Raw genomic sequence first — 57,213 nt, forward strand, 5'->3', positions numbered from 1 at the left:
CTCGTCCGCCGGGCAATCTCGCTGATCGAGAGCCCCTCCCGCAGCCGAAGCCGCCGGACCTTCGCGTACATCGCCATGGTGTGCACCTCGTCGTCCTGCCCTTCGTCTGGTCGGGCAGGTCAGGTTGAACACCCTGGTCAATTTTCGATGCGCAGATCCCCGTTTCGCTGGTCAATTTTCAGCGAGCGGCAACACGCCCAAGTCTACCCGCGGCCCGAACGCGTCGGCCGGCGGCGGTGCCGGCGCGTCGACGAGGCGGGCGGCGTAGAGTACGTTGCGCGAAAAAGGGGTCGTTACTTGGGGAAGTTCATCGTCGGCCTGTTCCTGCTGGTCGTGCTGTATCTGGCGATGCGCCCGGAATTGATGCCCGGGCATGCCTTGCCGGTACAGAACGGCGTATTGCGGGAGACCCCGCGCATGGCCGGGGGCATGTGCAGCGCCGAGCGCTGCCTGACCGTCTATCTGGCGCCATGGTGCCCATCCTGCCGCCGCGCCGAGCCTATGGTCGCTCAACTCCGCGAGGTGCTCACGCGCGAGGGGCGGCCGGTGACGGTGGTCATGGGCATGGACGAGCCCGCGGCACTGGAGGCCCATGCCCGCGACTTGGGCTACCCGGTGCTGCTCGACGTCGATGGGCGGGTGGAACGCGATGCCGGGATCCGCGGCGTGCCCTATTTCATCGTCACTGACCGGCAGGGCCGCATCGTCAGCCGGCAGGCCGGGGCCTACGACGCCGTCGAGCCCAACCGCCGCGCGCTCGGTATCTAGGCGTGGCGTCCACACCGCGCGGTTGCGCCGGCCGTAAAGTGCCGTTTCCGCCGCCGCCAACGCCCGACCATGCGCCTGCCAGCCGCCCGTTGTGTCCTGATCGCCGCCCTTGCGGCTGCCGTGCCCCTCGCCGGAGTTTCGGCCGACCGCATCACCGGCCAGACCTTCGCCACCCGCTCGGAGGTCTACGCGCCGCAGGCCATGGCCGCGACCTCCCACCCGCTGGCCACGCAGGTGGCGCTCAAGGTGATGCGCAAGGGCGGCACGGCCGTCGATGCCGCCATCGCCGCGAATGCCGCCATTGGCCTGATGGAACCCACCGGCAACGGCATCGGCGGCGACTTGTTCGCGATCGTCTGGGATCCGAAGACCGGCAAGCTGCATGGTTACAACGGTTCGGGCCGCTCGCCGCTGGGCCTGACGCGCGAGTGGTTTGACGAACAGAAGATGGCGCTGATTCCCTCGCACGGCGCGCTGCCGGTGACCGTGCCGGGCGCGGTCGACGGCTGGTTCGCCCTGCACGGCCGCTTCGGCAAGCTGCCGATGGCCGAGCTGCTGCAGCCCACCATCGACTACGCGCGCAACGGCCATCCGGTGCACGAGACCATCGCCTATTACTGGAATCTTTCCGTCCCGCGCCTGTCGCAGTTCCCGGGCTTCACCGAGCAGTTCACGATCGACGGCCGCGCACCGCGCACCGGCGAGCGTTGGACGAACGAGAACCTCGCCCGCACGCTGGAACGCATCGCCACGAACGGCCGCGCGGGTTTCTACGAAGGCGAACTGCCGAAGATCGTCGAGGCCTACTTCAAGGCGAACGGCGGCTTCCTCGCCGCCGCCGATTTCGCGGCGCACAAAGGTGAATGGGTCGAGCCGGTGAGCGTCAACTACCGCGGCGTCGACGTGTGGGAGCTGCCGCCGAACGGGCAGGGCATCGCCGCGCTTCAGATGCTGCAAATCCTCGAAGGCTACGACTTCAGCAAGATCGAATTCGGCAGCGTCGAGCACCTGCACCTGCTCACCGAAGCCAAGAAGCTCGCCTTCGCCGATCGCGCCCGCTACTACGCCGACCCGAGCTTCCATCCGGCGCCGGTGGCCGAACTGATCTCGGAGGAGTACGCCGACACGCAACGCGCGCGCATCAACCCGAACCGCGCGCAGACCGTCGTTGCGCCTGGCACGCCGCCCTCGCTCGACGAAGGCGACACCATCTACCTCACCACCGCCGACAGCAGCGGAATGATGGTCTCGCTGATCCAGAGCAACTACCGCGGCATGGGCAGCGGCATGACGCCCCCGGGCCTCGGCTTCATCTTCCAGAACCGCGGCGAGCAGTTCTCCCTGAAGCCCGGCCACCCGAACGAGTACGCACCGGGCAAGCGCCCCTTCCACACCATCATCCCGGCCTTCATCACCAAGGACGGCCAGCCGTGGGTGAGCTTCGGCCTGATGGGCGGCGCCATGCAGCCGCAGGGCCACGTGCAGATCGTGATGAACCTCGTCGACTTCGGCATGAACCTGCAGGAGGCCGGCGACGCCCCGCGCCTGCATCACGATGGCAGCGACGAACCGGTGGGCGCGGTGACGCCGATGAGCGACGGCGGCGTCGTCCAGCTGGAGACCGGCTTCGACTACGAAACCATCCGCGGCCTGATGCGCCTCGGCCATCAGGTCGAGTTCGCCGACGGCCCCTACGGCGGTTACCAAGCGATCGCGAAGAACCCGCACGGCGGCTGGGTGGGCGCCAGCGAGAGCCGCAAGGACGGGCAGGCGGCGGGCTACTGAACGCGCGGCGGCGCGTGGCGGCGGTGTCGTGAGCCTGCGTCGCCGCCCGCCGGCCATCGACGGGCTCGCGCCCAGCACGCTGCAGTTGCCGCCGGGCGAATGGCCTTCGCTGCTCGACGGCCTGTGCGCGCACTTCCCGGCGGTGCCGCGCGCGGTGTGGCTCGATCGCCTGGCGCGCGGTCGCGTGCTCGGTGACGAGGGTGAAGCGCTGGGGCCCGACACGCCTTACCGCGTCGGGCGGGAGGTGCACTACTACCGCGAAGTGGCGGACGAGCCGCGAATTCCTTTCGAAGAGCGCGTGCTGCACCTCGACGAGCATCTTCTCGTCGCCGACAAGCCGCACTTCCTGCCGGTGGTTCCCAGCGGCGTGCATGTGCATGAAACGCTGCTTGCGCGCTTGATTCGCCGCACGGGCAACGCCGACTTGGTGGCCCTGCACCGCATCGACCGCGAGACCGCCGGGCTGGTGCTGTTTTCAACCAATACGAAGACGCGAGCGATCTACCAAGCCTTGTTTCCCGAGCGGCGCATCGAGAAGACCTACGAAGCCATTGCGCCCGCCTTGCCGGGCCTCGAGTTCCCGCGCGTTCATCGCAGTCGCATGGTGCCCGGCGAGCCCTTCTTCCGCATGCGTGAAGTGGCGGGCGAACCCAACAGCGAGACGCGCATCGAGGTGATCGAGCGTGGCGACGCGTGGTGGCGCTATGCCCTGCAGCCGGTCACCGGAAGGAAGCACCAGCTGCGGGTGCATATGGCGGCCCTGGGTGCGCCGATCCGCAACGACCCGCTGTATCCCGAGCTGCGGTTTCGCGACGCCGGGGATTTCCAGGCGCCGCTGCAGCTGGTGGCGAAATCCCTGTTGTTCGTCGATCCGCTGTCGGGGCGCACGCGACGGTTCGGAGGATGTGACGCCGCAGGCAGTCACGACTCCGGATCGTTCGGCGCCACCTGAGGGACGAGCTGGAGCGAGTTGCGTTCGACGCCTTGGGCGACAAGGCGTTCCACCAAGGACTCGTAGCGCGCCGCCTCCATCGTGGGCTGCCGTCCGAAGATCCATGCCAGTTCGCGGTTGGGCGTCACGAGCGCCGCGCCCTCGTAGTCCGCGTCGACATGGATGACGACGAGCTCGGTCGAGAACGGCCAGACGAACTGGACGTTCCAGCGGGCGCCACCGCTGCCGGGAACCACGGTGGAGATGCCCCGCCATCGCCGATCCGGGCCGCCGAATTCGTCCTTGAACACGAAATCGTTGTCGATTCGGCCGTCCGGGCGAAGTCGGTACTCGTCGCGGGTTGCGACCTTGCCCTCTTCGAAGAAGTACGGGACGTGGGCGATCACATGCCATGTCCCCATGAAGCGTGGCAGGTCGACGGACGGCGAGGGAGCCAGCGGTGGCAAGGAGCGCTCCTCGCTCGTCGCGCAGGCGATGAGCATCGCCGAAGCCATCGCGAGGAGGATCGCTCGCATGAAGGCCTTCATCGGTGGTCGTTGATTCATGGCTTGGCTCCTTGGAAGCGATTCCCGGGTCATGCGGGCAGGACGGTACATGTGGTCAGCGACTCGTCCGAGGCGACGTCGAACGTCTGCTGGTCGACGAGTGTCGGTTGCGGCGGGAAGTCGATACGCACTTGCATGGGGGATTCGCCCGAGTCGTCGCGGAGATTCGACAGCCCTTCGAACCAACGCAATCGCTTCGTCTCGGCGTCGTAGGCCACCCGAATGGCGGGCACCAACCATCCGAACCATCCTCCCAGGCGCAGCCGGAACGCCCTGAGTCCGGGCGATCCGGAATCGATCGAGGCGACATCGAAGTCGTATGCACGAAGCCGCGAAGGCACGAGGAAGCGCATGGGCAGCGTCTGCCCCTGCGTCAGGGGATCCCACGCGCCCCGCACCCACTCGTCGAACCCGGCATCGGCGACCACATCGCCTGCGGGAAGGAGCATCGACGCCTCGCTGCCGCCGGGTGCGGTCCACGAGACACGCGTTCCGGACGGCGTCCGCTCCGCGCCCTCGCGATAGCCGCTTCGCGCGTCCTCGAGTTGGAAGGAGGGCGCGGACGGGATGTCGGCGTAGCGGACGCGCTTCCGAGCGAAGGCCTTGCCGTCCAGGCATCGGTAGATCACTAGCCGCTCTTCGGGTTCGCCTTCGGAGAAACGCACGATGTGTTGCTCCTTGAAAAGCACATTGCGGCTCTCCAGGTCTCGCGCGGTGGCGATTTCCTCCTGGACCATGCACTTCGCGGGGTGTGCAGCAAGCGACAGGAGCAAGACGAAGAAGGTTGCGGGGATTCTGCTCATGGGGGACTCCTGGAAGGATGGGGGGGGGCTCACGGCGAAGTCGTTGTTCGAGGCGGCCGTGGGAAGAAGGCGCTGACTTCGTCCTGGTAGCGGCGATAGTCATCGCCGCGCGTTCGAAGGGCTTGGGCTTCGGTCCACGGGATGCCGCTGACGCGCCAGAGGAAGGCGAACATCAGCGCCGGACCCAGCAGTGCCAGCCATCCCCACGGCCCGCTGGCGGCGAGTGCGGCATACGCGAACCAGTGCACCCATTCGAAGAAGTAGTTGGGGTGGCGTGACCAGGCCCACAGGCCGCGTCGACACGTCTGGCCCTTGCGTCGCGGGTCGCGACGATGCGCATGCAACTGCCCGTCTGCCACGGCCTCGCCGATGACTGCGATCAGCCAGATGCCGATCGCCGCCCAGACCCAGGCACTCTTGAGTCCCGCCTCGCCGGACGCTGCCGCGACGAACGCCACGGCGAACAGCGCGATCACGATGGCCTGAGCCTGGAAGAAGGCGAACCACTTCGCCGCCCCGTCGCCGATCGCAACCCTCATGGCCTGGTATCGACCGTCCTCGGGTTCGCCCCGGACGCGGTGCCATAGGAACCGGAACAGGCGGAGGCCCCAGAGCCCTCCGAAGAGCGCCACCAAGCCTCTGGACTCGATGCTTCCGCTACCAAAGGCGCCCGCCAGCACCGCCGCGAAGGCCATGCCCAAGGCCCAGAACACGTCGACGTAGCCCATGTTTCCCTTGGCGCGTGCATACAGGAACGCCAAGCCCATGCCGATGGCCGCCAGGGCCCAGATGAGGCCGACAAGGAGCAGCACGTTCATGCGAGTGCCTCCTCGGGAACGTTCGCGAGCTTCTTGTCGATCCGGTAAAGCAGGGGCACGGCGACGGCCCAGGCCACGGCGACGGCCAAGAGACCGGACACGATCCCTTCGTTGAAGGTCACGGCACCGGCCGCTGCGCCGGCACTGGCGTACGCGAGCGGTCCGCCGAGCAGGCCGAAAATGGCTGCGGCCCAAGGTCGGGCGGCCAGCGCTTTCATGGAGTGGGTCAGCGTGAGAGCAAAACCCGCCCAGAGGGCGAGGATCCACGCCGGTGCGAGCGCGGGCTGCCCACCGTTGGCAGCGTAGGAGAGCAAGCCGCTTCCCCCGAGTGTGCTGTCCACCAGCAAGCCCATCACGACGGCGCTCACCAGCAAGCGGGCATCCCGGCGTCGTGTCGGTGTGAATCGAAGGTGGATCGCCGCGAACGCCGCCGCGGCTATCGGCCCCATCCATGGTGATCCGGCGCCTGCGCCGAGAACGCAGGCCCACCAGACCGCTTGGAATCCCAAAATGTTGAACGCCAACCATTGCATGGTCCTGATCTCCTCCGGGCTCGAGCCGCCCGGCTGTCGAAACAGGATCGATGCAGACCATCCCGAGCTTGCGAGAGCGAGATGAAAGGCGGCATCAATGGCGCCGCGGATGCATCAGCGGTTAGTGGCTCGCGAGGATGCGGCGCCGTGGCAACGCGAACGGCGTGAGCAAGGGGCGAAGCCAAGCGGCTTCCGCCGGTGATGCCGGGGTGATCCATGGCCGGTAAACCGCGGCAGCTGCTCGATGGCGCCGTGCCTTCGCGATCTCACGACCCACCTCACGCGGACGCACTCATCCCGAGGTGAGGCCTCTGTGACGCCAGCGAAGGGCGAGTGCCGTGTCGATTGCACCGACCGGGAGATTTCGACGCGCCCTTGCCGCTCGTGGCGGGACAGGTGACGTTTGTCGCCCGCTGAGGGGCCGCGGGATCGCGTTCCTGTCGGCACAGCGTCCCGGATCGTGAGTCAACGAAGGAGGGCGCCGACGATCGGCGCCCTCTCCTGGCACGTCGGCTTAGTGCATCCGGCAGATGCCGGTCCAGCACTCGATCTGGATCTCGCGGCTCGGGCACGTCGTCTTGTAGATCTCACGCCCGTTCTCCCGGCTCACCAGGGCGACGTCTTCGGAGCACTGGTACTGCTTGGCGAATCGCGCGGCCTCGACGGCATATCCCTCGGCGGGGTCCAGCGAGGTCGACGCGACCGCGGGTTCCGGCGCAGAAACCGCTGGTTCGGCGGTCGCGCTGGCCGTGGGCGCTGGCGGCGCGACTGCCACCGGTGCCGTCGATGCTTGGCCCCGGGAGGACACCAGCTTCACCACCAACGGATTCGGGCGGAGTTCTTTCGTCGCACCGCTCGCCGCGTCGACGCCGATGCCGATCAGGCCGCCGAACAGCACGTTGCCCGCCATGCCGACGGCACCAGCGCGCGAATTCGAGGAGACCACCTGCGTCGAAACGCGGTCGTAGCCCTCCTTCTCGATCTCGACGCCGAAATTGTTCTTCCGCTTCAACTCGAGCGTGCACGGCGTGGTGCACGTCTGTCCGCTCGACAGCCGGACCTGCGCCCCGGCCGGCTCGCTCTCGACGACCCACGCTTCCGTCGTGCCGCGGGTGATGGTTGCGCACCCGCTGCCCATCACCAGCATCGTCAATCCCAGTATTGCTCCAACCACCCTTTGCATAAGGCCTCCTGGCCTGTTGAAAAACCGTCATGGCAAGGCTCCGCCGCTGCGCGCCACCAAGGCGCGTGTGCGCTTTTCGCCGTGTTCCCTCGTTGTCCCCGTAATGAACGACGCGATGCGGCGTGACTCCGTTGCGGCGGACCTCCCCGGTCACCGCCCCTGCCGTCGAACGGCGGGGGCCATCCGATTCGCTAGGCCGAGCCTATCCGCGATTCGGCGATGCAGCCATCCGGGCGTCTGCATCCGTGTTCAATCCGCCGCCACGGTCCTCGTGCTCGCCCACTCGCGCAGCGCGTTCACCTGTTCGGCCATCAGCACGCTCAGGGGACGCGTGTGCTGTATTTCGGCCATCACGTGTTTTGCAGCCATCGGCTCGCCGGCGCCGTGCGCGGCGTACAGCGCGCTGACCACGGCCTGCTCGATCTCCGCGCCGGAGAAACCTTCGCTCGCTTCAACCAAAGGCGCGAAATCCCAGCCGTCCACGTCCACCTTGCGCCGCTTCAAATGCAAACCGAGAACGGCCTCGCGCACGTCGGGCTTCGGCAGATCGACGAAGAAGATCTCGTCGAAGCGGCCCTTGCGCAGCAGTTCGGGCGGCAGCTGGTCGATGGCGTTGGCGGTGGCGACGAGGAACACGCCGCTCTTGTGCTCGGCCATCCAGGTGAGGAAGGTGCCGAGCACGCGCTTGGAAACGCCATCGTCGCTGGTGGATGCCGCGAGGCCTTTCTCGATCTCGTCGATCCACACCACGCAGGGCGAAAGCTGTTCCGCTGAAGCCAGCGATTCGCGCAAGTTGCGCTCGGTCTCGCCGTGGTACTTGTTGTAGAGCGAGCCGAAGTCGAGGCGCAGCAGGGGCACGCCGAAGCCGCCGGCCACCGCTTTCGCGGCGAGGCTCTTGCCGCAGCCCTGCACGCCGAGCAGCAGGATGCCGCGTGGGGAGTCCAATCCCGGCGGCAGCGGTTCGCCACGCAAGCCCGCACCGCGCTGTTCGACCCAGCGCTTGAGCTTGCGCAGGCCTGCCACGTCGCTGAACTTCGTGGTGTCGGGCTCGTACTGCAGGGTGCCGCCCTTGTTCAGCAGCTCGAACTTCAGCTTGCCGAGCCGCGGCAGGTCGCTGGCGTCGAGCACGCCGTCGTCGAAGATCAGCTGGCGCACGATGCGCTGCGCATCGACCATCGACAGGCCCTTGATGTTGCGCACCAGCGCCACTTCGGTCTCGGGGTCGACCACCACGCGCTTGCCGCTGTGCTCGCGGGCGTAGGCCAGCAGCTCGTCGCGCACCATCTTCCGCAGCGCCTTCTCGTCCGGCAGGCGAAGGCTGAAGCGCACGGCGCGCGATTCCAATTCGGGGGGCAGCTCGATCTTGCCGCCCACCATCACGATCGTGTGCTGCACGCCGTTCTCGGCCTGCATCAGTTCGCGCAGCTGGCGCTGGTGGCTGGCGTAGCCGAGGTAGGGGTGGAAATCCAGCAGCAGGTACAACCCCCGCTGGGTGTGGCCGGCCATCGCCCGCAGGGCACTGCTGGCGTCGGAACCGCCGCGCTCTTCCTGCTCCAAATCCATGTCCAAGCGCACCAGACCCGTCGTGATCGTCCAGCGGTACAGCGGCCGGAACAGCTCGGCCAGCAGCCCGCGGAACAGCTCGACCACGCGCGGTTCTTCCGGCGTCTCGATCAGGATGAGCGGCGTTCCGGCGCGCACCAGCGCAGCCAGGTCCTTGATGTCGTGGGTGGGCATTCCGGGGGCGCTCACGGGTAAACAGCCAAGAAGTGTACGGGGCGGCCCGCTTCGTCCGCGCGGGTCGAGCGGCGGGCCCCGGCCCTGTCCCCCGCCGTCGTCGCCTTGCTACAGTCCCCGGCAGGCTCGACAGGTAGGCGCGCTCATGCAGACGATCCTCGTGGCCAGCTCCAAGGGTGGTGCCGGCAAGACCACGCTCTCCACCCAGCTCGCCGGGCATTTCGCAGTGGCCGGCAAGGCCACGGTGCTGGTCGATGCCGACCCGCAGGCTTCGTCCACCCGCTGGTGTGAGAAGCGCGCCGACATGGACGCCGCGGTGCTGCCCATCAACGGCCATTCCCGCGCGTTCCGCAAACAACTGCCCGAGGACGCCGAGCGCATCGTCATCGACGCCCCGGCCGGCGCCATGGCCGACGACCTCGAGCCCTTCCTCGAGATCGCCGATGTCGTGCTGGTGCCGGTGCTGCCTTCGGCCATCGACCTCGAAGCCACCGTGCCTTTCCTGAACACGCTGGCGCAGGTGCCGCGCATCAAGAAGGGCAAGCTGCCGGTCGGCCTCGTGGCGAACCGCGTCAAGGCCTGGACCTCGGTGAGCCAGCAGGCCATCGAGCAACTGCAGTCGTGGCCCTACCCGCTGGTGGCCCAGCTGCGTGATTCGCAGGCGTATGTGCTGCTCGCGGCGCTCGGGCGCTGCGTCGACGATTACCGCTCCGAGCAGATGCGCGGCCACCAGGACGATTTCGCGGCCATCTACCGCTGGATCAAGAAGCACACCTGACCCAAGGAACCCCATGCGCGACCTGATCCTCCTTCGCCACGCCCACGCCGAGCCCGCACAGCCGGGCCAGTCCGATGCCGACCGCCCGCTCTCCCCGCGTGGCCAGGCCGAGGCTGAAGCCGCGGCCCAGTGGTTGAAGTCCCACAACGCGAAGCCGACGCGCGTGCTCTGTTCGCCGGCGCGCCGCACCCGCGAGACGCTGGAACGCGTCCTCGAAGCCTTGGGCTATACCGAAGTGCGCTACGAGCCGCGCATCTACGACGCCGCCCCCGGCACGCTCATGGCCGTGCTCGACGAGCACGCCGACATCGACCGCGTCCTGATGGTCGGCCACAACCCGGGCTTCGAGCAGGTGGTGGCGCTGCTGCACAGCGGCATCAGTGGCGATGCGCGGGGCATGCCCACCGCCGGCATCGCGCGCCTGAGCCTGCCGGCCGGCGCCGCGCTCGAGCCCGGCATCGGCACGCTCACCCAGTTCTGGTGGCCGTAGGCGGACTGCTGCTTGCCCTTGCGGGAAGTGTGGCGCTCGCCGTGGCGCCGCCGCCCGCAGCCGACACCGGCGAGGCCGCGCCTGCCTGCCGGGGTCGCATCGACGCCGCCGCCAGCGAAGCCCGCTTCGTCGTCGATGTCCGCTTGCCGATCAAGGCCGAGGGCCGATTCGCTGGCGTGGAAGGCGAGCTCGTGCCCCGGCCGGACGGGCAGTGCGAAGTGCGTGTCCGCCTGCGCGCCGACACCGTCGAATACTCCGGCCCGGAATGGATGGCCAAGCTCACGCGCTCGCCGGCCTTCCTTGATGCCGAAACGCACCCCGACGTGGCCTTCGATTCCGCCGAATTCCCCGTGGCGTGGCTGAACGAAGGCGGGTCGATCCGCGGCCGCCTGAGGCTTCGCGGCCGGGAGCGCCCCGTAGAATTCGCGCTCCGTCCCGCCGAATGCGATACCCCCGGACAGGCTTGCGCGATCCGCGTCAGCGGTGAGGTGAGCCGGCGCGATTTCGGCATGCAGGCCTACCGCTTCACCGTGAAGGACACCGTCCGCTTCGACTTCGCCATCCGCCTCGAGGCCGCGCCGTGAGCGCTGCGCCCTCGTGGCCCGGCGGCACTGCCGCCCGGCGCGTGCGCGCGTGCGCGCTGGCGTTCGCTGTCCTGCTGCTGGCGGCCTGCCAGAGCCTGCCCGCGCCCGAGCGGGCGGCGATCGCCGCCGAGATGGTCGCCGCGCGGAGCACGGTCGTGGATTGCGCCCTGCCAGAACGCTGCGCGACGCCCTCGAGCTTCCGCGAGGCCGGTATGGCGAAGCTCGCTGCCTCCACGCCCGAAGCGCCGCGACACGAGCTGGTGCTGCTGGAGCGCGGCCCCGACGCCTTGGCCGTGCGGCTCGCCTTGATCCGCTCGGCGCAGCAGACCGTCGAACTGAAGAGCTTCATCTTCGAAGCCGACGACAGCGGCCAGCTGGTGCTCGACGCCCTGCTCGATGCCGCCGAGCGCGGGGTGCGCGTGCGTGTACTGCTCGACCAGCTCTACGGCCTCTCGGAGCCGAACCTGCAGGCGGCGCTGGCCAGTCACCACCGCAACTTCGAGCTGCGCCTGTACAACCCGACCTTCGACGAGGCGCGCACGCAGCCGCTGCAGTTCGCCGCCGGCATCGTCTGCTGCTTCCGCCGCTTCAACCAGCGCATGCACGGCAAGAACCTCGTGGTGGACGACGCCGTGGCCATCACCGGCGGCCGCAACGTGCAGGACCGCTATTTCGACTGGGACCCGGTCTACAACTACCGCGATCGCGACCTGCTGGTGGCAGGGCCCGCGGCGCGCGCGATGCGCGACGAGTTCGATCTCTTCTGGGATGCCGAACGCAGCGTGCCCGCCGAGGGTCTGGTCGACGTGGCGGAACGCTGGCGCCGCGACGGCGGGGCCCCGCCCGGGCGGCTGGATTTCCGCGACCGGCTGCACGAGGGCCGCCTGGGCACCATGCGCCAGGCCGCGGCGGACGATGCGGCGCTGCGCGCGGGCCTGCGCGACGTGACGTTCGACGTCGGGGCGGTGCGCTTCATCGCCGACCTGCCCGAGAAGCACGCCAGCGGCGCGGCGGCGCGGCGCGACGCCAGCCGGGTCATGCGCGCCATCATCGCCGGCGCCCGCGAGGACGTGCTGCTGCAGACGCCCTACCTGGTGATGTCGCGGCCGGCGCGCGAGCTGTTCCAGGACCTGCAGGAGCGGGACGACCCGCCGACGGTGCGCGTTTCCACGAACTCGTTGGCGGCGACGGATGCCTTCCCCGTCTACGCGATGAGCCACAAGTACAAGCGCGCCTACCTGCGTGAGCTCGGCTTCCGCATCCACGAGTACAAGCCCTATCCGACCGACACGCCGATCGACCCGGCCTCGACGGGCGCGCTCGGCGCACAGGCGGCGGCCGACTTCCCGCTGTTCGGTTCCGCCACCCGGGGCGGCAACGACGGCCCCGTCCCCCTGCGCCGCGCCGGGGTGCGGGTGGGCCTGCATTCGAAGTCGATCGTCATCGACCGCCGGATCGGCATCGTCGGCACCCACAACTTCGACCCCCGCTCCGACCACTGGAACACCGAGAGCCTGGTGGTGGTGGAGGACGCCGCCTTCGCCGACGCGCTCGCGGACGCCATCGAACGCGACATGGCCCCGGAGAACGCCTGGCTGATCGCCCCGCGCGCCAAGCCACCCCTGCTCTCCGGGCTGAGCTACAGCCTCGGCAAGCTGTCCGAGGCGCTGCCGGTCTTCGACCTGTGGATCTGGCCCTTCCCCTACGCCAGGAGCTACGCGCTGAGGCCGGGCTGCGAGCCCCTGCCCTGGGGCGACCCGCGCTTCTTCGAATGCTGGGAGGACGTGGGCGATTTCCCGGAGGTCGAGGTGGGCAGCAAGCGCATCTACACCCGCATCATCACGGGCTTCGGCGCGGGCCTGACGCCGATCTTGTGATTGACGCCGCCACGCCCCCCGCCTAGGCTCCCGGCGATCCCTCACACCCAGCGCCAGCCATGTCCTTGACCCTGACGATCCAACTCTCCGACCGCGACCTCGAGCACTTCACCAAGGCCATCGAGGCCGCGCGCGTCGCCGCCGAACACAAGTCGGCCGCCGACGTCATGGCTGCCGCCACCGCCCTGCTCGCCACGGCGCAGGCCAGCCAGCTGCCGGACTTCATCGCCGACCGCCTCGACCAGCTCGACACCCTCGTGGCGATGGTCAAGGACGAGGGCTGGGCGCTGCCGGAATCGGATGCCAAGCGCGTCATCGGCGCCCTGGCCTACTTCGCCGACCCGAAGGACATCATCCCGGACCACGTGCCGGTGCTGGGCTTCCTCGATGACGCCATCGCCATCGAACTGTGCGTGCGCGAACTGGGCCACGAGTTCGAGGCCTACGACGATTTCTGCGAATACCGCCAGGCCGAGGCCGAGCGCCGCGGCGTGCAGCCGGCCACGGTCGGCCGCGCCGACTGGCTGGAAGGCCGCCGCGAAGAGCTGCAGAACCGCATGCATCGCCGCCGCGAGCGTGAGGAAGGCCAGGGCTACGGCAGCAGCTCGGGCTACGGCCGTCGCAGCTACCTGAAGAACGTCTGGCGCCCCAGCACCTACGTTCGCTGACCCCTTGGCGGTGCAGGCGTCCTCGGGCGGGCCGTTCCGGCGCCGCCCGCCGATCGACGTGCTGAACGCGCAGCGTGAGGGCTGCGCGGTCGGCCATCTCGGCATCGAACTCACGGAGCTCGGCCCCGATTTCCTGCGCGGGCGCATGCCCGTCGACGCTCGCACCAAGCAGCCCTATGGCCTGTTGCACGGCGGCAGTTCGGCCCTGCTGGCCGAGACCCTCGCAAGCATCGCCGCCAACCTCTGCATGGAGGAGGGCGCCGGCCAGGCGGTGGGCCTCGAGCTCAACTGCAACCATGTGCGGGCGATGACGGAGGGCTGGGTCGTCGGCACCGCGCGCCCGCTGCATGTGGGCCGCAGCACGCAGGTCTGGGACATCCGGATCGAGGACGAGCAGGGCCGGCTGGTCTGCGCCAGCCGCCTGACCCTCGCCGTCCGCAAGGCCTGAGCCATGCGCCTTCTCCGCACCCTGCTGCGCCTGCCGTTCCTCGCGGTGCACCTGGGCGTGTTCCTGCCCCTGCTCGTGGCCGTTCTGGTCTTCCCCGGCAGCCGCCGCTGGGCCTGGAACGGCGAGTGCCTGCACGGCCGGCTGATCCGCCGCTGGTCGGCGGGCCTGATGCGGGTGTTCGGCTTCACCGTGAAGCGCACCGGCACGCCGCTGCCGGGCGCCGTGCTGTTCGTGGCCAACCACGTGAGCTGGATCGACATCGAGCTGTTCCACAGCCAGCTCTGGGCCGGCTTCGTCTCCAAGGCCGAGGTCGAGAAGTGGCCGCTGGTGGGCCGGCTGGCCAGCCTCGGGGGCACCATCTACCACCACCGCGGCAGCCAGGACTCGCTGCATGGCGTGATGCACCAGATGGTGCTGCGTCTGGAAGAAGGCCGGCCCGTCGCCGTCTTTCCCGAGGGGCGGACCACGTCCGGCGAGGGCCTCGGGGTCTTCCACGCCCGCATCTTCCAGCCCGCCGTGCTGGCCAACGTGCCGGCCCAGCCCGTGGCCCTGCGCTACGGCGCCGGTGGCGATGCCCAGACCATCGTCGCGTTCGCGCCGAACGAGACCTTCATGGGCAACTTCGTGCGCTTGCTCGGCGAGCCCTCGCGGGTGGCCGAGGTGCATTTCCTCGAGCCGGTCTCGGCCAGCGAGGACGGCCGCCGCCGCATGGCCGACGCCTGCCGCGAGCGGATCGCCGCGGCCTTGGCCCGCTAGAGCGCGGCCAAGGTCTCACTGCATTAGGCTCTGAGCGACGCCCCACCGTCGCCTCACCGTGCTGACCGCTTCCGATTACCGCCCCCCCGCCTGGCTGCGCAACGGCCACGTGCAGTCGCTGCTTTCCGCCGCGCCCCCGCGCCGGCTTGCCGGCGAACGCCTGCTGCGCGCGCTGGCGCCGCGCATCGAGGAATGGCTGCTGCCGGCCGGCGACGCGACCCTTCAGGCCTTCCACCTGACCCTGCCCTCGCGCCCGCCGCAGGGCGTGGCCCTGCTGCTGCACGGCTGGGAAGGCAGCCACCGGTCCAGCTACGTGCGGCACACCGCCAACGCCCTGCTGAAGGCCGGCATCGACGTGGTGCAGCTCAACTTCCGCGACCACGGCGAGACGCATCACCTCAATCCGGAGCCCTTCCACTCCTGCCGGCTCGACGAAGTCGTGCAGGCGGCGAAGTCCGCGCAGGCGCGGCTTCCCGCGCTGCCCTGGTTCGTGGCGGGGTTCTCGCTGGGCGGCAACTTCGCGCTGCGCGTCGCGCGCGCCGCGCCGGCCGCGGGCTTGCGGCTCGCCCATGCGGCGGCGGTCTGCCCGGTGGTGCACGGCGAATCCGGCCTGCGCGCGCTGGAGACCGGCTTCCCCCTCTACCACTGGTACTTCATGAAGAAGTGGCGGCGCTCGCTCGAAGCCAAGCGCCGGCACTTCCCGGACCGCCACCGCTTCGTGACGGCCGACCTCGACCGCGACATGCGCGGGCTCACGCGCTTCCTCGTCGAGCAGTACACCGAGTTCCCCAGCCTCGAGGCCTACCTCGACGGCTACGCCATCGCCGGCGACCGGCTGGCGGGTTTGCAGGTGCCGGCCTCGATCCTGACGGCGGCCGACGACCCGGTGATACCCGTGGCGGATTTCCACGACCTCCAGCTGCCGCCCATGGCCCGGCTGGAGATCGCCCAGCACGGCGGGCATTGCGGCTTCATCCTCAACGCCCGGCTGGAGGGCTTCGCGGAGCGCTGGATCCGCAGCCGGTTCCGCGCGGCGCTGGGTTCGGCGGCCCCGGCCGGAGCCGGTACACTCGCCGGTCACTGATCGCGGGCGTGACGCCGGCCGCCCTTTCCGAGGAATCCCATGCTGCAAGATGCCCTGACCGCGCTGCGTGCCGGTGACCTGTCCGCCGCCGCCGTGGCCTTGGACCGAGCACTCGTCGCCACCCCTGACCGTTCCGACCTGCTCACCCTGCGCGCCTTCGTCGACCTGCAGGTGCGCGACACGGCGAAGGCCGAGGCCGGCTTCCAGGCCGCGCTGGCCCATGACCCCAACCAGATCGACGCCTATCTCGCGCTGGCCCACATGGCCTGGGCGCGCGGCGACCGCAAGGATGCCGAGAAGCACCTCGCCTATGCCAAGCGTGTCGATGCCCAGCACCCGCGCGCGTTGGTGCTCGATGCCTGGATGGCGGGCAGCGACGGCGAAGCCGATCGCTCGCTGGCGCTGCTTCACGCGGCGGCCAAGCGCACCCAGTCGGATCCCATGGTGCTTTCGGCACTCGGCCTGGGCCTGCTCGAGCGTCGTCATTACGCCTTTGCCGCCGAGGCGCTGCGCCGGGCCATCGACCTGAGCCCCGCCTCGCCGGCCCTCCGCGCTGCCCTGATCGCAGCCTTCGATGCCCAGGGCCACCTCGACCTCTCTTTCGCGGAGGCGCTGTCCTGGCGCGCCGTGCAGCCGGAGTCGTTGCTGGCGCAGTGGCACCATGCGCGGCTGCTGGCGCTGCTCGGCCGTCTGGACGAGTCCGTGGCCGAGCTCGACGCCCTGCTGGCCAACGCGCCGCGACACGCCGAGGCGCTCGAACTCGCCATCCGCCTCCGCGGCCGGCTGGGTGGCACCCCGGCCGTGGTGGCCGACCTCGAGGCGCGCGTGGCCACGGATCCGGCGTGGTCCTTGCCATGGCGTCTGCTGCTCGGCCTGGTGGACGCCGGCGACGTGGCGGCGATGGTCCGGCGTTGGCACGCCGCGGCGCCGGACAGTGGCGAAGCCGAGGAAGTCGCCGCGCTTCTCGCGGAACAGGAAGGGCGGGTCGCCGAGGCGATCGACCATGCCGAGCGGGGCATCGCGCTGGAGCCGCTTCTCACGGAGGCGCGGCTGCTGCTCGCGCGCCAAGCCCTCTCACTGCCGCCCGAGGCGGCCGTGGCTCGAGTGCAGGGCCTCATCGCCGCGGCATCGACGCCCGAACAGGCCCGCGCGCTGCAGGGCTGGCTCGGCCAGGCCTGCCATCGTGCCGGGCGTCATCGCGACGCCCTGCTGGCCTGGCGGCGAATGTGGACCGATGGGCCGGCCTTCGGCCTGCCGCTTCCGAATCCGGAGCCTGCCGAGTCGGCGCGCCCCGCGGCAGACGGTGGCGAGGGTCGGCTGTTGTGGGGTCTTCCGGGCAGTCGCATCGAGCGCGTGCAGGCGGCGCTGATGCCGGCCCTCGGCGGGCGATTGCTGCTCGATCGCTGGCATGCGCCGCGCCGTGACGACGGATTCAATCTGTTCCGCGCCGGTCCGGCCGATGATCGCGGGGGCACGGCCCTGCGCTGGCGTTCGGCCCTTGAGGGCGCGGGTCTCGTGCCAGCTGCCGTCGTGGATGCGTTGCCCTTCTGGGACGGTTGGACGCAGGCCATGCTCCATGGCACGACGCTGGTGGTCGTGCTTCGCGACCCGCGCGACCTGCTGTTGAACTGGTTGGCGTGGGGGAGTTCGCTCGGGCTGGGCTTCCCGGCTCCGGACGTGGTGGCGGCCTGGCTGCACCGTAGCCTCGAGCAGCTCGTGGCGGCCGAAGCCGACCCGCGGGTCCGTGTCGAGCGCATCGACGCCGACCTGCTCGACAGCGACCCTGCGGCCTTCAGCGCACGCTTGCAGATGATCTTCGACCTGCCCGCGGCCCCGGACCCGACGCCGGCCCTCCTGCTGGGCCGTGGCCCGAGCGGCTTGCCGAATGACTTCCCGGCCGGAACCTGGCGGAGCTACGCCGAGCCCCTGCAGGGCTTGTTCGCGCCATTCGCCGAGATCGCGGTGCGGCTCGGCTATCCGGCCGAATGAGTGCCAGCCGGTGCGGCGCTCCGCGCGCCGCGCCGGCTCACTGCCCGGGCAGGAACAGCAGCAGGCCCAGGCCGAGGACGATTCGGTACACCGCGAACACGGTGAACCGCCGCGACTTCACGTAGGCCAGCAGCCAGCGCACCACGACGAAACCGGTCAGCGCAGCGGCGGCGAAGGCCACGGCCAGCGCGGCCCAGTCCTCGCGTGGTGCCGCCGGATTGCGCGCGTACTCGAGCAGCGCGTAGGCGCTGGCGGCGAACATGGTCGGAATGCCGAGCAGGAAGGCGAACTCCGCGGCCGCCGGGCGTGAGGCCAGGCCGGCGAGCATCGCCGCGAAGATCGCCGCCGCCGAGCGCGACGTGCCCGGGAAGACGCCGGCCAGCACCTGCGCCAGGCCCACCCACACCGCCACGTTCCAGCTCACCGCCGGCAGCGTGGCCGCGAGCGGGCTGTGGTTGGCCGTGTCCGCCGACACCGCGCGACGCGCGGCGCGCGCCTCGACGAAGCGTTCGATCAGGATCATCGCGATGCCGCCGAGGATCAGCGCGATGGCCACCGGCCAAACGCTTTCGGGCAGTTCCCAGCCCAGCTTGCGCACCGGCAGGCCCACCGCGGCGGTCACTGCGAAGGCGACGCCCAGCTTCAGCACGTAGTCCTGCGCGGCGCGCTCGCGCCAACCGGTGGCCAGCGCGAGCAGGCGCGCGCGGAACACCAGCAGCACCGCGAGGATCGCGCCGCTCTGGATCACGATGTTGAAGAGGTCGGACTCCGGCCCGAGCCAGTGCTGCGCAATCAGCAGGTGGCCGGTGGACGACACCGGAAGGAACTCGGTGAGGCCTTCGAGGACCCCGAGCAGCAGGGCGATGAGCAGGTCGTTCAAGCGGGAGGCGGCGGCAGGGGACGCGGCAGTGTACGCAGCCGCGGCGACCGCGCACGATGCCGGCATGGATGCATCGCCCACCGCCCTCTACGCGCCGCTGCGTTTCGCCGTCGCCTACTTCGGCGCGGTGTTCGTCGCCGGCTTCGGGCTCGGCGTGGTGCGGACCTTGTGGCTGGCCCCAGCCGTTGGGCCGCTCGCCGCCGTGGCCCTCGAGCTGCCGCTGATGCTGGGGTTCAGCGCCTTCATGGCGGGCCGCCTGCTGCGGCGATGGCCCCTGTCGCGCGGCACGGCCGCGCTGGCCGGAGCGCTCGCTCTGCTCCTGCTGCTCGCGGCCGAGGCGGGGGTGTCCCTGCTTGCCGGTCGCGACCTCGCGGCGCACTGGGCGCTGTACCGCGCGGCCGAGGCGCAACTCGGCCTGGCCGGGCAGCTCGTGTTCGGGCTGTTGCCCGCGCTGCGGGCGAATCAAAAAGCACCATGAATATGCATTAGGTGTTCGTCAATGGTGCAAGCGTCTCGCGCCTTTGTTCTTAAGTGATTGATTCAATTTGGTTAGTGGCGTCGGCGATGCTTGGCACGGCCCTTGCTATCCGTAGGGCATCCATCACCCATCGGAGCGGCCATGAGCCTCGAGAACGTCCAGAAGCTGATCAAGGACCACGCGATTGAATTCGTCGACCTGCGTTTCGTCGACATGCGTGGCGTCCAGCACCACGTCACCTTCCCCGCGAACATCGTCGACGCCTCGCTGTTCGAGGAAGGCAAGATGTTCGACGGCAGCTCGATCTCGGGTTGGAAGGGCATCAACGAGAGCGACATGATCCTGCTCCCGGATGCCACCTCGGCCTTCGTCGACCCGTTCTTCGCCGACCCGACCATCGTCCTGCTCTGCGACGTGCTCGACCCGTCGACCATGCAGGGCTACTCGCGCTGCCCGCGCGGCGTCGCCAAGCGCGCCGAGGCCTTCCTGAAGTCGAGCGGCATCGCCGACCAGGCCTTCTTCGGCCCGGAGCCCGAGTTCTTCATCTTCGACGGCGTCCGCTTCAGCAACGACATGGGCAAGGTCGGCTACGAGATCTTCTCGGACGAGGCCGCCTGGGCCACCAACCAGAAGCAGGACGGCAACAACCACGGCTACCGCCCGACCGTGAAGGGTGGCTACTTCCCGGTGCCGCCTACCGACTCGCTGCATGACCTGCGCGCCGAGATGTGCAAGGTGCTCGCCGCCGTCGGCCAGGAAGTCGAAGTGCACCACCACGAAGTGGCGAACGCCGGCCAGTGCGAGATCGGCGTCAAGTTCAACTCGCTGGTGAAGAAGGCCGACGAACTGACGACGATGAAGTACATCGTCAAGAACGTCGCCCACCGCAACGGCAAGACCGCCACCTTCATGCCGAAGCCGATCGTCGGCGACAACGGCTCGGGCATGCACGTGCACCAGTCGCTCTCGAAGGGCGGCACCAACCTGTTCTCGGGCGACGGCTACGGCGGCCTCTCGCAGATCGCGCTGTGGTACATCGGCGGCATCTTCAAGCACGCCAAGGCCATCAACGCCTTCACCAACTCGACCACCAACAGCTACAAGCGCCTGGTGCCGGGCTTCGAAGCCCCGGTGATGCTGGCCTATTCGGCCCGCAATCGTTCGGCCAGCTGCCGCATCCCGTACGTGTCGAACCCGAAGGCGCGCCGCATCGAGATCCGTTTCCCCGATCCGATGCAGTCCGGCTACCTGACCTTCGCCGCGCTGATGATGGCCGGCCTCGACGGCATCAAGAACCAGATCGATCCGGGTGCCGCGTCCGACAAGGACCTGTACGACCTGCCGCCGGAAGAAGAGAAGAACATCCCGAAGGTCTGCCACTCGCTGGACATGGCGCTGGAAGCGCTGGACAAGGACCGCGAGTTCCTCAAGGCCGGTGGCGTGTTCTCCGACGATTTCATCGACGGCTACATCGACCTGAAGATGCAGGAAGTGACCAAGTTCCGCGCGGCCACGCACCCGCTCGAGTACGCGCTGTACTACGCGATCTGACGATCACGCGGTGCCGGCGGGGGAGCGCCGGTGCTATCGACAATGGATGTCGACGGAGGCGGCCCGCGAAAGCGGGCCGTTTTCGTTGTGCGGGCGGCGCGGCGATCCGCGTTCGCGCGATCAACCCTCGCGCGGCGAGCGGTTGGCCGCGCGGACGACCAGCGAGAACCCCGTGACGAAGAAGCCGACGAGGCCCATGGCGGCGCCAGCGATCCACGTCACCATCCGGAGGTCGTACGACGTCACGGCCACGAGGCCACCGATGGCGGTGATGGTGCCCATCGCCATCAGGACGAGGCCGATGCGCAAGGGGATTCGGGTGAAGGCATCCAGTTCGCGCCGGGCGGGTTCGCGTGGCATCGACATTCCTATTGAGGGCTTCGCGTAGGGACTTCGAGGGCGGGCCGGCATCCGCCCGCGTCCGACTACGATGCCATCCTTCTGCCGTGCGGCGCACGCTGGCCCTCTGACGATCTGGCGCTTTAGGCTGGAGCCCCCCAGTGCAGCAAGGAAGCCCCCATGTCGATCGCTTGGCGCTGGTTGTCGCGCCTGCTTCTCCTCCTCTTGGCTTTGCTCCTCGCCGTCGCGGCGCTCTGGGCCTATGGGCGCCTGACCTCGCCCACGCCGGCGCAGCGCGAGGCTGTGGCGTTGATGCAGGCCCGTCCGCCCCAGCCCGCGGGGGACAACGGCTTCGACGTGTTGATGGACATGCCGGCCCCGCCGGATGCGGGGGCCCCGCCCCTGCCGGTGTGCGGTGACAACGTGTCGTGCATCGCGGTGATCGAGTCGGCGCCGGAGCAGGCCTCGGCGGCCATCGCCGCGCGCCGGGACTGGCTCGAGTCCGGTGCCCGCGCGCTGCGCGCGCCGGCGTTCCGCGATCTCCGCGGCGAGGCGACCGCCGCGGATTCCCTGCCGCCCTACCAGGCCATGACCCAGACGCGGGTGCTGCGGGCCTTCGATTTCGCAACGGGGCAAACCACGGCGGCCCTCGCCGCCGCCTGCGAGGATGCGCTCGGCGCGGTGCGCCGCGCCTCGGATCCCGACGTGCTGATCGACGGCATGCTCGGCCTCGCCGTGTTCCGCCAGCACGTCGCGCTGATCCCCGACATGCGCCGGCGGGCGCCGGCCGATCCGCTGCCGGCCGCATGCCTTGCGCTCGCGGATTCGCCCGATCCGGCCGCCGAGGGCACGCTGTGCCCGGCCTTGCGCGGCGAGTGGCATTGGCTCACCCGGGTGATGGCGGATATGAACGCGCAAGTATCCAGCGACGCGCCGGCGTGGTCCCTTCCGCTGCTGCACGATCCCGATTGGCTGATGGCCCGCACCGCCGAGCGCTTCGCGCCGCATTGCGGCAAGGCCGCGGCGGACGCCGCGCGTGAGGACGACGCCATAGAGTTCGCCCTCGTCGAGCCGCGCTGGGTCGACCGAGTGGCGCATCCGGTCTCGGTGATCCTCGACCAGATCGCGGCGCCGGCCTATTCGAGCTATGCCGAGCGCCAGCTCGACTTCGTGGCGCAGCGCCGCCTGCTCGCGGCCTTCCTGCGAATGGAGGCGATGGATGCGGCGCTCTCCAACGCGCAGTGCTTCGAGGCCCTGCCCGCCGCCTTGCGCGATGGCCCGCGCCCGCTGCGCTTCGATCCCGCGACGGATCGCCTGTCGGTGGCCTTGCGCGACCGCGGCGTCGGCCAAGCGAGTGGCGAGGCGGTGCTGGCCCTGCCGCCTCGTGCCGTCCCGCCGCCGGTCGATGCGCCTGCAGCGCCCGCCGCCGAACCGTGAACCGGCATCGCGCCCCCTGGGTTCGTGGCGTCGCCCTCGCGCTCGCGGCCACCCTGCTGTCGGCCTGTGCCAACGCGCCGCAGCGCAGCCCGCTGGCCGCGTGGTCGCCATCGCCCAATCACGACGCGCGGCAGGCGCAGGTCATCGTGCTGCACCACACGCAGATGGATTCGTTCGATGAGGCACTGGCCACGCTGAAGTCCGCGAACGACCACGGCCGCGTGAGCGCGCACTACCTGATCGCCGAGGACGGCCGCATCGTGCAGCTCGTGGACGAGCGTGCGCGGGCCTGGCATGCGGGCGTCGGCCGTTGGCGCGGCATGGGCGACCTCAACGACGCGTCGATCGGCATCGAGCTCGACAACGACGGTAGCGAACCCTTCGCCGAGGCGCAGATCGACGCCTTGATCCGCCTGCTCGACGACCTGTGCACGCGTCTCGCCATCCCGCGCACGGCGGTGATCGCCCACGCCGACCTCGCGCCCACGCGCAAAGCCGATCCTTCCGCGCAATTCCCGTGGGCCCGGCTGGCGAACGCCGGTTTCGGCGAGTGGCCGCGGGCCGATGCGCCGCCGGCGCCGGAAGGATTCGACCCGGTGCTGGCGCTGGCCCTGCTCGGTTACGACACCACGGATCTCGCCGCCTCACTGGCCGCGTTCCGGCGACGATTCCGCGGGGTGGATTCGCGGCCGCCGATCTCGACGCCGGCCGCCGGCGCTGTGGGCATCCCCCCCGTGGTGTTCGACGACGAGGACCGGCGCCTGCTGTTCGACCTGCAGCAGCAGCGCCTCGGGCGCTGAGCCGGCGGGCCCGGCCGCTCTGCAAATTTGCGCCTCGCTGGTGCGATACTTCGGCCATGCCCGCCGACCTCGTCGCCTTCGACCGCCTCGCCACGCCGCTGTTCTGGCTGGATGGCGACGGCCGCATCACCGCGCTGAACCCGGCCTTCGCCAGTTGGCTCGGGGTCAGTGCTCGGCGCCTCGTCGGTCTCGCCCTCGCGGAGCTTGACGGCGGCGAGCGCCTCGCGTCGGCGCTGCCTCGCGTGCCGCACGACGAGCAGGCGCTGCGCCTGCAGCGCGTGGGGCTCGGCTTCGGCGGCCTGACCGCGCGCTTCGCCGACGTCTGGTGCGTGCGTGAGGGCGACGGCGTGCGCGTCGAGCTGCACCCGGTCGAGGAGTTTCCCGGCGAAGACCCGGTCACCGCCCTGCCGCAGGCGTTGAGCGCTTCGTTGCGCGGGCTGGCGCACGAATTGCGCAATCCGCTGGCCGGGCTGAAGGGCGCGGCGCAGCTGCTGTCGCGGCGCACCAGCGACGCCGACAGCCGCGAGCTGGTCGGTTTGATCGCCAGCGAAGTCGAGCGCCTGAACGGCCTCGTCGACCGCATCCTGCATCCCGCCGCGCCGCGCCCCTTCGAGCCGATGAACATCCACGCCGTGCTGGAGCGCGTGCGCCAGCTCGCCGAAGCCGAGGCCGGCTGGTCGGTGAAGGTGGTGCGCGACTACGACCCCAGCCTGCCGGATCTCCTCGGTGACGCCGACCGGCTCACGCAGGCGGTGTGGAACCTCGTGCGCAACGCGCTCGAGAGCGGCGCCACCACCGTCGGCCTGCGCACCCGCGCCGAACACCAGGTGCTGATCGGCGACCGCAGCCATCGCCTCGCGGTGCGCGTCGAGGTGGGCGACGACGGCCGCGGCGTGCCCGAGGATCTCGTCGAGCGTCTCTTCCTGCCGCTCGTCTCGGGCCGTGCGGACGGCACCGGCCTCGGCCTGCCCTTGGCGCAGCAGATTGCGCGCGAGCATGGCGGCTCGCTGGCCTATCGCTCGCGCCCCGGGCACACGGTGTTCACCGTGCTGCTGCCGCTGCCCGATCCGGATGATGGCGCGGAGGCCGCGACGTGAGCCCGCGCATCTTCGTCGTCGACGACGATCGCACCGTGCGCTTCGTGCTGGCCGAGGCGCTGCGCGATGCCGGCTTCGCCGTGCAGGCCTTCGACAGCGCCGATGCCGCGCTCGCCGCGCTGGCTGCCGGTGAACGCGCCGACCTCGTGTTCACCGACGTGCGCATGCCCGGCACCGGAGGGCTCGATTTCCTCGAGGCCTTGCGCCGTCGCGACGCGACGCTGCCGGTCGTGGTGATGAGCGCCTACACCGATGTCGCCACCACGGCGGGCGCGTTCCGCGGCGGCGCACGCGACTACCTGCCGAAGCCCTTCGACCTCGATGCGCCAGTGCAGCTCGCCCGCGACCTGCTCAAGGCGCGCGACGGCGCCGTGGCGAAGGCGGCCGGGTCCGAATCCACGCTGCCGGAACCCGAAGGGCCGCCGCAGCTGGTCGGCGGCAGCGCGCCGATGCGCGATCTGTTCCGCGCCATCGGCCGCTACGCCCAGCTGCCACTGGCCGTGCTCGTCACCGGCGAAACCGGCACCGGCAAGGAACTCGTCGCGCGCGCCCTGCATGCCGAGTCGCCGCGCGCGACGCGGCCGTTCGTGGCCTTGAACACCGCGGCGATCCCTGCCGAGCTGCTCGAGTCCGAACTCTTCGGCCACGAGGCCGGCGCGTTCACGGGCGCCACCAAGCGCCACATCGGCCGATTCGAACAGGCCGACGGCGGCACGCTGTTCCTCGACGAGATCGGCGACATGCCCGCCGGCCTGCAGACGCGCCTGCTGCGCGTGCTGGCCGAGGGCGAGTTCTTCCGCGTCGGTGGGCGCGAACTGATCCGCGTCGACGTTCGCGTGATCGCCGCGACGCACCAGGACCTCGCCGCGCGCGTGCGCGAAGGCCGCTTCCGCGAAGACTTGCTGCACCGCCTCGACGTGCTGCGCCTCAGCCTGCCGCCGCTGCGCGAGCGTCGCGAGGACATCCCGCTGCTTGCCGCGCGCTTCATCAACGAGGCGGCCCAAGCCATGGGCTTCGGGCCGCGTCGCCTCGCCACCGCGGCGGTCGAACGCCTGCAACAGCATGCCTTCCCCGGCAACGTGCGCGAGCTGCGCAACCTTTGTTTCCGCCTCGTGGCGCTCGCCGCCGGCGAGCGCATCCCCGCCGCCGCGGTGGATGCCGCGCTGCGCGATGCCGGGGTGGTGAACGCGGGGTCGGGCGAGCCGGATTCCGCGTGGCGCCAGGCGCTCGAAGCCGCGGTGCAGGCGCGTCTGGCGCAAGGCGCGCAGGGCTTCGCGGAAGCCTTGCGCGAGTCTTTCGACGAGACACTGCTCGCCACCGCGCTCGCGCACCATCGCGGGCACCGTCAACGCGCGGCCGAGCAGCTCGGCATCGGCCGCAACACCGTCGCCCGGAAGCTCGGCCCCGGCCGGCGCGGCAGGAAGCCCGGATGACGCCCCCGTACATCGCCGTGATCTTCAGTTCGCAGCGCCGCGTCGATGACGACGGTTACGCCGCGATGGCCGAACGGATGGTGGCGCTGGCCGCCGTCCAGCCGGGGTTCCTCGGCATCGAGAGCGCGCGTGGTGCCGACGGCTTCGGCATCACCGTCTCGTATTGGCGTGACGAGGACGCGGTGCGCGCCTGGAAACGCGACGTCGACCACCTTGACGCCCAGCGCCGCGGCCGCGAGCACTGGTACGCCCGCTATGCCGTCCGCATCGCCCGCGTCGAGCGCGCCTACGGTCTCGACTCCGACGCCCCCTTGCTGCCAACCGAGCGCCCATGAGCCCGATCACGATCCGCGTTGTCACGCCCGCCGACCTCGAAACCCTCGCCCGCTGGGCCGAGGCCATGGCGCTGGAAACCGAAGCCAAGGTGCTCGACGCGGCGACGATCCGCGGCGGCATCGCCGCCGGCCTCGCCGACCCGCACAAGGCGCGCTACCTCGTCGCCGAGCACGACGGCCGGGCGGTCGGCACCTTGATGCTCACCACCGAATGGAGTGATTGGCGCAACGGCTGGTGGTGGTGGATCCAGAGCGTGTTCGTCGCCGAGGACGCGCGCCGGCTCGGCGTGTTCCGCGCGCTCTACGCGCATGTGGAGCACGAGGCGCGGGCGACGCCGGGCGTGTGCGGCCTGCGCCTGTACGTCGAGAACGACAACGCGCGCGCTCAGGCGACGTACGCCGCGCTCGGCATGCGCGATGCGCACTACCGGGTGTTCGAGGCAGAGTTCCGGCGGGACTGAGGCGGCTCAGCCCTTCCCGCGCTGCGCCAGCCATTGCCTCAGCATCGCCTCCGGCATCGGCCGGGCGTGCCAATAGCCTTGGCCCAGCTCGCAGCCGAGTGCCTGCATGAGTCGCGCCTGTTCCTCGGTTTCGATGCCCTCGGCGACCGTCGACAAGCCCAGTCGTCGCGCCAACCCCACGATGCACTCGACGAAGGCTTCATCGGGCCCCTCGCTGCGCTCGGAAACGAAGCGGCGGTCGATCTTCAGCGCATCGACCGGCAGCTCGCGGAGCTGCGCGAGCGAAGAGTAGCCGGTGCCGAAATCGTCGATCGCGACGCGCACGCCCATGGCGCGCAGGTGCTCGAGGCTGCGCCGCAGCGCCAGCGCTTCGTCCATCGCGATGGATTCGGTGATCTCGAGTTCCAGGCGGTCGCCGTCGAGGCCGTGGCGCCGCAGCAGGCGCTCGACCATCGCGACGAAGCCCGGGTCGCGGAACTGCGGCATCGCGACGTTGACGGCCATGCGCGCTGGCGCCGTGCCGCTGTCGCCCAGCCCCGCGAGCATCCCGCAGGCGCGGTCGAGCACGAACTCGCCCATCGGCACGATCAGCCCGGAGTACTCCGCGAGGGGGATGAACACGTTGGGCGGCTGCACCCAGCCGCCGCGGCCGTCGGGCCAGCGCAGCAGGGCCTCCACGGAGTGCGTCCGGCCATCGGCCAGCCCCACCTGTGGCTGGTACCACACCTCGAGGCGGTCGCCCTCCAGGTCGCGGCGCAGTTGCCCCAGCATCCCGAGCCGATGCCGGGTGTGTTCCGCGAGCCCGGCCTGGTAGAGCAGGGCCGAGTCGTTGAGGCTGCGCTTGGCCGCCTTCAGCGCGATATTGGCGTGGCGCAGCGCGGTGACGCCGTCGGTGCAGTCGCCGAGGTCGCACAGCCCGAGGGTGACGCGCGCCGGCGTCAGGTGTTCGCCGCAGGCGAAAGGCGGTTCGAAAGCGGCCTGCAGCTCGAACGGTGCGAGGCGTTCCGCATCACCCACCACCGCGAACACGTCGGCACCGATGCGGGCGAGCGAGGCGTGCCCGCCGAAGCGCTCGCGCAGGCGCTGGCCGACCGCGCTCAGCAGCAGGTCGCCGGCTTCCTGCCCGAGGCCGTCGTTGAAGTCGGTGAAGTGGTCGATGTCCACCAGCACCAGGCGCAGGTCTTGCCGTCCCGCCACGCCGTCGAGCTCGCGCAGCAGGCCGGAGCGGTTCATCAGGCCGGTGAGTGGATCGCGGAAGGCGAGCCGGTGCACTTCCTCGAAATGCTGCAGGTTGCTGAAGCAGGCCGAGAGATTGGAGGCGAACACTTCGAGCAGCTGGTGGTCGACGTCGTTGAGGCGCGTCGGCGTGGCGACGTAGATGGCCGCCTCGCGCTCGCGCGTCGAGAGGTAGAGCACGCTGTAGTCGTCACCGTGGACGTTGCGGCGCTCGCGCAGCGCGCGGGCGATGGCCGCCACCACCGGTTCGGCGTGGAGGTCGGAGAGAGGGTGCCACACCGCGCCGGCGAGGGCGCCGGCGGCACCGACCACGTACAGGCGGTTGTCGTTCGGGTCGAGCGGCGAGCCGCGCTGGGCGCAGACGATGCCGTCGATCGGGCCGCGCAGCAGGGCCTTGGCCTGGGTGAGCACGCCCTCGGCGAAATTGGCCAGCCCTTGCGGCTGCAGCAGGCTGGGCGAGGAGCGCACGATCAGCTCGAGGCCGCGCCTGCTCTCGTCGATGGTGCGGATCTGCTCGTGGCTCTTCACCGCGGAAGTGATCGCCGTGATCAGGCGCGTGCGCGACAGCTCCGCCTTGGTGAAGTAGTCGTTGATGTCGTAGCGCGCGAACACGCTGAGCTCGGGCGCATAGCCGGGCTGGCCGGTGCGCAGCACGATGCGTGTCGCAGCGAGCTCGCAGTCGTTGCGGATGAAGTCGACGAGGTCGAGCCCGGCGTTCTCGGTCTCCATCACCACGTCGAGCAGGATCACCGCCGGGATGTCGAGCGTGGGCAGGACGCGCCGGGCCTCGGTGGCGGAGAACAGGTGCACCAGCTCGAGGGGCCGGCCGTGCACGTGCACGTGGCGCAGCGCGAAGCGCGTGGCTTCGTGCACTTCCTCGTCATCGTCGACCACCACGATGCACCAGCCGGGCACCGCGCTATCGCCGCCTTCCTCCGCTTCCTTGGCGAAGCTGATCCACTCGTCGTTCATCCGCGCGTCTCCTCTCCGGCGGCCGGGGCGACCGCCGGCAATTCCACGATGAAGCTGGCTCCCGGTCCAGCGCCGTCCAGCAACTCGATGCTGCCGCCCAGCCGGCCGTGCACGAGGTTGTACACCAGGTACAGGCCGAGGCCGCTGCCGCCCTGCCCGAGTTTGGTGGTGAAGAAGGGGTCGAACACCCGATGCCGCAGGGCCGCGGGGATGCCCAGCCCGTCATCGGCGTAGCGGAGCCGGATGAGGGGTCCCGCCGCCTCGGCCGAGATGCGGATGACGCCGGCGCGCCCCGGCTCGAAGCCGTGCACGAGGCTGTTCTCGACGAGGTTGGTCAGCACCTGCTCCAGCGGCCCGGGGTAGCTTTCGAGCACCAAGCCGGGCGGGATCTCGACCTCGACCCGGTGCGGGGAGCGCTTGAGCCGCGGGCTCAGCGTGGAGAGCACGTCTTCCACCAGGGCAGCGAGGTCGAACTGCCGTCGCCGCACGCTGGCCTGGTCCACGGCCACCTGCTTGAAGTGGCTGATCAAGGCAGCGGCGCGCTGCAGGTTGCGTTCGATCAGCTCGGTGGCCTCGCTGTTCTCGGCCACGAAGCGGTCGAGCGCCGAACGCCTCACCGCGCCTTTGGCGAGCACGTCGGCGAATTGGCGATGGATGTCGTTGAGGGCGGTCGAGACCGTCAGCGCATTGCCGATCGGCGTGTTCAGTTCGTGCGCGACGCCGGCGACCAGGCTGCCCAGCGAGGCCAGTTTCTCGCGCTGCACCAGCTGCTCCATGGCCTGCGAGAGCGAGGCGTTCGCTGCTTCGAGCTCGCGCGTGCGCTCGGCCACGCGGTTCTCGAGGGTGTCGGCGAGCCGCTGCAGGTCCTCCTCGGCGATGACCCGCTCCAGCTCGGCGGCCACGCGGGCCTGGAACAGGTCGAGAAGCCGGGCGGCGGCATCGTCCGCGGCCATCGGCTGGCCGTGCAGGACCGCGAGCACACCGATCGGCCGGCCGTGGCTGTCATCCAATCGGCGACCGATGTAGGACCGCAAGCCGCGGGCGGCCAAGGCCGCATCGTCGGGGAATCGCTGGGTGACGCCGTCCAGCACCTCGATCTGCCCCTCCGCCAGCACCGCCGCGCTGGGGGTGCCGGCGATGGCGAAGTCCGCCCGCTCGCTCGGGCCGTCGCGGTGCGCCAGCGCCAGCGAGATCACTCGCGTCGGCGGCGAACCGTGGTAGCGCCCGATCATCACCCGCTCGACGTCCAGCACGCGCGCCAGCCCGGTGGCGAGGGCGAGGAAGAAGTCGCCGCCCACCCGCGCTTCGATCCGTCCTCGCAGCAGGGCCATGGCCTGGTTGGCCGTCTCCCGCTCCGTCACGTCGAACATCACGCCGGTGAGTTGGGTGGGGCGACCCGCGGCGTCGGCATGCACGCTGCCCAGTTCCCACACCCAGCGCGTCTCGCCGTCCCGGTCGCGGATCCGGTAATTCAGCTGGTACTTGCCAAGGCGGATCGTGGCGTCCGAAATCGCCGCCTCGCAGTGCGCCATGTCCTCGGGATGGATCAGCCGGGAGAAATGTTTGCCATCGCCCGCCAGCAGGTCGGAGGCCGTGAATCCGGTGAGGGCCACGATCTGCGGGCTGAGGAACTCCATCGGCCAACCGGCGGCGTTCCCGCAGCGATACACCGCTGCGGGCAGCTGTTCGACGAGGTCGAGGTACTGCTCCTTGCTGGCCCACAGCGCCGCCTCGGCGTCCCGGCGTTGCTGCAACTCCTTGGAGAGCGTGCCGATGGTGTCGCGCAGCCGCGCGGCGAGTGCGTCGAGCGCCTCGCCAAGTTGGCGGGCCTCCTCGGCGCCGGGCCAACGCGGCACCGGGCTGTAGTCGCCTTCGGCCAACCGTCGGGCAACATCGCTGAACCGGGCCAGCGGCGCCGCGATGCGGCGACCCAGCAGCAGGGAGGCGCCGAGCAGCAGGACCAACAGCAGCACGGTCTCCAGCACCCATTGGCGATTCAACTCGTCCTGCGGCGCGACCCATTCCGGCAAGGGCTGGCGCACCACCACGCGCCAGGGCGCATTCGGCACCGGCTTGATGGCCACGCGTTCGTTGCCGACCGTGAGCACGCGCTCCGCCATGCCGTCGGCCTTCGCACCCAAAGCTAGTTCGGCATTGCCGAGGGCTCCGACGCTGGCCAGCGTGCGGCCCTCCTCGTCCATGAGTGTGGCCGACAGGCCGGGGGTTGCGACGAGGGCCGTGGCCATCACTTGGCCGAGCACGGCCGGCTCCATGCGCATCCGCAGGACGCCGCGACGCTTTTCGTCCGCATCGCGCACCAGTGCGGTGAAGTAGAGCGCCGGTCGGCGTTCGCCCGTTGCGGTGTAGGGGCCGACCATCTGCGGATGGCCGGAGGCCACCACCCGCAGGAACCAGGGCTCCAGCGACTCGTCGCGGCCGAGGTTCACCGCCTGCGAGTCCTGCACCACGCGGCCCTCGAGGTCGAGCACGCCGATGGCGCCGATGTTCACCGTGTCGCGGCTGCCCATGGCGGCGAAGAAGCGGCTCAGGCGCAGCGGCGACGGGGCCGCATCGCTCGTCAGCATCTCTTCGAAGATCGGCAGGCGGGCATCGGCGCGCACGCTCTCCAGCCAGCGCGTCCGCGTGGCGGCGAGCAGGGCGGCGAGCTCGTCGGCATTGCCGGACAGCAGCAGGTCGCCGTTGCGCGCCGCATCGTCGCGGCGGTCGGCGAGGCTGCCCGCATTCACGAGGATGAGCGGAAGCGCGGCGAAGGCAAGGATCGCCGCGGCGACGCGGGTACGGGCCTTCATGGCGCGGTCGCGGCCTCGGGCAGTACCGCCGGGTCGAACATCGCCGCCGGGTCTGGCGGCTTGCTCAGGCTGCCGCGTTCGATGAAGAACGTGGCGTAGCGTTCGATCAGCGAGGCCAGCGGGGAATCGGCGCCGCCCGCCATCGCATGGCGGTTGTCGTCGAGCGAATACAGCTTCACCCCGGCCAGCGAGACGGTCGCGGCGTCCAGCCCGAGGGCGGCGGCCGCGGCGGCGTTGCCGGCCGCCGAGTCGGCGCGCCAGCGGTGCTCCGCCTCGAACCAGGCCCGCACGAAACCGCGGTAGGCCTCCGGATGGCGCTCCATCCCCGCACGCGTGGCCAGCACCACGTCGAGGATCAGACCCGGGGTGTCCGCACTGCTGAAGACCGGGGTCGCACCGGCCGCCACCGCTTGGCCGGCGTAGGGCTGCCAGGTGTGGCCGAAGTCGATGCGGCCTTCGGCCAGGGCCGCCGGCACATCGGAGGCGTCGACATTGGCCCAGACCACGTCGCCGGGGGCGATGCCCTCGCGCTCCAGCCAAGCGCGGATGAACAGCTCACCGAAACCGCCGAGATTGGTGCCGAAGCGCGGTGGGGCCGCGGGGTCGGCGCCGGCGGTGGGGGCGCGCAGCAGCTGGTCGCCGCCGGAGGATTCGTCGGCGACCAGCAGCACGACCACGTCGGGCCGGTTCCGCGAAAGGATGATGGCATCGCCAAGCGACACCGCGATGAGGTCGTAATGGCCGGCGGCGAACTCGGCGATCAGGCCATTGGTGTCGCGCGTGGCCACGACCTCGAGGTCGACGCCTTGCGCAGCCATCAGTCCTTCGCGCTCGGCGATGACCGCGGGGAAATACCCGGCCCAGAGGTCCATGCCCAGCCGCATCGGCGTGGGTGCACTGGGGGCGTCGGCGGTTCCGCACGCGCACAAGAACGCCGCCATGAGCGCTATCGCGCGCCAGCCCGCCTTGCCTTGCGTCGCCACCGCCGTGCGCATGCCCGGTTCCTGCGTGAGGCTTCCGAGCCCCGACTATAGCCCCGGGTGACGCCGGAGTTGGCGACTCAGCGCGTCAGGCCTCAGCCGCGCAGGATGGCGCGCGCGTCCTTGCCGACGGGGCAGTGGGCGAAGGTCACCTCGAGGCCGTGGGCGCCGAGAACCGCGGCGATCTGCCGCTGCCGGGCTTCGAAGTGGTCGAACAACCGTTCCATGCCCTCGGCGCCGAGCTTGCCGGCGTCGACGCCCGGGGGCACGAAGCCGCCGAGCGCCCAAGCGTCGGCATCGATCAGCGCGATCTGCGCCGCGCCGTTGGCATAGCGCACCAGCGGCTCGGGCGGGGCATCGAGCCACAGCTCGTCGTCGTCGCCGAACAGCGCGGCCTCGATCATCGGCCACAGGCCGGCGAGCCCCGCGTGTTCGTACTGGATGGCCATCATCGCCATCAGGTCGTGCAGGGTGAGATAGCGCATGTGCTCGACGCGCAGGCCGAAGGCGGACTGCGTCGCCAGGGCCGTGCCGGCGTTCGCCATGCCGGTGTCGAGCAGGCGCTCCTCCAGGGCTTCCCCGACGCGCTTCACGGCTTCGGCCGGCCCGCGCAGCAGGAAGGGCAGCACGCGCAGCGGGCCACCGGCGAGATCGGATTGCGGCACGAAGTCGGCGGGCAGGCCGTCGGCCCCGGCACCGAAGGCGATCACGCGGCCGCCCGCGTCGCCCGGCACGCGCGCCGCGTAGGCCTCGAGCAGGGCGTGGCGCGGCACGTTCGGCCGGAGGATTTCCGACGGGTCGTAGAGCGCCGCGGCCACGACGAGGTCGAGCGAGGCGGTTTCGGCCACCACGCGGGCGAGGTCGGCGGCGATACCGGCCGCCCAATCGCCGGCCTCGGCCTGCGGCAGCGCGTTGCGCCCGACAGGCGCCTCGCCGGCCAGCTCGATGGCGATCACGCCCAGGGTGGTCAGCACTTCCGGGGTCGGCATTCGGCTCATGGGCTTGGGCGGCTCGGCGGGGCGGTCTACCCTATTGTGGTCCAAAGTCACCGGCCCTGCGCCTTGTCCTCCTCCCCCGAAAACTACAAAGCCGCGTGGAACGCGCGGTCGGCCACGCTGTCCGATGGCATGGCCGCCGTCGATGGCAGCGCCGACGAGTCGGTGCTCGCCGCCACCGGTGCGTTCACCGCGGGCCAGGTGCACGCTGCGCTCGAGCTCGTGCCTTCCGACCGCGTGTTCGAGATCGGTTGTGGGGTGGGCCGCATCGGCGCGCAGCTGGCCGGCCACGTCGCCGTCTGGCACGGCATCGACATCGCCGAGAACATGGCGGCCCTCGCCCGTGCGCGCGTCGAATCGCATCCCGGCGCGACTGCCAGCGCCGTCGATGGCCCGCATCTCAAGCCCTTCGCCGACGCGTCGATGGACAAGGGCTACTGCGTGGCCGTGTTCATCCACATGGACAAGGAGGACATGGTCCTCTACCTGCGCGACGTCGCGCGCGTGCTCAAGCCCGGTGGCCTGTTCTACTTCGACCACTGGAACCTCTCGCATCCCGTCGGCTGGCAGCGCTTCGCCTACGAGGTCGACCAGGTGGCGCGCGGCGACGCGGCCGAGCGCAAGGACGTGGCGCGCAACCAGTTCTGCACGCCGGAGGAGCTGCGCCTCTACGTGCGTGCCGCCGGCCTCGAACTCGTGTTCGAGCACATCGACGCGCATCTCGTCGGTATGGTGGCGCGCAAGCCGGAGCATCCGCTGCCGGCCGTCGCGCCGTCGCCGCAGCCGATCGACCGATCGACGCTCACCGCCGGCTCCGCCGCCGTGGCCGAGCGCCTCGAGGCCGCCCGCGCCGACATCGGCTTCTCGCCGCGCTGGGTGCAGTGCTTCGCCGAGGCCTGCGAAGTGCTGATCGGCGGCCTGCACCCCGCCACCCTGCTCGACCGCTGGCGCGCCGAGCCCGGCCCGCCGCCCGAAGTGGCCATCCATATCGCATGGCTCGACGCGATCTGGCACCGTCACCCCCATCTCTGGCCGCCCGTCGCGGCCTGATGTCTCCCGGAGTCCCGTGTCCATGAATCCCCGCCCCGCCCGTCGCGTCGCCATCCTCGGTGGCCAACGCATCCCCTTCTGCCGCAACAACACCGCCTACTACGACGTCGGCAACCTCGGCCTGTCGATCAAGGCGGTTGGCGCCGTGGTCGAAAAGTTCGGCCTCCATGGCGTGCAGCTCGGCGAGGTGGCGATGGGCGCGGTGCTCAAGCATTCCAGCGACTGGAACATCGGCCGCGAAGCGGCGCTCTCATCGGGCCTGTCGCCCTACACGCCGGGCATCACCATGCAGCGCGCCTGCGGCACCTCGCTCGATACCGTCATCGCGGTGGCGAACAAGATCGCGCTGGGCCAGATCGAGGTCGGCATCGGCGGCGGTTCCGACACCACGTCGGACGTGCCGATCGTCCACAGCAAGGGCTTCCGCCGCCGCCTGCTCAACATGAACATGGCCAAGACCCCGGTCGACCGGATCAAGGCGCTGCTCAAGGGCTTCTCGCTCAAGGAGCTGGCGCCGGAGTTCCCCGGCGTGGCCGAGCCGCGCACCGGCAAGAGCATGGGCGAGAGCTGCGAGATCATGGCCAAGGAGTGGGGCGTCACCCGCGCCGAGCAGGACCAGCTCGCCTACGAATCGCACGCAAAGGCCGCCAAGGCCTACGCCGATGGCTTCTACGCCGACCTGGTGGTGCCCTTCCGTGGCGTCGACCGCGACAACATCCTCCGCCCGGAGACGACGGTCGAGAAGCTCGCCACGCTGAAGCCCGCGTTCGACAAGACCTCCGGCAAGGGCACGCTCACGGCAGGCAATTCCACGCCGCTCACCGATGGTGCCTCGGCCTGCCTGCTCGCTTCGGAAGAATGGGCCGCCGCGCGCGGCCTCGAGGTGCAGGCCTACCTGCGCGACGCGCAGGTGGCGGCGGTCGACTTCGTGCATGGCGACGGCCTGCTGATGGCCCCGGCCTGGGCCGTGGCGCAGATGCTCCAGCGCAACAACCTCACGCTGCAGGACTTCGACTTCTACGAGATCCACGAGGCCTTCGCCGCGCAGGTGCTCTGCACGCTGAAGGCCTGGGAATCGGCGGAGTTCTGCAAGGAGAAGCTTGGCCTCGACGCGCCGCTCGGTAGCATCGACCGCAGCAAGCTCAACGTCGTCGGCAGCTCGCTGGCACTGGGCCACCCGTTCGCCGCCACCGGCGCGCGCATTGTGGCGACGGCGGCGAAGCTGTTGAAGCAGAAGGGTTCGGGCCGTGCGCTGATCTCGGTCTGCACCGCCGGCGGGATGGGCGTCGTCGCTATCGTGGAGCGTTGACCGGCGGCGGGTTGAACACCGCCGTCGACCGCACCAGGCCGAGCACGTCGAAATCCTCGAGCGGCGTGCCCGGCGGCACCGGGTAGCCGCTCACGTGGATGATGCTGCGCTCTTGCAGCCTCGCCTCGCGCATGGCGGCCTCGAAATGCTTCTGGAACAGCGCGGAGTAGCTGCCATCGGCGAGTGCGCGCTGGAAGCCGCGCTCGATGGCGCGCGCCAGGTCCGGGCGACGCGGCGTGACGTGGAAGTAATCGTCCAGCGGGTAGTAGAGGGCGATGCCCGGCACCACCACCAGGCCGCTACCGGCCAGCCGAGGGTCGGCCAATTCGGGGCCCAGCTCGTTGACGCCGCGATTGAGGTAGTCGAAGCGGCCAGCCCGCAGCATGTCGAACAGGCCCGGGTAGTTGTTGCCGGTCGACACGCGGAAACCGAGGTCTGCCAGGGCCTCGCGATCCATCCAGGTGTCGCCATAGCCCATCACGAAGTCGCGCTTGAGCGATTCGAGGCTCTCGATCCGCATCAGGCGTTCGGCATCCGCGGGGCGCGCCAACAGCAGCCGCATGCCCAAGAGACCGCGGCGCAAGGGCTTCCGAACGACGATCAGCCGGCTGCGGTCCGACGCGAGGCTGGGCAGGGCCACGACGTCGACATCGCCCTGTCGCGCCGCCTGCAGCGCACGCGGCTGCTTCATGGCGTCGATGATCTCGACGTTCCACCCGCCGCCGGCGCGTTGCAGGACCAGTACGAGCAGCTCGGCGCTGAAGTCGAAGCGCTGGTCGCCCGGCTCGCCGCGGCTGGGGAAGCGCACCTCGCGGGCCGCGGGCGCTGCCGCCGCCGACTGCGCCGCGACGGGCAGGGCCGGGCAAAGCGCCAATGCGGCGAGCAGCAGGGGAAGCGCGATCCAGAGACGTCGCATCGGTGCTAGTCCGGGTCGGCGGGCTCGCCCAGGGGCTGGAAGACGCCCCGCGAGCGCACGAGCCCGAGCACGTCGAATTCCTCGAGCGGCGTTTCGGACGGCACCGGGTAGCCGAGCACATGGACGATGCTGCGCTCGCTCAGGCCGATCTCACGCATGGCCTCGCCGTAGTGGCGTTCGAACAACGCGGCATAGCTGCCGTCCGCCAGAGCGCGCTGGAAGCCGCGCTCGATCGATCGCGCCAGCGCCGGGCGTTGGGGAGAAACGTGGAAATAGTGGTCCAGCGGGTAGTACAGGGCGATGCCCGGCACCACGACCAGGCCGGACCCGGCCAGCTGCGGCTGTTGCCGTTCGGCGCGCAGTTCGCCAACGCCGCGGGTCAGGTAGTCGAAGCGCCCGGCACGCAGCATCTCGAACAGGCCGGTGTAGCGGCTGCCGTACTCCATGCGGAAACCGAGGCCGGCCATCACGTCGCGATCGAGCCAGTTCGCGCCGTAGCCCATCACGTAGCCGCGCTTGAGCTCCTCGACTGATCCGATGGTCATCAGGCGCTCGGCCATCTCCGGGCGGGCCAGCAGCACGCGCACGCCCAAGAGGCCGCGCTGCAGCGGATGGCGGACGGGGACCAACCGCGACTTCGCCGACGCCTGGTGCGGCAGCACCACGACGTCGACGAGCCCGTCGTGCGCCGCCTGGATGCGCCGTGGCTGGTTCCTGCCGCCGACGATCTCGAGGCGGAAACCCTCGTCCGACTTCGCCAGCACCAGCGCCAGCAGGTCGGCGGCGAACGCACCGCGCACGTCGCCGGGCTCCTCGGCGCGACCGGGGTAGCGGACCGTCTTTTCCGCCACGCGTTGCGCCAGCGTCTGCGCCTCGACCGGCGATACGCCGCCACCGAGCAGCAGCGTGCTCAGGACGACGGCGGCGAGGGCGGCGAAGCGGACCATGGGCCGGGCTAGGGCGCGGCCCATGACGATTCAAGCTGCCCCGCGTCACGAGGCGGCGGCACTCGTCCAACCCAGCGCGGCCAGGGCCTTCACGAACTCCGCGTCGAGTGGTGCCTCCACGACCACGCGCCGGCCGTCGACCGGGTGCATGAAGGCGAGGCGCCACGCGTGCAGCAGCATGCGGTGCACGCCAAGGTGCATGCGGAACATGCGGTTGCGCGCGCCGTCGCCGTGGCTGGTGTCGCCGATCAGGTGGTGGTGGCGGTGCTTGAGGTGTCGCCGGATCTGCCGGAAACGCCCGGTGTGCGGCGCGCACTCCAAAAGTGCGAAACGCGATTCGGTGTGCTCGCCGTAGGCCCAGGGCATCGCGCCGGTGGCCAGCACCCGGTACGCCGTCTGCGCCGGCTTTTTCTCCGGCTTGCCGGGCCCACCGTCGAGCGGGTGGTCGATCAAGTCCTCCGCGGGCTCCGGCCAACCTCGGCAGACCGCGAGGTAGGTCTTCTCGACGGCGCGGGTCATGAACTGCTCACCCAAGGCGCGGGCCGTGTCCTTGTCGAAGGCGAGGAGCAGGCAACCCGAGGTGGCGCGATCAAGCCGGTGGATCAGGTGCACGGGCCGGCCGAACTGCGCGCGCAGGCGGTCGGCGAGGAAGTCGTTCTCGCCGCGGGCGAGGCCGCTGTCGTGGGCCATCAAGCGCGCCGGCTTGTCGACGACCGCGAGCTGCGCGTCGGCGTACAGCACCGGGACGGCGAGGTCGTCGGGCGTGCTTTCCGCGTCGGTGCCGCTCATCGGCGCCGCGGCCAGGCCGCGACGAAGCAGGCCAGCGCGCCCGCGCCGGCGATCCAGGTCGCTGCGCGCACGCCGCCCCAGGCCGGGCCGCCGGCGTCGAAGCCGAACAGCACCGCGGCCGTGATCATCAGGCCGGCGCCGAGGATGGCGTACACCGCGGCGCGCTGGTTGATCGCCGAGATGCGCGCCAGTTCGGCGATGTCGGTGGAGTCGATGCGGATGCGATGCCGGCCCTCGACCTGCTGCGACAGGAAGCCGTGGATCAGCCGCGGGAACTCCGGCGCGCGGGTGATGATCTCCGGCAGGCGCTTCTTGAATTCCTCGGCCAGCCACGCCGCGCTGTAGCGCTTCTTCAGGATCTCGGTGAGCACCGGTTGCGCCACGGCCCAGATGTCGAGCTTCGGGTCGAGGTGGCGCGCCACGCCCTCGATGTTGAGCAGGGTCTTCTGCAGCAGGATCAGCTGGGGCTGCAGCGTGAGTTCGTATTGCTGCGCGGTCTTGAACAGCTTCACCAGCACCTCGCCGAGCGAGATCTCCGCCAGGGGGCGCGTGAAGTAGGGCTCGCAGACCGCGCGCGTCGCGGCCTCCAGGTCGTCGAGGCGCAGGTGCGCCGGCATCCAGCCGGCCTCGACGTGCAGCTCGGCGATCCGGCGGTAGTCGCGCTGGAAGATCGCCATGAAGTTCTCTGCGAGGTAGTACTGATCGTTGGCCGAGAGCTGGCCCATGATCCCGAAGTCCAGCGCGATGAAGCGCGGGTTGTCGCGCCGTGCCGGGTCGTCGTCGACCCAGATGTTCCCGGCATGCGCGTCGGCATGGAAGAAATTGTCGCGGAACACCTGCGTGTAGAACACCCGCACGCCTTTGGCCGCGAGCTTCTCGCGCGAAATGCCGGCCGCTTCGAGGGCGGCGATGTCGTCGGACGGGATGCCGGTGACGCGTTCGAGCGTCAGCACGCGCTCGTGCGAATGCGTCCAGAACACCTCGGGCACGTAGAGGTCGTCGCTATCGAGCCAGAACCGGCGCAGCACCGAAGCGTTCGCGCCCTCGCGTTGCAGGTCGAGCTCGCCGCGCAGCGTGGTTTCGATCTCGGCCACGACCTCGTGCGGGCGGATCTTGTCGGCGCGCGGGTGCGTCTTCGCGGCGACCTCGGCCAGCGCCTTCAGCAGCCGCAGGTCGGCGTCGATCTGGGCGTCGATGCCGGGGCGGACGACCTTGACCACCACCGCGCGGCCGGCGCTGCCATCGGCATTCCGCAGCCGAGCGGCATGCACCTGCGCGATCGAGGCCGAGGCCAGCGGCGTCTCGTCGAACTCGGCGTAGAGCGCATCGATCGGTTGGCCGAGCTGCGCCTCGATGATGCGGCGCGCCTCCGCGCCGTCGAAGGGCTGCACGCGGTCGCGCAGCAGGGCCAGCGCATCGGCCACGTCGGGCGGCAGCAGGTCGCGGCGGGTGCTGAGGATCTGCCCGAACTTCACGAAGATCGGCCCCAGCTCTTCCAGCGCGGCGCGCAGGCGTTCGCCGCGCGGCGTCTCCGAGGTGCCGCGGCCCAGCGGGCGCAGCACCCAGCGCAACTTGGCGAACGGCGTGCCCTCGAGCAGGGCGTCGAGCCGGTGCTTGAACAGCACGCGGACGATGCGCAGCGCGCGCAGCGGCGCGGCGATCATCCGGTGGGCCCCGAGGCGTGGCGCGCCACGCGGGCAGCCAGCCGCTCCACGCGGTCGCGCAAGGCATCGACGTCATCGAAGAAGGCCTGCTGTTCGGCCTTCGGCACGAGGTCGCGCGATTCCTCGGTGAGGTACTCGGCGCCCGCCTTGGCGAAGGCGCCGCCTTGCACGCGCGCCTCCCGCAGCCCAGCGCGCACGGCCTTGGCCACCTGCGGGCCGATCACCGGGCCGAGCGCGTCGGCGAAGGGCTGCTCCCAGTCCGGGTCGAAGCCTTCGGCGAGGCGCTGCAGCTGGCGCGCCAGCTCGGCATCACCGCTGATGCGCACCTTGCCCACCGGGGTCGCGCCCGAGGCCTTCAGGAACGGGAGCTGGCCGAGCAGGGCGCCGATCCCGGCGCGCACCGAGAGGTCGGGCTCTTCGCTTTGGGCCGGGCCGACGCGCAGCGCCTCGCCGTCGACGCGCAGTTCCATCGCCAGCGGCGGGGATTCGAGGTGCAGCTGCAGGCGTTGGCCGTCCAAGGGCGCCACGGCGGCGCGCGTCTCCGGGTCGAGCGCCAGGGCGCGGTTGAGCGCGGTTTCGAGCAGGCGGCCGGCCAGCGGCTTCAGCGCGTCGAGGGGAGAGCGGGGCGAGGTCATGCCGCGATTCTAGCGGGCGGGCGTCACGGCACCGTGCCCGCCGGTGCTCAGGGGCTCAGCAGGAAGTTCAGCAGGTTGTTCTGGAAGTAGCGGTTCGCCAGCAGCCGGCCGTGGCTCTCGCAGAGGAAGAAGCTCTGCCGCAGCGGCACGAAGCCGTGCGCACCGGCGTCCTGCGATTCGCGCGTCACCAGCCCGTCGCCGGCGGCGCGCATCAGCCCTTCGTAGTCGACGCCTTCGATCGGCGCATCCACCTCGCTGGGCTCGAAGGCCAGCATGGCGCGTTCGCCCACCGTTTCCAGCACCGCGCCGGACAGCGTCAGCTCGCAATCGCCGCCGAAGGCCGCCATGCGCAGCCCCTTCGTCGGGAAGGGGCGGGCCAAGGCCTCGTTGAATCGGCGCGCGCGGCGCAGGTTGCGCTCGAAGTTGGCCTGCATCACCGACAGCACCAGCCGCGCTTCCGCGCCGTCGCCCCAAGCCTCGCGCACCCGCGCCTCCACCTCGGGCGAGAACACCGACCAGCGGTTGTCGCGCCAGATCGTGGGGTCGTAGAGGTCCAGCGGCAGGGCGCGGCCCTCGCGGTCGTACACCACCTGCGTGTGCGGGTGCGGCAGGGTTTCGAACACGGTCGAGAAGCTGGCCAAGGCCTCGATCGGTACCGTGCGCAGGCCGAAGCGGAAGCCCTGCTGCAGTCGGCGCAGGCTGGACACCGAGCCGAGGTTCGGCGTGCCGAGCATGGCCACCCGCCGGACGCGCTTGCCGCCATCGGTCCAGGGCTGCGGCTGGGCGGCCTCCAGCACGTCTTCCGGGCCGTAGCGCAGGTAGTAGTTGGCGATCAGCCCGCCGTTGCTGTGGGCGAGGATGTCCACCCGAAGGTTCGGGTCGTCGAAATCCTTGCGGATCTGGTCGATCAGCGCGTGCAGCTGCCGCACCGCAACAATATTCGGCTGCCGCCAGTCGTAGGCCAGCGTGTAGTAGCGCCGTCGCCAGCCGTTGGTGGGCGGGTGGCCCGGCTCGCCGGGGGCGAAGCGGCCGGCGCCCTCCAGCGTGCCGAGCAGTTCGCCATAGATGTCGAGGCCGCCGAGCTCCCTGATCAGCGGTCCGGCCACAAGTCCGTCGTCCGTCTCCCAGTCGGGCCCGATGCGGGCGAGCCGCGCGTAGTCGCTGAAGGCCATGGTCGAGAGCGAACCGGGCCATTGCTCTTCGCCGGTCCGGCGGTCGACGAGTCGCGAGCCCATCAGGCCGGGGATGACGATGACGGGCGGCTGGCTCGGGTCGCTTGCGGCCCGGGCGTACAGCGTCTCGAGGTCCGGCCCCTGGCGGCTGGCACAGCCGCCGAGCAGCAGGGCGAGCAGGATCAGCGTCGCGCGCAGGACAAGAGGGGGGTAGGCCGGCATGAGCGAAGCATAAGCGTCGAACTCCGTCACGGAATGAACAACGCCCCAGCCAAGCCCGTCACGGAACGCGAGTTCGGCGCTGGCAAGCGCGGGGCACGTCGGCCCAGCATCCGCCCACCCCGCCGTGCCACCTCATTCGACCGAAAGGAAACTGTCATGCGCACCCTCCTGCTCTGCACCGCCGCCGTCGCCAGCCTCGTCGTCGCCTCGTCCGCCAGCGCGCAGGCCGGAAGCAACCGCATCCGCGGTGAGATCCCCGTCGTCCAGGCCGCCCAGTTCGTCGGCAAGGAGGGCACGGTGTGCGGCGTCGTCGATGGTGCGCGTTTCGCCGAGAACGCCGAAGGCCAGCCAACCTACCTCTTCATGGGCGGCAACTTTCCCGGCCACAAGTTCTCGGCCCGCATCTGGGGCCGCGACCGCGGTGACTTCAACCCGGCGCCCGAGACCCTGGCCGGCCGCACCGTCTGCGTGACCGGCGACATCCGCACGGCCAATGGCCGGCCCGAGATCGTCATCCGCGGGGCCCGCAACCTCAAGGTCTCGTGACGGAATCGGCCGAAGGGCGACGCACCCCTCGCGGAGCGTCGTGCCCTGTGCCACGATCCCCTCGAAGGGGAATCGTCAATTCGCGTTCAAGCCTGTCCGGGTGCCGCCGATCACGGCTTGGATAGGTTCATCATGCATTGACCGTCCGGGCCCGTCCCGGCGAATCGACCAGGGGGTGCTTCGTGAGCATGCGTTCCGGTGTCGCTGCGTTTTGCGTCGTGTGGTTCTGCGCGACGTCCAGTCCTCCCGCCATGGCCCAGGCCGGCAGCAACCGCATCCGCGGTGAGATCCCCGTCGTCCAGGCCGCCCAGTTCGTCGGCAAGGAGGGCACGGTGTGTGGCGTCGTCGATGGCGCCCGCTTTGCCGAGAATGCCGAAGGCCAGCCGACCTTCCTTTTCATGGGCGGCAACTTCCCCAGCCACAAGTTCTCGGCCCGCATCTGGGGCCGCGACCGTGGCGACTTCGACCCGGCACCCGAGACGCTGAGCGGCAAGACCGTCTGCGTGACGGGGGAAATCCGCACGGCCAACGGTCGTCCGGAGATCGTCGTCCGCGGCGCGCGGAACCTGAAGGTCAAGTAATCCGTTTTCCTCCGGCCCTTCCGGGCCGGGGGCCACGTTCGAGTGCAAGGATTCCGAATGGACTGGCTGCGCAACCTCAAGATCGCCCCGAAACTGCTGCTCGCCTTCGGTGTGGTCGTTGTCCTGATCATCGTGTTGGCCGTCAGCGCCTTCCGCGGCCTCGGCACGCTCAACGCCGCCACCACCGAAATCTCCCAGCGCTGGATGGTGGAGCTGACCACGGCACAGGACCTGAAGTCGGAGGCCTCTGCGTACCGCCTGCAAAACTTCAGCCTCGTTCTCCGCACGTCGGAAGAGGCCAAGGAGTCCGCGCGCGGCGAGATCGAGAACCACAAGTTCAACTTCGAGGATCTCCTGCTCTCGCTGGAGACCACCTCCGTCACTGACGAGGACAAGGCCAAGGTCGCTGCGATCAAGGCCGCCTGGGAGGCCTACGTCGCCAACACCGGCGAGGTCACCTCGGCCTACGACATGGGCTTCGTCGACGAGGCGCTGGACATGTTCCTCGCCGACAACCGCGTCAAGTACGAGGAAGTGGCCACGCTGATCCAGGAACGCGTCGACTACGGCATCCAGGGCTCCACCGCCGCACGCACGGGGGCCGAGGAGGCCTACAAGACCGCGCAGGGCGTGATCTGGACCAGCCTGCTCGTCGCCATCGTGCTGGCTATCGTGCTCGCCCTGCTGATCGCCCGCGCCATCTCGAAGGGCGTGAACTCGGCGGTGACCATCGCCAACGCGGTCGCGGGCGGCAAGCTCGACAACGTCATCGACACCAAGCGCAATGACGAGATCGGCGCCCTGCTGGCGGCGCTGAACCGGATGCAGAACGACCTCAACGGCCGCATCGAGGCCGACCGCCTTGTCGCCGAGGCCAACCTGCGCATCAAGAACGCCCTGGACAGCGCCAGCGCGGCCGTGTTGATCGCCGACGACGGCGGCCAGGTGATCTATGCCAACGGCTCGCTTTCGCACCGCTTCGCTGACCTCGAGGAGCGCATTGCGCAGCGCGCGCCGGGCTTCACCGCCGCGAACCTCGTCGGGTCCTCGCTCGGCGAGTTGACCGGCATCGACGTGCTGGCCGCCGACGCACTGGCAGCCATTACTGACACCCAGGTGGTCGAGCGCGAGTTCGTCGGCCGCATCTTCCAGCTCAGCGCCACGCCGATCCGCAATGCCGAAGGCGAGCGCCTCGGTATCCTCGTCGACTGGCGCGATCGCACCGACGAAGTGTCGGTGGAAGCCGAAGTGCAGGGCGTGGTGCAGGCCACGGCCCGCGGCGACTTCTCCAAGGTCATCGCCGAGGCCGGCAAGAGCGGCTTCTTCCTGACGCTGGCGACGGCCTTGAACGCCGGCTTCGCCGGAACGCGCTCGACCCTCACCGAGATCGGCCGCGTGATGGGTCTCGTTGCGCAGGGCGACCTGACGGCGAAGATGGAAGGCCACTACGAAGGCCAGTTCGCCGAGATCCGCGACAGCATCGAGGGCAGCGTCACCCAGCTGCGTTCGCTGATCGGCCAGATCCAGATGGCGGCCGGCCAGATCAACACCGCGGCCTCCGAGATCGCCGCGGGCAACCAGGACCTGTCGGCGCGCACCGAGCAGCAGGCGGCCAACCTCGAAGAGACCGCCGCCTCGATGGAAGAGCTCACCGCCACGGTGAAGCAGAACGCCGATTCCGCGCGCCAGGCCAACCAGCTCGCCAGCGGCGCCGCCGGCGTCGCCGAGCAGGGCGGCGAAGTGGTGGGCAAGGTCGTTACCACGATGCGCGAGATCGAGGATTCGTCGAAGCGCGTCGCCGACATCATCAGCACCATCGATGGCATCGCCTTCCAGACCAACATCCTCGCGCTGAACGCGGCGGTGGAAGCCGCGCGTGCCGGCGAGCAGGGTCGCGGCTTCGCGGTCGTCGCCAGCGAGGTCCGCAGCCTCGCCGGGCGTTCGGCGCAGGCGGCGAAGGAGATCAAGGAGCTGATCGAAGCCTCCGTGGAAACCGTTGGCGAGGGCTCGCGGCTCGTGCAGCAAGCCGGCGCCACCATGGCCGAGATCGTCGGCTCGGTGAAGCGCGTCACCGACATCATGGCCGAGATCAGCGCGGCCTCGGCCGAGCAGAGCACCGGTATCGAGCAGGTCAACCAGACCATCACGCAGATGGACGAGACCACGCAGCAGAACGCCGCGCTGGTCGAGGAAGCCACCGCCGCCGCGCGTTCGATGGAAGACCAGGCCCAGCAGCTCGCCGAGGCGGTGGGCCGCTTCAAGATCGCCGATACCGCCGCGCCGGTCGCTGCAGCAGCGTCGCCGGCTCGCTCGGCCGGCAGCGCCATGGCCGCGCCGTCCACCGGCGGCACGCGTAACATGCGCGCCACCAGCCCGGCACCGCGTGCTCCGGCCAAGCCCGCCCCCGCAGCACCCGCGCCGAAGGCCGCCGCGAAGCCGGCGGCGCGTCCGGCGCCGCGCGTCGAGACGCCGAAACCCGGGGCTTCGCGGGGCAAGTCGGATAGCGCGTCCGAGGGCGAGTGGACCGAGTTCTGAGTGACCGCCCGCCCCGCCAGCGCGTGGTTCGTGCTGGCGGCTTGGCTGGGATTGATGGCCGGTGTCGGCGCAAGCCTGCGCCCGGCCTCGCCACGCGTGCTTCCCGCCGTGGAGGCGCACGCGCTCGCCTCCGCGTGGAGTGGTGTTGTTGAGGGCGCTGCGCCGGGTCGCCCGGCGCTCTACCTCGGCAAGATCGACTGTGCCTGCGATGCGGGAGCGCGGCGCACGGCGCTCGTCGGTCGGTTTCGCCTTGGCACGCCTTGACAGTGCAGGCGGCGAGTGTCGAACCAGGCGGACGTCGTTTTCGGCGACGCATGGGATGAAGGGCGCGTCGAAGCCAGCGGTGGAATCCGGTCAAAACGTGAGCCCTGACGCATTGCTGGACTCGGCAATGGATTTACGCTCTGACTGTGGAGAGGCGATTCAACTCCCTAGGTTGTGTGATGGCTATCCAAGAGCCGAGGTTTCACGGGTTTCGGGGGACGAGGTTCGGATCGCTAGCTTTTGCTGGACATAAGCCATCGTTGGCTCACCCGGGGGGAATGCAAGTGGCGGCCTTTTTCCAAAGCGTTCGTGCGAAGTTGACGGTCATCATCCTGGCGCTCGCCGTCATCCCCATGGCCGGCCTGACGTGGTTCGCCTACAGCGGAGCAAAAGCGCAGCTGGAGGATCTCGCCAGCGAGCAGATGCGAACGCAGGTCGATCTCCGCGCCCAGCAGGTCGAGGATTACTTTTCTACCGTCCGCAACGATGTGCTTGCGCTCTCCGAAAGTGAGATGACGCGACGGGCGCTGCGGCAGTTCGAGGCGGCCTTCGCGCAGATGGCGCCGGCGCCGGGAGCCTCAGAACGCGTCGACGCCTTCGTGGCGGATGATTTCGATGGTCGCTACGTCGAGCGCACCGGCGGGTCCTGGGGCGGCAAGGACGGATTCGCGTCGAGGCTCGAGCCAGCCGCCGTCGCCCTCCAGGACGTCTTCATCGCAGCCAATCCGGCGCCCCTCGGTGAGAAGGACGCGCTGATCTCGCCAGAGCAGCGGGGCGCCTATGCCGACGCGCACCGTCTGTTCCATCCCATCTACCGCAGCCATCTCCAGCGGCAGGAGTACTACGACATCTTCCTCGTCGGCATGGATGGCCGGCTGGTCTACAGCGTCTACAAGGAACTGGATTACGCCACCAACCTCATGGAAGGCGACTTCAGGGATTCCGGCCTCGCCAAGGCCTTTCGCGCCGCACGGGACGCCGGTGAAGAAGGCGTGGCCCATGTCGAAGACTACGCCCGCTATGCGCCGAGCTACGAAGCGCCGGCGATGTTCATCTCCGCTCCGGTCCGCATCGAGGGGGAAACCGTCGGCGTGGCCATCGTGCAGGTGAGCCTGGATCGAGTCTCACGCATCGCCGGCAATCCCGCGGGCTTGAGCGACGGCCAGGACCTTGTCCTCGTGGGGGCGGACGACGGACTGCGGTCGGACTCGCGCCTGGCGGCGGAGACCCATACCGTCGCGGCCTCGTTCTCGGAAGCCAATCCCTTGCGGATCCCCGCGATGGCCGATGGCGACGATACGTTGGGTGTTTCTCCGGCCGGCCGCCCCGCCTTGCTCATCGAGCAGGTGGTGTCCGTTGGCTCCGGGGTCGATTGGCGGTTGCGCGCCTATTACGAGACGGCCGTGGCGTTTGCCCCGGCGACGCGCCTGTTCTGGGTGCTGTCGATCGCCGCGCTCGTTGTGGGCGTCCTTGCCGTCTTTGCCTCGTCCTTCATGGCTTCCCGCTTCGTTGCTCCGATTTCCTACGCCCAGGCCGTCGCGGAACGGATAGCTAAGTTGGAGCTAGACGCAGCGATTCGAGTCACCGGGAACGACGAGTTCGCGAGGTTGCTCGCATCCCTTGGCGTGATGCAAAAGGAACTGAAGGAGCGCATCGACCGCGAGCGCGAGATCGCCACCGAGAACGCCCGCGTGCGCAGTGCGCTCGACGTGGCCACCAGCGGCATGATGATCGCCGACGCCGACGGGAAGATCGTCTACGTGAACCCGGCGGTCGCCAAGGTGCTCAAGGATGGCGAAGCGGCGGTTCGCGAGCGCCAGCCCGATTTCCGCGCCGACCGGGTGATGGGCAGCGCCTTCGACCCGTTCGATGGCGAACCCGGGCAGCAGCGCAACCTGATCGTCGGCCTCAAGGCCACGCATCGGGCCCGCCTCTCGCTCGGCGAGATGCATTTCGACCTTGCAGCGACACCGGTGTTCGATGCCGCGGGCCAGCGCATCGGTACCGCGCTCGAGTGGCAGGACCGCACCGCGGACACGAACTTCCGCCACCAGCTGCGCAACGTGGCCCAGAAAGCCGCCGCCGGCATCCTCACCGCCCGCGTCGAAGCCAGTGCGAGCGAGGACCGCTACTCCGAGCTGGCACGCATCTTCAACTCGCTGATGGACCTCACGGCGCAGGCCATCGACGAAGTGCAGCGCACCATGGCCGCGCTCGCGGAAGGCAATCTCACCGTGCGCTCGAACGCGAAGATGATGGGCAGCTTCGGTGAGCTGAACAGCAACGCGAATGCCACGGCCGAAGCCCTCGCGCAGGCGATCGGCGAGGTGCAGCAGGCGGTCGGCGCCATCAGCGATGCCGCGGCCGAGATCGCCTCCGGCAACATGGATCTCTCCAAGCGCACCGAGCAGGCCGCCGCCAGCATCGAGGAGACCGCCGCGGCGATGGAGGAGATGACGGCGACGATCAAGCAGAGCGCCGAGCACGCGCAGCAGGCCAAGCAGATCGCCACGCGCGCCGCCGAAGTGGCCGGTGACGGTGGCCAGACCGTCGAGGCCGTGGTGCGCGTGATGCGCGACATCGAGGACAGCTCGCGGCGCATGGCGGACATCACCACCACCATCGACGGCATCGCCTTCCAGACCAATATCCTCGCGCTGAACGCGGCCGTCGAAGCCGCTCGCGCTGGCGAGCAGGGGCGCGGTTTCGCCGTGGTTGCCGCGGAAGTGCGGGCGTTGGCGCAGCGCTCGGCGACGGCCGCGAAGGAGATCGCGCAGCTCATCAACGAGTCGGTGACGAAGATCGCCGAAGGCGCCAATGTCGCGCAGCGCGCCGGCCGCACCATGAGCGAGATCGTCGGCTCATCGCAGAAGGTGGCCGACATCATCGGCGAGATCACCGCGGCCAGCATCGAGCAGGCCAAGGGCCTCGGCGAGGTCAACAACGCCGTCACCCAGATGGACCAGTCGACCCAGGCCAACTCCGCCCTCGTGGAGGAGATGGCCGCTTCGGCGCAGTCCATGAACGACCAAGCCCACCAGCTTTCGGAGATCGCCTCGCGCTTCGTCCTAGCCGGCGGCGGCCGCTAACCCGCCCCGCCTCGGCGCGGCTCAGGCCCGGGGTGCGATGCGCGGCACGGTTTGACGGCGATTGACAAATTCATGATGCGCAATCGTTATGGTTGAGGCATCATGGAAACGTTCCAGCCATATTCCAGCGCCGGGGGGCGTGGCAGCCGCGCGAGAGCGTCGCAGCCAGGAGGGCCGGAACACAAGCCGGGAGTTCCGGGGGGAGCTCCTGGCTTTTTTTTGCCCGGAATCCGGGCTTAGCCCGGCAGGTCCTGCCAGATGGCCCGCACGCGCGCCGCGAGAGTCAGCGGGTCGAACGGCTTGGCAATCAGGTCGACGGCACCGAAGCGCTGGAACGAGGCGCGATCGGCGTCCGTCGCCAGGCCCGTGACGAAGACCACCGGGATCGCGGCCAGTTCGGGATCGGAGCGGAGCACGCCGAGGGCTTGCGCGCCGCCCATGCCACCGGCCATCGAGGCGTCGAGAAGGATCAGGTCGGGCCGGTCGGAGCGCGCGGCGGCGATCGCCTCCTCCCCGTCCGCGGCCAGGGTGACCCGCCAGCCGCCCAGAGTGCCGAGCGCGACCTCGAGGATCATCCGCATGTCGGCGTCGTCATCGGCGCAGAGGATGTGGCGGAGGGGGCGCAGGCTCACGGTGGGGCGTCCTTCGGATGGGTCGACGACCGGTCGGATTGTAGGGCGGCGAGTTCATGGTCGAGCGCCGCCGCGAGCCCCTCAGTGGGTTCCGCAGGCCCCTTGGCCGCCCGTTCGAGGGCGCCCGCCGCGCTGCTCACCGCGTCGAAGCCGAAGGTGCCGGCGCTGCCCTTGAGGCGATGCGCGAGCTGCACGAGGGCCTCCCGGCCCTGGCCTGCCGACGCGAGCTGGAGGGCTTCGGCCAAGGTCGCGCGCTCCTCGGGCACATTGGCGATGAAGCGCTGGCGGATCTGGGCGAGCGCCGCGGCCAAGGGGTCGGGCGCCGCCGCCGGGGTGCTGGGGGCCACCGGGATGGGGGAGGGCGCAGGTGCCATCGGTGCCGGCGTGTCGGCCGCCAGCAGGTGGCGTGCCAGCACGGCGTGCAGCGCGTCGATGTCGACCGGCTTGGCGAGCGCGCCGTTGCAGCCGAGCGCGATGAATGCCGCGACGTCGTCCTCCATCACGTCGGCGCTGCAGGCGTAGACCGGCATGGAATAACCATCGCGGCGGAGCTGCGCCACCGCGTCGCGGCCGTCCATCACCGGCATGTGCATGTCCATCAGGACGAGATCCGGCGCCGCGGCGGCGAGGCGGTCCAGCGCCTCCCGGCCGTTCACGGCCTCGATGACCTCCGCGCCCGTGGCTTCGATCGTGGCGCGCAGCAGTGCGCGCAGGTCGTCGACGTCGTCCGCCAGCAGCACCCGGCCGCGCAGGCGCGGCGTCTGGCGCGGCACCGGCGTTTCGGTCGTCGGGAGGTCTTCGCCGTCCTCGAGCCAGGGCGCATCGAGGCCGATCGGCAGTGTCAGCAGGAATCGGCTCCCGGTGCCCGGCGTGCTGGTGGCCGTCAGGTCGCCGCCCATCTGCCGCGCGAGCTGGCGCGAGATGTACAGGCCGAGCCCGGTGCCACCGTAGCGCCGCGTGGTCGAGTCATCAGCCTGCTCGAAGCGTTGGAACACGCACTCGCATTGCGCCGCGTCCATGCCGATGCCCGTGTCCTCGACCTCGATCGACCATTGGCGGGTGGCGGCGTCGGCACGAATGCGCACCGCGACGAAACCCTGCGGCGTGAACTTGATGGCGTTGCTGAGCAGGTTCAGCAGAACCTGCTTCAGGCGCAGCGGGTCGGCCAGCACCTTCGCCGGCAGCGGCCAGTGCGCCGAGAGCACGAGCTGCAGGTTCTTTTCCAGGGCGCGCGGACGAAGCAGCTCGATGGCCTCGCCCAGCAGCGGCAGCGGCGCGACCGGTTGCTGCTGCACGCGCAGTTGACCGGCTTCGATCTTGCTGGCATCGAGCACGTCGTTGACGATTTCGAGCAGGTGGCGGCCGTTGCGCACGACCGTCTGCAGGCTGCGCCGCATCTCGCCGGGACGTGCGTCGTCGCGAAGGCCCTGTTCCGAGTAACCGAGGATGGCTGCGAGCGGCGTTCGCAGCTCGTGGCTCATGTTGGCGAGGAAGCTAGATTTCGCCGCGGCCAGATGCTCGGCGCGCGACAAGGCCCGGCGGAGTTCGATGGTGCGGTCTTCGACGCGCGCCTCGAGTTCGCGATTCAGCGCCTGCTGCTGTTCGGCGGCGTCGCGGAGTGCCGCGTGCATCGCTTGCAGCCGCGACTCGGCCGCCTCGAAATCGTGGATCAGTTCCGACAGTTCGGCGCTGCTCGCTTCCATCGCGCCGGCGAGCCGGGAGCCGTTCCGCGAGGGGTCGAGCCCCCGAAGGCGATCCACCACTTGGGCCAGCCCGCGCGCGTGGCTCTCGGCGAAGCGCCGCGCGAGCCGCTGCAGTCCGATGATCAAGGTCAGCACGAGGACGGCGGCCAGCAGGGAGCGCAGGGTCTGCCGGCGTTCGAGGGGACGCAACGGCTGCAGAACGCGCACCTGCCAGGCGATCCCTTCGACATCGTGCACGGCCACCAGGAACTGCTGATTGGCATCGAACACCAACCTTGGTGCCGCATAGAGGTGCTGCGCCCACCACGGCTGGGCGGCGTGGCCTTCGAGGCGCTCGCGAGCGATCACCGAGCCGGTCTTCACCGGCAGGTCGGGGAGGCTGGACATCACGATCTGCCCGACGGCATCGCTGACGGCATAGCGCAAGGCCGCGGCATCGAGGCGGTTCCGTTCCTCCAGCACCAGCTGGCCGAGTGCGAGGGAGCCCTGCAATACGCCATCGATACGGCCATCGTTCGCCCGGATGGGCGCGGCCACCGCGACGATCAGGTCGCTGCCGATGCCGCGGCCCTGGAACACCGGCGAGACGGTGGGCTCGCCGCGCGCGACGGTTTCCCGGAAGTAGGCGCGGTCGGAAACGTCGCTGGCGCGCTGCCGAGGCGCTTCGCCCCGGAGCATCGAGTACTGCACCTGTCCGAGGGCGTCGGCGCCGAGCAGCGAGAGGAATCCCGGTTGCACCGAGGACACCTGTTGCAACACCGGCGCCACGCCGAGGCTCGGGACGGTGAGTGCGGCCTGCGCCACGGCATCGCGGTGACGGCGGACCTCCTCCGACGTGCCCACCGCCAGCTGCTCGGCCTTGCCGTCGATGAAGAACGCCGTGCGTTGCACGTCGACCTGGTGTCCCCATTGCACCAGCATCGCGATGACGACCGTCGCCGGCGCGGCCATCAGGGTGGAGAGTTGGACGGACAGCTGCAGGGCCATGGGCTGGCCCGCGCGTTGCCGCCTCGAGCGCGTGACGCTGGCGAGCTGGCGGCCACCGACGATGGAGGTGGCGCCGGTCGCCAGCACCACGGCGAACCCGGCCAGCCAGAGCCAGGGATCGTTGACGCCGGGGGGCAGGGTGATCCACGCGGCCACCGGCGACAGCGGCAGCCAGACGCGCCACCAGAGCCCGAAGGGGCTCCATGGTTGCAGCCGCCAACGTGCGACGAGCATGCACTCGAGCACGGCGAGCGAGACCCAATGCACGTCTCCGGTTATGCCGCTGGCGACCAGCGCCACCGGCAGGCTCATGCGCAGGCCGAAGCGCATCGCGACGGCGACCGCCGCCATGTTCCCGACGAGGAAGGGAGTGCTGCCCGGGAGCTGCATCGCGAGGCTGTTGGCGATGCAGGCGAGCAGGGTGAACTGGAGCAGGACGAGGCTGCGCCCGCGCCAGTCGACGCCACGGGCTCCCGGCGTCACGGCGGCCGGGTCGGCGGCGGTTTCCGGGAGAGGGTTCGGCAACGTCGGTCGTCCGCAGCCTGCGATCTGCGGACGATATCAGGGCGGCGCCGGCCGTCGACTACTGGAGGTGATCCTCGACGACGGGCTGCTCCTCGCGGGGCTCCTCGCGCGGCTCGAAGCGCGGTTCCTCGCGGGGCTCCTCGCGCGGCTCGAAGCGCGGTTCCTCGCGGGGTTCGAAGCGGGGCTCCTCGCGGGGTTCGAAACGCGGTTCGTCGCGGGGCGTCACGAAGCGGGGTTCATCGAAGCGCGGCATCGGCGTCTCTTGCGGCGGCGCGTCGACGAACCCGGGCTGCGGCTTCGCGCGTGGCATAGCCTCCGGCATCGCCGCGGGTTGGTCGGGCTGCTCCCAGCGCTGTTCGCGCGCCACGGGGCGCAGCGCTTCGCCGCCAATGCTCGGGCCGGTCATCACCGGGAGTGAGACGTCGAGTCCGACACTGCGCACGGCCGGCTTCGGCATCGGCCGCGGTTCCATCGGGCGCGGCTCCTGCGGGCGCGGCACGTGCGGGCGCGGCACGTGCGGGTGCGGCACGTGCGGCCGCGACGGCGTGTAGCCGTACCCATAACCGTACCCATAACCATGGCCGTAGTAGCCGCCGCCCCACGGCCGGTAACCGCTGCTCCAGGAGGGCGACCAGCTCCACCGGTTCGACCATGACGGTGAATACCACGAGGACCGGTACCACGTGGGCCGGTACCCGCGGTGGCCGTAGACGATGCGCACCGAAGAACCGCTGCTGTAACCGAAGTAGGGGTCGAGGTCCCACGCCGAGCCGTACCCGCGGTAGCCGTAGAACCAGCGGTCGTAGGGGTCGTCGTCGTAACCGCTGTAGCGCGGTGAGTCGTACTCGTAGCGGCGGACCCGTCCATCACGGTCGTAACGGTCGCCATAGCGATCGTCGTAGCGATCGTACGAACGCTCCTCGTAGCGGCGACCGTCCTCGTAGGGGTCGTACACGCGGGTGTAGCTTCCGTCCTCGCGATAGACGCGGCGCTCGACGACTTCGTAGGTGACGCAGCCGCTCAGGACCAGCGACGACAGGGCAAGGAACGCGGTGCGGCGCAGCATGGCGGCGGTCTCCGGGTGGGCCAATCCATCATCCGCCGCGGGAGTGAATGCGTACTTAAAGCTCCCCGTCGCGACGCCGCTGTTCAGCGGCCGTCGCGTGCCGCGCCGTTCAGAGTCGGCCGCCGGCCATCGTCCAGCGCAGCGCGAGGGTGTCGCGGTCGAGCAGGATGAGGTCGGCATCGAGGCCCGGTGCGATGCGGCCCTTGTGCGCGAGTCCCCAGACCGCCGCGGGAGAGGACGTCGCCGCGGCGAGCGCGGTGGCGAGGGGCAGCCGGTGCAGCTCGACGGCCTCGCGGACGCTGGACAGCAGGCTGCTGATCGGGGCGACTTCGAGCGAGACCAGCCGTCCTTGCGCATCGAAGTGCGGCAGGCTGGCCTGGCCGTCGGAGCTCATCGTCAATCGTTCGATCGGCAAGCCGGCGGCGAGCGCGTCGGCCAAGGCGAGCGCGGCGGGAACTTCCCCCGCGGCGACGAAATCCGGCGTGCTGCTGGTGGTGAAATCGATGCTGCCACCTTCGCGGACGAAGGCGAAACCGTCCGCGAGCAGGCGGGCGTTCCGGTTCACGTGCGTGGGATGCCACTGCTTGATCGGCACCGGCCAACGCGAACTCGCCTCGCGCAGCAACGCCAGCCCTTCGGGCGCTTCACCGCAGTGCACGAGCACGGTGCCCGACTTGCCGGCGAGCATGCCGCCGACGCGCGCGTCCGACGCGAGCCGTGCCAGCTCTGCCGCACTGGGCTGCGAGCCGCGGTGGTCGGCGATGGCGATCTCGCCGAGGCCGATCATCTCCGGAATGAAGGCGAGGTCGCCGCGGACACTGCCGGTGAGCGTGACCGGTGGGACCTGGTAGGACCCGGTGAGCGTGTAGGCCGACAGGCCGCTGGCGGCCAGCGCCCGCGCGCAGGCCAGCAGGTCGGCGTGGCTGCGCGTGACGTCGTCGGTGCCGAGTGCGCCGATCATCGTCGTCACGCCCGCGGCGAGCGCCGTGGACGCTGCGAGCGGCGGCATGCGCGTGGCGAAACCGCCTTCGCCACCGCCGCCGCCGAAGTGCACGAGACCATCGACGAGGCCGGGGCAGAGCCAATGCCCGGCGGCATCGATGATCCGCACCGGCACGCCGCAGCCGCGCGGATCGAGGCCCGTGCCCATCGCCAACACACGGCCGTTCGCGACCAGCACATCGCCCCGCCCGGCGGGTGCCGGCGTCATCAACTCCGCGTCGCGGATCCACAGCAGTTCAGACATAACCGATCCCGACGGCAAGGGCCACGGTGAGGGCGGAGAGCGCCATCAGCAGCAGCATGAAACGGAAGATGATGCGCACCCACGCGAGCCAGCCGAGGCCGGCCACGCCGATGGCACCCATCATGGCGGCGGAGGTGGGGATCACCAGGTTGGTGAACCCGTCGCCGAGTTGGAAGCACAACACGCTGACCTGCTTGCTGACCCCGACGAGCTCGCCGAGGCCCGCCATCAAGGGCATGGTGATCGTGGCCTGGGCGCTGCCGGAGCTCACGAAGAAGTTGAACACCGACTGCACCGCGAGCATGCCCCACGCAGCGACCAGTTCGGGCATGCCGGCGATGGCGCTGCCCATGCTGTAGAGCGCGGTGTTGAGCACGGACGGCGCGTGCGGGTCGCTGCCGCCGAGGATGCCGAGCATGCCCTTGGCCACGGCGATCACCAGCACCACCGGCACGAGGGCGCGCACGCCATCGGTGAACGCCTGCACCGCGCCATTGGCGCTGATGCGGCCGCCAAGCACCGCGGCGACACCGGCGAACAGGCCGAGCGCGAAGAACTGCGTCGCGATCTCGGCGATGTAGTAGCCGGCGACGGTGACGCCCCAGACGATCCACGCGACCGTGGCCAGCGTCGCCCACAGCACGGCATGGTCGACCCAGCCGAGGGGCGCGCTCGCCGTGCCGGCGGTGGCCGTCGCGTCTCCCGCATCCGTCGCCTCCGGTGCACGGCGGTGCGCCGTCGCGTAACGCAGGGCGAAGGCCAGCCCCACCGCGGTGAAGCCCGCCCACATCGCCATCCGGAACGGCGCGCCCGAGAGCAGTGGCAATCCGGCGATGCCCTGCGCCACGGCGACGCTGAAGGGGTTCATCCACGAGGTGCCGAAGCCGATCTGGCTGGCCATGTAGGTCACCATCACGCCGGTCTCCGGCGGGTAGCCGAGGCGGCGGATCAGCGGCAGCAACAGGGCGAGGAAGGCGATGGTCTCCTCGCCCATGCCGAACACCGCGCCGCCGGTGGAGAAGGCGACGAACAGCACGGCGAGCAGCAGGCGCGGGCGATGGCCGAAGCGCGCGATGAGGCGCTTAAGCCCGTTGTCGATGGCGCCACTGGCCTGCACCAGGCCGAAGGCGCCGCCGACGGTGAGCACGAAGGCGATCACGCCGATCGCGGCGCCGTTGCGGCTGCCCGACGTGAAGCCATCGAAGAACAGGTTGAGCACGCCAGGATGGTCGGCGTCGCTGGAGAACAGGCGCAGCCCGAGCGCGGACTCGCCGGGCTGGAAGCTGGCCAGCGACATCGGCTGACCGGGCGCGAAGAAGCCGGCAGGCACGAAGGGCACGATCGCTGCCAGCACGAGGGCGACGGCGAGCAGGACCAGCAGCGTGTCGGGCGCGCGCGATGGCGCGGCGGTGGAAGTCATTCGCAAGTCCGGGACGAAGGGGCGAAGCGCGACGCGCCGTGGCCGCGTTGGGCGGCCACGGTAGCGCAGGAAAGGTGGGGCGTCCGTGCCCCGAAGGCCCACCGGTGCGCCGGTGGGCCGTCCAAGCGAGGGATCAGGCGCGGCGGATCAGAAGCGGCCGATCCAGTTCAACGTGACGAAGCGGCCCATCGCGTCGTGGTTGAACGTGTCGACCCACGCGCTGGCGCCGAGGGCACGCGGCGGATCGCGGTCGGTGAGGTTCTTCACCTGCAGCGAGACGCGGTGCGTTTCGTTGATGTTCCAGCCCCACGAG

51 protein-coding genes (1 of these 51 only partly in view) are annotated in these 57,213 nt (G+C 70.2%); 27 read left to right on the forward strand and 24 right to left on the reverse strand.

What is annotated here, in order from left to right; translation table 11 throughout:
- From O9255_RS02060 to O9255_RS02070, 3 genes are all read left to right on the forward strand, one after another.
- Nucleotides 1-768: TlpA disulfide reductase family protein (locus O9255_RS02060; RefSeq protein ID WP_297865168.1), on the forward strand; the 768-nt coding region annotated here is incomplete at its 5' end.
- 69 nt (nt 769-837) lie between these two features.
- Complete coding sequence (ggt, locus tag O9255_RS02065) at nt 838-2,553, forward strand: gamma-glutamyltransferase (protein WP_297865169.1); 1,716 nt, start codon at nt 838-840, stop codon at nt 2,551-2,553.
- Between the two features lie 28 nt (nt 2,554-2,581).
- A complete protein-coding gene (locus tag O9255_RS02070; protein ID WP_297865170.1) occupies nt 2,582-3,505 on the forward strand; it encodes an RluA family pseudouridine synthase in 924 nt (307 codons plus the stop codon).
- Here O9255_RS02070 and O9255_RS02075 read toward each other — a convergent pair.
- From O9255_RS02075 to O9255_RS02100, 6 genes are all read right to left on the reverse strand, one after another.
- Nucleotides 3,475-4,050 carry a lipocalin family protein gene (locus tag O9255_RS02075; protein WP_297865171.1) on the reverse strand — a complete coding sequence of 192 codons (576 nt, stop codon included), beginning with the start codon at nt 4,048-4,050 and terminating at the stop codon, nt 3,475-3,477. The two genes, O9255_RS02070 and O9255_RS02075, sit on opposite strands and share 31 nt — an antisense overlap.
- 29 nt (nt 4,051-4,079) lie before the next feature.
- Nucleotides 4,080-4,853 (reverse strand): hypothetical protein, encoded by a 774-nt coding sequence (locus O9255_RS02080; RefSeq protein ID WP_297865172.1) that lies wholly within the window; start codon nt 4,851-4,853, stop codon nt 4,080-4,082.
- 29 nt (nt 4,854-4,882) lie between these two features.
- The gene (locus O9255_RS02085; RefSeq protein WP_297865173.1) at nt 4,883-5,671 is read right to left on the reverse strand and encodes a DUF1295 domain-containing protein; all 789 of its coding nucleotides are present in this window, start codon (nt 5,669-5,671) and stop codon (nt 4,883-4,885) included.
- Nucleotides 5,668-6,204, reverse strand: coding sequence for a DUF2878 domain-containing protein (locus O9255_RS02090; protein ID WP_297865174.1), 537 nt, complete (start codon nt 6,202-6,204; stop codon nt 5,668-5,670). Before O9255_RS02090 ends, O9255_RS02085 begins: the two co-directional genes overlap by 4 nt.
- A 514-nt stretch (nt 6,205-6,718) precedes the next feature.
- Nucleotides 6,719-7,351 carry a PEGA domain-containing protein gene (locus O9255_RS02095; RefSeq protein WP_297865175.1) on the reverse strand — a complete coding sequence of 211 codons (633 nt, stop codon included), beginning with the start codon at nt 7,349-7,351 and terminating at the stop codon, nt 6,719-6,721.
- Between the two features lie 285 nt (nt 7,352-7,636).
- Nucleotides 7,637-9,124 carry an AAA family ATPase gene (locus O9255_RS02100; protein ID WP_297865176.1) on the reverse strand — a complete coding sequence of 496 codons (1,488 nt, stop codon included), beginning with the start codon at nt 9,122-9,124 and terminating at the stop codon, nt 7,637-7,639.
- A gap of 145 nt (nt 9,125-9,269) precedes the next feature.
- Here O9255_RS02100 and O9255_RS02105 point away from each other — a divergent pair, with 145 nt between their 5' ends.
- The 9 genes from O9255_RS02105 to O9255_RS02145 all read left to right on the forward strand — a co-directional run bounded on the left by O9255_RS02105 (nt 9,270) and on the right by O9255_RS02145 (nt 17,798).
- Nucleotides 9,270-9,902, forward strand: a complete 633-nt coding sequence (locus tag O9255_RS02105; RefSeq protein WP_297865177.1) for a ParA family protein — start codon at nt 9,270-9,272, stop codon at nt 9,900-9,902.
- A 13-nt stretch (nt 9,903-9,915) separates the two neighbouring features.
- Complete coding sequence (locus O9255_RS02110; RefSeq protein WP_297865178.1) at nt 9,916-10,392, forward strand: histidine phosphatase family protein; 477 nt, start codon at nt 9,916-9,918, stop codon at nt 10,390-10,392.
- Complete coding sequence (locus O9255_RS02115; RefSeq protein WP_297865179.1) at nt 10,383-10,976, forward strand: YceI family protein; 594 nt, start codon at nt 10,383-10,385, stop codon at nt 10,974-10,976. The genes O9255_RS02110 and O9255_RS02115 overlap by 10 nt, the downstream gene beginning before the upstream one ends.
- Nucleotides 10,973-12,853: a phospholipase D-like domain-containing protein gene (locus O9255_RS02120; protein WP_297865180.1), complete on the forward strand. Its 1,881-nt coding sequence runs from the start codon at nt 10,973-10,975 to the stop codon at nt 12,851-12,853. Before O9255_RS02115 ends, O9255_RS02120 begins: the two co-directional genes overlap by 4 nt.
- 59 nt (nt 12,854-12,912) lie before the next feature.
- Entirely contained in the window at nt 12,913-13,521 is a 609-nt protein-coding gene (locus O9255_RS02125; protein WP_297865181.1) for a YkvA family protein, read from the forward strand.
- A gap of 52 nt (nt 13,522-13,573) precedes the next feature.
- Complete coding sequence (locus tag O9255_RS02130) at nt 13,574-13,969, forward strand: hotdog fold thioesterase (protein WP_297865329.1); 396 nt, start codon at nt 13,574-13,576, stop codon at nt 13,967-13,969.
- 3 nt (nt 13,970-13,972) lie between these two features.
- Nucleotides 13,973-14,725 (forward strand): lysophospholipid acyltransferase family protein, encoded by a 753-nt coding sequence (locus O9255_RS02135; protein WP_297865182.1) that lies wholly within the window; start codon nt 13,973-13,975, stop codon nt 14,723-14,725.
- A 61-nt stretch (nt 14,726-14,786) separates the two neighbouring features.
- On the forward strand, nt 14,787-15,809 hold the full coding sequence (locus O9255_RS02140) for an alpha/beta fold hydrolase (RefSeq protein WP_297865330.1): 1,023 nt from the start codon (nt 14,787-14,789) through the stop codon (nt 15,807-15,809).
- 39 nt (nt 15,810-15,848) lie between these two features.
- The gene (locus O9255_RS02145) at nt 15,849-17,798 is read left to right on the forward strand and encodes a hypothetical protein (RefSeq protein WP_297865183.1); all 1,950 of its coding nucleotides are present in this window, start codon (nt 15,849-15,851) and stop codon (nt 17,796-17,798) included.
- Nucleotides 17,799-17,835: 37 nt separating this feature from the next.
- Here O9255_RS02145 and O9255_RS02150 read toward each other — a convergent pair whose 3' ends face one another.
- Nucleotides 17,836-18,678 carry an undecaprenyl-diphosphate phosphatase gene (locus O9255_RS02150; RefSeq protein ID WP_297865184.1) on the reverse strand — a complete coding sequence of 281 codons (843 nt, stop codon included), beginning with the start codon at nt 18,676-18,678 and terminating at the stop codon, nt 17,836-17,838.
- 64 nt (nt 18,679-18,742) lie between these two features.
- Between O9255_RS02150 and O9255_RS02155 the strand changes: the two genes are divergently transcribed.
- Entirely contained in the window at nt 18,743-19,156 is a 414-nt protein-coding gene (locus O9255_RS02155; protein WP_297865185.1) for a hypothetical protein, read from the forward strand.
- Between the two features lie 141 nt (nt 19,157-19,297).
- On the forward strand, nt 19,298-20,707 hold the full coding sequence (gene glnA / locus O9255_RS02160) for a type I glutamate--ammonia ligase (protein ID WP_297865186.1): 1,410 nt from the start codon (nt 19,298-19,300) through the stop codon (nt 20,705-20,707).
- Nucleotides 20,708-20,827: 120 nt separating this feature from the next.
- On the opposite strand, the gene O9255_RS02165 is transcribed toward glnA, so the two are convergent.
- Nucleotides 20,828-21,067 carry a hypothetical protein gene (locus O9255_RS02165; protein ID WP_297865187.1) on the reverse strand — a complete coding sequence of 80 codons (240 nt, stop codon included), beginning with the start codon at nt 21,065-21,067 and terminating at the stop codon, nt 20,828-20,830.
- 159 nt (nt 21,068-21,226) lie between these two features.
- Here O9255_RS02165 and O9255_RS02170 point away from each other — a divergent pair, with 159 nt between their 5' ends.
- Genes O9255_RS02170 through O9255_RS02195 form a run of 6 tightly spaced genes read left to right on the forward strand, consistent with a single transcriptional unit; the run spans nt 21,227 to nt 26,609 of the window.
- On the forward strand, nt 21,227-22,483 hold the full coding sequence (locus tag O9255_RS02170) for a hypothetical protein (protein WP_297865188.1): 1,257 nt from the start codon (nt 21,227-21,229) through the stop codon (nt 22,481-22,483).
- Nucleotides 22,480-23,283, forward strand: coding sequence for an N-acetylmuramoyl-L-alanine amidase (locus O9255_RS02175; RefSeq protein WP_297865189.1), 804 nt, complete (start codon nt 22,480-22,482; stop codon nt 23,281-23,283). Before O9255_RS02170 ends, O9255_RS02175 begins: the two co-directional genes overlap by 4 nt.
- Before the next feature lie 56 nt (nt 23,284-23,339).
- Nucleotides 23,340-24,380 (forward strand): ATP-binding protein, encoded by a 1,041-nt coding sequence (locus O9255_RS02180; RefSeq protein WP_297865190.1) that lies wholly within the window; start codon nt 23,340-23,342, stop codon nt 24,378-24,380.
- Entirely contained in the window at nt 24,377-25,813 is a 1,437-nt protein-coding gene (gene ntrC, locus O9255_RS02185) for a nitrogen regulation protein NR(I) (protein ID WP_297865191.1), read from the forward strand. The genes O9255_RS02180 and ntrC overlap by 4 nt, the downstream gene beginning before the upstream one ends.
- On the forward strand, nt 25,810-26,148 hold the full coding sequence (locus O9255_RS02190; RefSeq protein ID WP_297865192.1) for an antibiotic biosynthesis monooxygenase: 339 nt from the start codon (nt 25,810-25,812) through the stop codon (nt 26,146-26,148). The genes ntrC and O9255_RS02190 overlap by 4 nt, the downstream gene beginning before the upstream one ends.
- Nucleotides 26,145-26,609 carry a GNAT family N-acetyltransferase gene (locus O9255_RS02195; protein WP_297865193.1) on the forward strand — a complete coding sequence of 155 codons (465 nt, stop codon included), beginning with the start codon at nt 26,145-26,147 and terminating at the stop codon, nt 26,607-26,609. The genes O9255_RS02190 and O9255_RS02195 overlap by 4 nt, the downstream gene beginning before the upstream one ends.
- A 6-nt stretch (nt 26,610-26,615) precedes the next feature.
- On the opposite strand, the gene O9255_RS02200 is transcribed toward O9255_RS02195, so the two are convergent.
- The 4 genes from O9255_RS02200 to O9255_RS02215 all read right to left on the reverse strand — a co-directional run bounded on the left by O9255_RS02200 (nt 26,616) and on the right by O9255_RS02215 (nt 33,605).
- Nucleotides 26,616-28,817, reverse strand: a complete 2,202-nt coding sequence (locus tag O9255_RS02200; protein WP_297865194.1) for an EAL domain-containing protein — start codon at nt 28,815-28,817, stop codon at nt 26,616-26,618.
- A complete protein-coding gene (locus O9255_RS02205) occupies nt 28,814-31,627 on the reverse strand; it encodes an ATP-binding protein (RefSeq protein WP_297865195.1) in 2,814 nt (937 codons plus the stop codon). The genes O9255_RS02200 and O9255_RS02205 overlap by 4 nt, the downstream gene beginning before the upstream one ends.
- Nucleotides 31,624-32,622, reverse strand: a complete 999-nt coding sequence (locus O9255_RS02210) for an ABC transporter substrate-binding protein (RefSeq protein WP_345781352.1) — start codon at nt 32,620-32,622, stop codon at nt 31,624-31,626. Before O9255_RS02210 ends, O9255_RS02205 begins: the two co-directional genes overlap by 4 nt.
- A gap of 80 nt (nt 32,623-32,702) precedes the next feature.
- The gene (locus tag O9255_RS02215) at nt 32,703-33,605 is read right to left on the reverse strand and encodes a hypothetical protein (protein ID WP_297865196.1); all 903 of its coding nucleotides are present in this window, start codon (nt 33,603-33,605) and stop codon (nt 32,703-32,705) included.
- A 63-nt stretch (nt 33,606-33,668) separates the two neighbouring features.
- Between O9255_RS02215 and O9255_RS02220 the strand changes: the two genes are divergently transcribed.
- Together O9255_RS02220 and O9255_RS02225 are read left to right on the forward strand one after the other, a co-directional pair.
- Nucleotides 33,669-34,652, forward strand: coding sequence for a class I SAM-dependent methyltransferase (locus O9255_RS02220; protein ID WP_297865197.1), 984 nt, complete (start codon nt 33,669-33,671; stop codon nt 34,650-34,652).
- A gap of 22 nt (nt 34,653-34,674) precedes the next feature.
- Complete coding sequence (locus O9255_RS02225; protein ID WP_297865198.1) at nt 34,675-35,961, forward strand: acetyl-CoA C-acetyltransferase; 1,287 nt, start codon at nt 34,675-34,677, stop codon at nt 35,959-35,961.
- Here O9255_RS02225 and O9255_RS02230 read toward each other — a convergent pair.
- From O9255_RS02230 to O9255_RS02255, 6 genes are read right to left on the reverse strand one after another with little or no spacing between them, the layout of a single operon-like run.
- Nucleotides 35,945-36,877: a hypothetical protein gene (locus O9255_RS02230; RefSeq protein ID WP_297865199.1), complete on the reverse strand. Its 933-nt coding sequence runs from the start codon at nt 36,875-36,877 to the stop codon at nt 35,945-35,947. The genes O9255_RS02225 and O9255_RS02230 overlap by 17 nt on opposite strands.
- A gap of 5 nt (nt 36,878-36,882) precedes the next feature.
- Nucleotides 36,883-37,824: a hypothetical protein gene (locus tag O9255_RS02235; protein ID WP_297865200.1), complete on the reverse strand. Its 942-nt coding sequence runs from the start codon at nt 37,822-37,824 to the stop codon at nt 36,883-36,885.
- A 45-nt stretch (nt 37,825-37,869) separates the two neighbouring features.
- On the reverse strand, nt 37,870-38,613 hold the full coding sequence (locus O9255_RS02240) for a pseudouridine synthase (protein WP_297865201.1): 744 nt from the start codon (nt 38,611-38,613) through the stop codon (nt 37,870-37,872).
- Complete coding sequence (gene ubiB, locus O9255_RS02245) at nt 38,610-40,274, reverse strand: ubiquinone biosynthesis regulatory protein kinase UbiB (RefSeq protein WP_297865332.1); 1,665 nt, start codon at nt 40,272-40,274, stop codon at nt 38,610-38,612. The genes O9255_RS02240 and ubiB overlap by 4 nt, the downstream gene beginning before the upstream one ends.
- Nucleotides 40,274-40,912, reverse strand: coding sequence for an SCP2 sterol-binding domain-containing protein (locus O9255_RS02250; protein ID WP_297865202.1), 639 nt, complete (start codon nt 40,910-40,912; stop codon nt 40,274-40,276). The genes ubiB and O9255_RS02250 overlap by 1 nt, the downstream gene beginning before the upstream one ends.
- A gap of 47 nt (nt 40,913-40,959) precedes the next feature.
- Nucleotides 40,960-42,306: a hypothetical protein gene (locus O9255_RS02255; protein ID WP_297865203.1), complete on the reverse strand. Its 1,347-nt coding sequence runs from the start codon at nt 42,304-42,306 to the stop codon at nt 40,960-40,962.
- A gap of 156 nt (nt 42,307-42,462) precedes the next feature.
- On the opposite strand from O9255_RS02255, the gene O9255_RS02260 reads away from it, so the two are divergent.
- The 5 genes from O9255_RS02260 (at nt 42,463) to O9255_RS02280 (ending at nt 49,321) form a co-directional block, all read left to right on the forward strand.
- Nucleotides 42,463-42,852 (forward strand): hypothetical protein, encoded by a 390-nt coding sequence (locus tag O9255_RS02260; RefSeq protein ID WP_297865204.1) that lies wholly within the window; start codon nt 42,463-42,465, stop codon nt 42,850-42,852.
- 251 nt (nt 42,853-43,103) lie between these two features.
- Nucleotides 43,104-43,433, forward strand: a complete 330-nt coding sequence (locus O9255_RS02265; protein ID WP_297865333.1) for a hypothetical protein — start codon at nt 43,104-43,106, stop codon at nt 43,431-43,433.
- A gap of 57 nt (nt 43,434-43,490) precedes the next feature.
- On the forward strand, nt 43,491-45,968 hold the full coding sequence (locus tag O9255_RS02270) for a methyl-accepting chemotaxis protein (protein WP_297865205.1): 2,478 nt from the start codon (nt 43,491-43,493) through the stop codon (nt 45,966-45,968).
- Entirely contained in the window at nt 45,969-46,232 is a 264-nt protein-coding gene (locus O9255_RS02275) for a hypothetical protein (protein ID WP_297865206.1), read from the forward strand. It begins immediately after the preceding gene.
- 317 nt (nt 46,233-46,549) lie between these two features.
- On the forward strand, nt 46,550-49,321 hold the full coding sequence (locus O9255_RS02280) for a methyl-accepting chemotaxis protein (RefSeq protein ID WP_297865207.1): 2,772 nt from the start codon (nt 46,550-46,552) through the stop codon (nt 49,319-49,321).
- A gap of 236 nt (nt 49,322-49,557) precedes the next feature.
- Here the strand turns inward: O9255_RS02280 and O9255_RS02285 are convergent, their stop codons facing one another.
- The 6 genes from O9255_RS02285 to O9255_RS02310 all read right to left on the reverse strand — a co-directional run.
- On the reverse strand, nt 49,558-49,953 hold the full coding sequence (locus O9255_RS02285; protein WP_297865208.1) for a response regulator: 396 nt from the start codon (nt 49,951-49,953) through the stop codon (nt 49,558-49,560).
- Nucleotides 49,950-53,168, reverse strand: a complete 3,219-nt coding sequence (locus O9255_RS02290; protein WP_297865209.1) for an ATP-binding protein — start codon at nt 53,166-53,168, stop codon at nt 49,950-49,952. The genes O9255_RS02285 and O9255_RS02290 overlap by 4 nt, the downstream gene beginning before the upstream one ends.
- A 58-nt stretch (nt 53,169-53,226) precedes the next feature.
- Nucleotides 53,227-54,234: a hypothetical protein gene (locus O9255_RS02295; RefSeq protein WP_297865210.1), complete on the reverse strand. Its 1,008-nt coding sequence runs from the start codon at nt 54,232-54,234 to the stop codon at nt 53,227-53,229.
- 109 nt (nt 54,235-54,343) lie between these two features.
- Entirely contained in the window at nt 54,344-55,480 is a 1,137-nt protein-coding gene (iadA, locus tag O9255_RS02300) for a beta-aspartyl-peptidase (RefSeq protein ID WP_297865211.1), read from the reverse strand.
- Nucleotides 55,473-56,900: a putative basic amino acid antiporter YfcC gene (yfcC, locus tag O9255_RS02305; protein WP_297865212.1), complete on the reverse strand. Its 1,428-nt coding sequence runs from the start codon at nt 56,898-56,900 to the stop codon at nt 55,473-55,475. The genes iadA and yfcC overlap by 8 nt, the downstream gene beginning before the upstream one ends.
- Nucleotides 56,901-57,047: 147 nt before the next feature.
- Nucleotides 57,048-57,213, reverse strand: the 3' end of a protein-coding gene (locus O9255_RS02310) for a TonB-dependent receptor (protein WP_297865213.1). It continues 2,633 nt past the right edge of the window; 166 of the gene's 2,799 nt are visible here — the last part of the coding sequence; its start codon lies beyond the right edge, outside the window; its stop codon occupies nt 57,048-57,050.

Origin of the sequence: Silanimonas sp., assembly GCF_027530345.1 — a bacterium.
Lineage (GTDB): Bacteria > Pseudomonadota > Gammaproteobacteria > Xanthomonadales > Xanthomonadaceae > Silanimonas.

Excerpts from the sequence above, each read along its gene's own strand:
- O9255_RS02090 (WP_297865174.1), bottom strand. The coding sequence starts at position 6,204 with ATGCAATGGTTGGCGTTCAACATTTTGGGATTCCAAGCGGTCTGGTGG.
- glnA (WP_297865186.1), top strand. The coding sequence starts at position 19,298 with ATGAGCCTCGAGAACGTCCAGAAGCTGATCAAGGACCACGCGATTGAA.
- O9255_RS02125 (WP_297865181.1), top strand. The coding sequence starts at position 12,913 with ATGTCCTTGACCCTGACGATCCAACTCTCCGACCGCGACCTCGAGCAC.
- O9255_RS02210 (WP_345781352.1), bottom strand. The coding sequence starts at position 32,622 with ATGCGCACGGCGGTGGCGACGCAAGGCAAGGCGGGCTGGCGCGCGATA.
- O9255_RS02200 (WP_297865194.1), bottom strand. The coding sequence starts at position 28,817 with ATGAACGACGAGTGGATCAGCTTCGCCAAGGAAGCGGAGGAAGGCGGC.
- O9255_RS02190 (WP_297865192.1), top strand. The coding sequence starts at position 25,810 with ATGACGCCCCCGTACATCGCCGTGATCTTCAGTTCGCAGCGCCGCGTC.
- O9255_RS02165 (WP_297865187.1), bottom strand. The coding sequence starts at position 21,067 with ATGCCACGCGAACCCGCCCGGCGCGAACTGGATGCCTTCACCCGAATC.
- yfcC (WP_297865212.1), bottom strand. The coding sequence starts at position 56,900 with ATGACTTCCACCGCCGCGCCATCGCGCGCGCCCGACACGCTGCTGGTC.
- O9255_RS02215 (WP_297865196.1), bottom strand. The coding sequence starts at position 33,605 with ATGAGCCGAATGCCGACCCCGGAAGTGCTGACCACCCTGGGCGTGATC.
- ggt (WP_297865169.1), top strand. The coding sequence starts at position 838 with ATGCGCCTGCCAGCCGCCCGTTGTGTCCTGATCGCCGCCCTTGCGGCT.
- O9255_RS02255 (WP_297865203.1), bottom strand. The coding sequence starts at position 42,306 with ATGCCGGCCTACCCCCCTCTTGTCCTGCGCGCGACGCTGATCCTGCTC.
- O9255_RS02260 (WP_297865204.1), top strand. The coding sequence starts at position 42,463 with ATGCGCACCCTCCTGCTCTGCACCGCCGCCGTCGCCAGCCTCGTCGTC.
- iadA (WP_297865211.1), bottom strand. The coding sequence starts at position 55,480 with ATGTCTGAACTGCTGTGGATCCGCGACGCGGAGTTGATGACGCCGGCA.
- O9255_RS02195 (WP_297865193.1), top strand. The coding sequence starts at position 26,145 with ATGAGCCCGATCACGATCCGCGTTGTCACGCCCGCCGACCTCGAAACC.
- O9255_RS02240 (WP_297865201.1), bottom strand. The coding sequence starts at position 38,613 with ATGAGCGGCACCGACGCGGAAAGCACGCCCGACGACCTCGCCGTCCCG.
- O9255_RS02085 (WP_297865173.1), bottom strand. The coding sequence starts at position 5,671 with ATGAACGTGCTGCTCCTTGTCGGCCTCATCTGGGCCCTGGCGGCCATC.
- O9255_RS02155 (WP_297865185.1), top strand. The coding sequence starts at position 18,743 with ATGGATGCATCGCCCACCGCCCTCTACGCGCCGCTGCGTTTCGCCGTC.
- O9255_RS02235 (WP_297865200.1), bottom strand. The coding sequence starts at position 37,824 with ATGGTCCGCTTCGCCGCCCTCGCCGCCGTCGTCCTGAGCACGCTGCTG.
- O9255_RS02225 (WP_297865198.1), top strand. The coding sequence starts at position 34,675 with ATGAATCCCCGCCCCGCCCGTCGCGTCGCCATCCTCGGTGGCCAACGC.
- O9255_RS02205 (WP_297865195.1), bottom strand. The coding sequence starts at position 31,627 with ATGAAGGCCCGTACCCGCGTCGCCGCGGCGATCCTTGCCTTCGCCGCG.
- O9255_RS02095 (WP_297865175.1), bottom strand. The coding sequence starts at position 7,351 with ATGCTGGTGATGGGCAGCGGGTGCGCAACCATCACCCGCGGCACGACG.
- O9255_RS02105 (WP_297865177.1), top strand. The coding sequence starts at position 9,270 with ATGCAGACGATCCTCGTGGCCAGCTCCAAGGGTGGTGCCGGCAAGACC.
- O9255_RS02145 (WP_297865183.1), top strand. The coding sequence starts at position 15,849 with ATGCTGCAAGATGCCCTGACCGCGCTGCGTGCCGGTGACCTGTCCGCC.
- O9255_RS02080 (WP_297865172.1), bottom strand. The coding sequence starts at position 4,853 with ATGAGCAGAATCCCCGCAACCTTCTTCGTCTTGCTCCTGTCGCTTGCT.
- O9255_RS02170 (WP_297865188.1), top strand. The coding sequence starts at position 21,227 with ATGTCGATCGCTTGGCGCTGGTTGTCGCGCCTGCTTCTCCTCCTCTTG.
- O9255_RS02110 (WP_297865178.1), top strand. The coding sequence starts at position 9,916 with ATGCGCGACCTGATCCTCCTTCGCCACGCCCACGCCGAGCCCGCACAG.
- O9255_RS02075 (WP_297865171.1), bottom strand. The coding sequence starts at position 4,050 with ATGAATCAACGACCACCGATGAAGGCCTTCATGCGAGCGATCCTCCTC.
- O9255_RS02180 (WP_297865190.1), top strand. The coding sequence starts at position 23,340 with ATGCCCGCCGACCTCGTCGCCTTCGACCGCCTCGCCACGCCGCTGTTC.
- O9255_RS02270 (WP_297865205.1), top strand. The coding sequence starts at position 43,491 with ATGGACTGGCTGCGCAACCTCAAGATCGCCCCGAAACTGCTGCTCGCC.
- O9255_RS02135 (WP_297865182.1), top strand. The coding sequence starts at position 13,973 with ATGCGCCTTCTCCGCACCCTGCTGCGCCTGCCGTTCCTCGCGGTGCAC.
- O9255_RS02295 (WP_297865210.1), bottom strand. The coding sequence starts at position 54,234 with ATGCTGCGCCGCACCGCGTTCCTTGCCCTGTCGTCGCTGGTCCTGAGC.
- O9255_RS02230 (WP_297865199.1), bottom strand. The coding sequence starts at position 36,877 with ATGCGACGTCTCTGGATCGCGCTTCCCCTGCTGCTCGCCGCATTGGCG.
- O9255_RS02265 (WP_297865333.1), top strand. The coding sequence starts at position 43,104 with ATGGCCCAGGCCGGCAGCAACCGCATCCGCGGTGAGATCCCCGTCGTC.
- O9255_RS02250 (WP_297865202.1), bottom strand. The coding sequence starts at position 40,912 with ATGACCTCGCCCCGCTCTCCCCTCGACGCGCTGAAGCCGCTGGCCGGC.
- O9255_RS02100 (WP_297865176.1), bottom strand. The coding sequence starts at position 9,124 with ATGCCCACCCACGACATCAAGGACCTGGCTGCGCTGGTGCGCGCCGGA.